The 56064-nt window shown below is 61.9% G+C and carries 52 protein-coding genes and 1 riboswitch (1 of these 53 only partly in view); of the genes, 29 read left to right on the top strand and 23 right to left on the bottom strand.

The window, feature by feature from the left end; genetic code table 11:
• Positions 1-812 precede the first annotated feature (812 nt).
• Positions 813-2069 carry a hydantoinase/carbamoylase family amidase gene (locus tag CSE6_RS06760; protein ID WP_059440164.1) on the bottom strand — a complete coding sequence of 419 codons (1257 nt, stop codon included), beginning with the start codon at positions 2067-2069 and terminating at the stop codon, positions 813-815.
• Positions 2066-2737, bottom strand: a complete 672-nt coding sequence (locus CSE6_RS06765; protein WP_034351981.1) for an orotate phosphoribosyltransferase — start codon at positions 2735-2737, stop codon at positions 2066-2068. Before CSE6_RS06765 ends, CSE6_RS06760 begins: the two co-directional genes overlap by 4 nt.
• 177 nt (positions 2738-2914) lie before the next feature.
• Between CSE6_RS06765 and CSE6_RS06770 the strand changes: the two genes are divergently transcribed.
• Positions 2915-3835 carry a LysR family transcriptional regulator gene (locus CSE6_RS06770; RefSeq protein ID WP_003070090.1) on the top strand — a complete coding sequence of 307 codons (921 nt, stop codon included), beginning with the start codon at positions 2915-2917 and terminating at the stop codon, positions 3833-3835.
• 183 nt (positions 3836-4018) lie between these two features.
• Here CSE6_RS06770 and CSE6_RS06775 read toward each other — a convergent pair whose 3' ends face one another.
• Genes CSE6_RS06775 through CSE6_RS06785 form a run of 3 tightly spaced genes read right to left on the bottom strand, consistent with a single transcriptional unit; the run spans position 4019 to position 5241 of the window.
• Positions 4019-4438 (bottom strand): YeeE/YedE family protein, encoded by a 420-nt coding sequence (locus CSE6_RS06775; RefSeq protein WP_059440165.1) that lies wholly within the window; start codon positions 4436-4438, stop codon positions 4019-4021.
• An 18-nt stretch (positions 4439-4456) separates the two neighbouring features.
• Entirely contained in the window at positions 4457-4900 is a 444-nt protein-coding gene (locus CSE6_RS06780) for a YeeE/YedE family protein (protein ID WP_059440166.1), read from the bottom strand.
• A complete protein-coding gene (locus tag CSE6_RS06785) occupies positions 4897-5241 on the bottom strand; it encodes a helix-turn-helix transcriptional regulator (RefSeq protein WP_034351989.1) in 345 nt (114 codons plus the stop codon). Before CSE6_RS06785 ends, CSE6_RS06780 begins: the two co-directional genes overlap by 4 nt.
• Positions 5242-5335: 94 nt before the next feature.
• Between CSE6_RS06785 and CSE6_RS06790 the strand changes: the two genes are divergently transcribed.
• Complete coding sequence (locus tag CSE6_RS06790; RefSeq protein WP_059440167.1) at positions 5336-6241, top strand: MBL fold metallo-hydrolase; 906 nt, start codon at positions 5336-5338, stop codon at positions 6239-6241.
• On the opposite strand, the gene CSE6_RS06795 is transcribed toward CSE6_RS06790, so the two are convergent.
• The 4 genes from CSE6_RS06795 to CSE6_RS06810 all read right to left on the bottom strand — a co-directional run bounded on the left by CSE6_RS06795 (position 6242) and on the right by CSE6_RS06810 (position 11491).
• Entirely contained in the window at positions 6242-7729 is a 1488-nt protein-coding gene (locus tag CSE6_RS06795) for an MBL fold metallo-hydrolase (protein WP_059440168.1), read from the bottom strand. It lies immediately after the preceding gene.
• A gap of 17 nt (positions 7730-7746) precedes the next feature.
• Entirely contained in the window at positions 7747-9150 is a 1404-nt protein-coding gene (locus CSE6_RS06800) for a DUF1254 domain-containing protein (protein WP_059440169.1), read from the bottom strand.
• A 124-nt stretch (positions 9151-9274) separates the two neighbouring features.
• Entirely contained in the window at positions 9275-10660 is a 1386-nt protein-coding gene (locus tag CSE6_RS06805) for a DUF1329 domain-containing protein (protein ID WP_059440170.1), read from the bottom strand.
• Positions 10661-11080: 420 nt separating this feature from the next.
• Entirely contained in the window at positions 11081-11491 is a 411-nt protein-coding gene (locus tag CSE6_RS06810; protein ID WP_034352000.1) for a hypothetical protein, read from the bottom strand.
• Positions 11492-11819: 328 nt separating this feature from the next.
• Here CSE6_RS06810 and CSE6_RS06815 point away from each other — a divergent pair, with 328 nt between their 5' ends.
• From CSE6_RS06815 to CSE6_RS06830, 4 genes are all read left to right on the top strand, one after another.
• The gene (locus CSE6_RS06815; protein ID WP_003070063.1) at positions 11820-12866 is read left to right on the top strand and encodes a methionine ABC transporter ATP-binding protein; all 1047 of its coding nucleotides are present in this window, start codon (positions 11820-11822) and stop codon (positions 12864-12866) included.
• A 5-nt stretch (positions 12867-12871) separates the two neighbouring features.
• Positions 12872-13537, top strand: a complete 666-nt coding sequence (locus CSE6_RS06820) for a methionine ABC transporter permease (RefSeq protein WP_003070061.1) — start codon at positions 12872-12874, stop codon at positions 13535-13537.
• Between the two features lie 141 nt (positions 13538-13678).
• Positions 13679-13987 (top strand): single-stranded DNA-binding protein, encoded by a 309-nt coding sequence (locus tag CSE6_RS06825; protein WP_012838140.1) that lies wholly within the window; start codon positions 13679-13681, stop codon positions 13985-13987.
• A gap of 203 nt (positions 13988-14190) precedes the next feature.
• Positions 14191-14991: a MetQ/NlpA family ABC transporter substrate-binding protein gene (locus CSE6_RS06830; RefSeq protein ID WP_039048614.1), complete on the top strand. Its 801-nt coding sequence runs from the start codon at positions 14191-14193 to the stop codon at positions 14989-14991.
• A gap of 233 nt (positions 14992-15224) precedes the next feature.
• On the opposite strand, the gene CSE6_RS06835 is transcribed toward CSE6_RS06830, so the two are convergent.
• The 7 genes from CSE6_RS06835 to CSE6_RS06865 form a co-directional block, all read right to left on the bottom strand.
• Entirely contained in the window at positions 15225-15938 is a 714-nt protein-coding gene (locus tag CSE6_RS06835; protein ID WP_059440171.1) for a nitroreductase, read from the bottom strand.
• Between the two features lie 25 nt (positions 15939-15963).
• Entirely contained in the window at positions 15964-17187 is a 1224-nt protein-coding gene (locus CSE6_RS06840; protein ID WP_059440172.1) for a thiolase family protein, read from the bottom strand.
• A 5-nt stretch (positions 17188-17192) separates the two neighbouring features.
• Positions 17193-18704 (bottom strand): AMP-binding protein, encoded by a 1512-nt coding sequence (locus CSE6_RS06845; protein WP_059440173.1) that lies wholly within the window; start codon positions 18702-18704, stop codon positions 17193-17195.
• Positions 18701-19294: a biotin transporter BioY gene (locus CSE6_RS06850; protein WP_034379560.1), complete on the bottom strand. Its 594-nt coding sequence runs from the start codon at positions 19292-19294 to the stop codon at positions 18701-18703. The genes CSE6_RS06845 and CSE6_RS06850 overlap by 4 nt, the downstream gene beginning before the upstream one ends.
• 10 nt (positions 19295-19304) lie before the next feature.
• The gene (locus CSE6_RS06855) at positions 19305-19898 is read right to left on the bottom strand and encodes an energy-coupling factor transporter transmembrane protein EcfT (RefSeq protein WP_034352018.1); all 594 of its coding nucleotides are present in this window, start codon (positions 19896-19898) and stop codon (positions 19305-19307) included.
• Positions 19891-20640, bottom strand: a complete 750-nt coding sequence (locus CSE6_RS06860; RefSeq protein ID WP_059440174.1) for an energy-coupling factor ABC transporter ATP-binding protein — start codon at positions 20638-20640, stop codon at positions 19891-19893. The genes CSE6_RS06855 and CSE6_RS06860 overlap by 8 nt, the downstream gene beginning before the upstream one ends.
• A 618-nt stretch (positions 20641-21258) precedes the next feature.
• Complete coding sequence (locus CSE6_RS06865; protein ID WP_059440175.1) at positions 21259-23397, bottom strand: TonB-dependent receptor; 2139 nt, start codon at positions 23395-23397, stop codon at positions 21259-21261.
• Between the two features lie 310 nt (positions 23398-23707).
• Positions 23708-23799: riboswitch (TPP riboswitch) on the top strand.
• A gap of 70 nt (positions 23800-23869) precedes the next feature.
• Between CSE6_RS06865 and CSE6_RS06870 the strand changes: the two genes are divergently transcribed.
• The 6 genes from CSE6_RS06870 to CSE6_RS06895 all read left to right on the top strand — a co-directional run bounded on the left by CSE6_RS06870 (position 23870) and on the right by CSE6_RS06895 (position 29935).
• Entirely contained in the window at positions 23870-24964 is a 1095-nt protein-coding gene (locus CSE6_RS06870) for a long-chain fatty acid--CoA ligase (RefSeq protein ID WP_059440176.1), read from the top strand.
• Positions 24961-26427, top strand: coding sequence for an acyl-CoA reductase (locus tag CSE6_RS06875; RefSeq protein WP_059440177.1), 1467 nt, complete (start codon positions 24961-24963; stop codon positions 26425-26427). Before CSE6_RS06870 ends, CSE6_RS06875 begins: the two co-directional genes overlap by 4 nt.
• 25 nt (positions 26428-26452) lie before the next feature.
• Positions 26453-27190, top strand: a complete 738-nt coding sequence (locus CSE6_RS06880; protein ID WP_238585647.1) for an ABC transporter ATP-binding protein — start codon at positions 26453-26455, stop codon at positions 27188-27190.
• Positions 27187-27975 carry an ABC transporter permease gene (locus CSE6_RS06885; RefSeq protein ID WP_059440179.1) on the top strand — a complete coding sequence of 263 codons (789 nt, stop codon included), beginning with the start codon at positions 27187-27189 and terminating at the stop codon, positions 27973-27975. Before CSE6_RS06880 ends, CSE6_RS06885 begins: the two co-directional genes overlap by 4 nt.
• Before the next feature lie 22 nt (positions 27976-27997).
• A complete protein-coding gene (locus CSE6_RS06890) occupies positions 27998-28996 on the top strand; it encodes an ABC transporter substrate-binding protein (RefSeq protein WP_003070876.1) in 999 nt (332 codons plus the stop codon).
• Positions 28997-29137: 141 nt separating this feature from the next.
• Positions 29138-29935 (top strand): SDR family oxidoreductase, encoded by a 798-nt coding sequence (locus tag CSE6_RS06895; protein WP_059440180.1) that lies wholly within the window; start codon positions 29138-29140, stop codon positions 29933-29935.
• Positions 29936-29976: 41 nt separating this feature from the next.
• Here the strand turns inward: CSE6_RS06895 and CSE6_RS06900 are convergent, their stop codons facing one another.
• On the bottom strand, positions 29977-30378 hold the full coding sequence (locus CSE6_RS06900; protein WP_059440181.1) for a hypothetical protein: 402 nt from the start codon (positions 30376-30378) through the stop codon (positions 29977-29979).
• A gap of 230 nt (positions 30379-30608) precedes the next feature.
• Complete coding sequence (locus CSE6_RS06905) at positions 30609-31226, bottom strand: FMN-dependent NADH-azoreductase (protein ID WP_003067966.1); 618 nt, start codon at positions 31224-31226, stop codon at positions 30609-30611.
• A gap of 194 nt (positions 31227-31420) precedes the next feature.
• Here CSE6_RS06905 and CSE6_RS06910 point away from each other — a divergent pair, with 194 nt between their 5' ends.
• From CSE6_RS06910 to CSE6_RS06940, 7 genes are all read left to right on the top strand, one after another.
• A complete protein-coding gene (locus CSE6_RS06910; protein WP_003067965.1) occupies positions 31421-32362 on the top strand; it encodes a LysR family transcriptional regulator in 942 nt (313 codons plus the stop codon).
• A gap of 141 nt (positions 32363-32503) precedes the next feature.
• The gene (locus tag CSE6_RS06915) at positions 32504-33091 is read left to right on the top strand and encodes an alpha/beta hydrolase (RefSeq protein WP_034352047.1); all 588 of its coding nucleotides are present in this window, start codon (positions 32504-32506) and stop codon (positions 33089-33091) included.
• A 218-nt stretch (positions 33092-33309) separates the two neighbouring features.
• Positions 33310-34311, top strand: a complete 1002-nt coding sequence (locus CSE6_RS06920; protein ID WP_003079689.1) for a sulfate ABC transporter substrate-binding protein — start codon at positions 33310-33312, stop codon at positions 34309-34311.
• 167 nt (positions 34312-34478) lie between these two features.
• On the top strand, positions 34479-35336 hold the full coding sequence (gene cysT, locus CSE6_RS06925) for a sulfate ABC transporter permease subunit CysT (RefSeq protein WP_034352054.1): 858 nt from the start codon (positions 34479-34481) through the stop codon (positions 35334-35336).
• On the top strand, positions 35336-36376 hold the full coding sequence (cysW, locus tag CSE6_RS06930) for a sulfate ABC transporter permease subunit CysW (protein ID WP_034379617.1): 1041 nt from the start codon (positions 35336-35338) through the stop codon (positions 36374-36376). The genes cysT and cysW overlap by 1 nt, the downstream gene beginning before the upstream one ends.
• A gap of 29 nt (positions 36377-36405) precedes the next feature.
• On the top strand, positions 36406-37533 hold the full coding sequence (locus tag CSE6_RS06935; protein ID WP_003055644.1) for a sulfate/molybdate ABC transporter ATP-binding protein: 1128 nt from the start codon (positions 36406-36408) through the stop codon (positions 37531-37533).
• Between the two features lie 166 nt (positions 37534-37699).
• A complete protein-coding gene (locus CSE6_RS06940; RefSeq protein ID WP_034379578.1) occupies positions 37700-38200 on the top strand; it encodes a disulfide bond formation protein B in 501 nt (166 codons plus the stop codon).
• A 117-nt stretch (positions 38201-38317) separates the two neighbouring features.
• Here the strand turns inward: CSE6_RS06940 and CSE6_RS06945 are convergent, their stop codons facing one another.
• Positions 38318-39034, bottom strand: a complete 717-nt coding sequence (locus CSE6_RS06945; RefSeq protein WP_059440182.1) for a glutathione S-transferase — start codon at positions 39032-39034, stop codon at positions 38318-38320.
• A 139-nt stretch (positions 39035-39173) separates the two neighbouring features.
• Positions 39174-40037 (bottom strand): LysR family transcriptional regulator, encoded by an 864-nt coding sequence (locus CSE6_RS06950; RefSeq protein WP_003067957.1) that lies wholly within the window; start codon positions 40035-40037, stop codon positions 39174-39176.
• 113 nt (positions 40038-40150) lie between these two features.
• Here CSE6_RS06950 and bla point away from each other — a divergent pair, with 113 nt between their 5' ends.
• The 9 genes from bla to CSE6_RS06995 all read left to right on the top strand — a co-directional run bounded on the left by bla (position 40151) and on the right by CSE6_RS06995 (position 50337).
• Entirely contained in the window at positions 40151-41056 is a 906-nt protein-coding gene (bla, locus tag CSE6_RS06955; RefSeq protein ID WP_034392591.1) for a class A beta-lactamase, read from the top strand.
• Between the two features lie 480 nt (positions 41057-41536).
• Complete coding sequence (locus CSE6_RS06960) at positions 41537-42004, top strand: sigma-70 family RNA polymerase sigma factor (RefSeq protein ID WP_059440184.1); 468 nt, start codon at positions 41537-41539, stop codon at positions 42002-42004.
• Positions 42005-42012: 8 nt separating this feature from the next.
• Positions 42013-42984 (top strand): FecR family protein, encoded by a 972-nt coding sequence (locus CSE6_RS06965; RefSeq protein WP_238585648.1) that lies wholly within the window; start codon positions 42013-42015, stop codon positions 42982-42984.
• Positions 42985-43128: 144 nt separating this feature from the next.
• A complete protein-coding gene (locus CSE6_RS06970) occupies positions 43129-45666 on the top strand; it encodes a TonB-dependent siderophore receptor (RefSeq protein WP_059440186.1) in 2538 nt (845 codons plus the stop codon).
• Between the two features lie 10 nt (positions 45667-45676).
• A complete protein-coding gene (locus CSE6_RS06975) occupies positions 45677-47317 on the top strand; it encodes a PepSY domain-containing protein (protein WP_059440187.1) in 1641 nt (546 codons plus the stop codon).
• Entirely contained in the window at positions 47314-47631 is a 318-nt protein-coding gene (locus CSE6_RS06980) for a hypothetical protein (protein ID WP_238585649.1), read from the top strand. Before CSE6_RS06975 ends, CSE6_RS06980 begins: the two co-directional genes overlap by 4 nt.
• A complete protein-coding gene (locus tag CSE6_RS06985; RefSeq protein WP_059440188.1) occupies positions 47628-47984 on the top strand; it encodes a DUF3325 domain-containing protein in 357 nt (118 codons plus the stop codon). The genes CSE6_RS06980 and CSE6_RS06985 overlap by 4 nt, the downstream gene beginning before the upstream one ends.
• Before the next feature lie 197 nt (positions 47985-48181).
• A complete protein-coding gene (locus tag CSE6_RS06990) occupies positions 48182-49612 on the top strand; it encodes a chloride channel protein (protein WP_034352091.1) in 1431 nt (476 codons plus the stop codon).
• Between the two features lie 359 nt (positions 49613-49971).
• Positions 49972-50337: a hypothetical protein gene (locus tag CSE6_RS06995; RefSeq protein WP_059440189.1), complete on the top strand. Its 366-nt coding sequence runs from the start codon at positions 49972-49974 to the stop codon at positions 50335-50337.
• A gap of 137 nt (positions 50338-50474) precedes the next feature.
• On the opposite strand, the gene CSE6_RS07000 is transcribed toward CSE6_RS06995, so the two are convergent.
• From CSE6_RS07000 to CSE6_RS07010, 3 genes are all read right to left on the bottom strand, one after another.
• Positions 50475-51122, bottom strand: a complete 648-nt coding sequence (locus CSE6_RS07000) for a dihydrofolate reductase family protein (protein WP_059440190.1) — start codon at positions 51120-51122, stop codon at positions 50475-50477.
• A 230-nt stretch (positions 51123-51352) separates the two neighbouring features.
• Positions 51353-53746 (bottom strand): adenosylcobalamin-dependent ribonucleoside-diphosphate reductase, encoded by a 2394-nt coding sequence (locus tag CSE6_RS07005; RefSeq protein WP_059440191.1) that lies wholly within the window; start codon positions 53744-53746, stop codon positions 51353-51355.
• A gap of 255 nt (positions 53747-54001) precedes the next feature.
• Positions 54002-55681, bottom strand: coding sequence for a 2-isopropylmalate synthase (locus CSE6_RS07010; protein WP_059440192.1), 1680 nt, complete (start codon positions 55679-55681; stop codon positions 54002-54004).
• A 274-nt stretch (positions 55682-55955) separates the two neighbouring features.
• On the opposite strand from CSE6_RS07010, the gene CSE6_RS07015 reads away from it, so the two are divergent.
• Positions 55956-56064, top strand: the start of a protein-coding gene (locus tag CSE6_RS07015) for a helix-turn-helix transcriptional regulator (RefSeq protein WP_034352107.1). Its footprint extends 707 nt past the window's final position; only the first 109 of its 816 coding nucleotides appear in the window; it begins with the start codon at positions 55956-55958; its stop codon lies off the right edge, out of view.

The following is a 56064-nucleotide window of genomic DNA, read 5'->3' on the forward strand; positions in this document are numbered from 1 at the left end:
GGCGCCTTAATAAGTACGCTCATGTGTTATGAGGGCCTTCAGGATCCGTGCATTTTTGTAGGTTAAGGCCACGGACGGCATTTTTTCCAGTTGCTGTGCTGTCTCAAGGCAGTCATCTATTGAGATACGGTGCCCAGGTTGGATTTGCCTCCGCTGGATTGTTGCCGATGGGTTAACCCAAGCTGCTTGATGGCGGAAGCTTGCTGCGCCTGTGCATCTTCTTCACAGTGAGTAGTAATACCCTGATCACACTAGGAGCTTGCTGTGCAAAAGAGATGGTTGGTGAGCGGCCTGCATTGTGCATCTACGTGAAGTTCATTCCTTGCGAGATTCACGCCGACACGAACGATGGTCTGCATGGCACGATTCCTGATGAATGACGACGCAACTAGCTGGCGAGTCATTGTGGCACTGCGTATTGAACAGACTAAGGTCCCGGGAGTCTTTCGTATTCAACTCAGCTCTGGGCCAAGTCTTGATGACAAGCCTCGCGGCCTTCAGCCACGAGTCACGGTGAAACCACACTTGCTTGCCATGCATAGCTAGGTGCAATGGGCGAAGGCCGTTGAAACTCTTCGGCGGCATTGCTGAGTTGGTTGAGATGAGGCGGATGGTCTGTATATGCTTTGCTCTCTCAGGCGTTGATGCTCAGGAGAGGCTAAAACATTGAGTCTGAGAGCTGGACTGGACCCGCATTCCCGGCAGGATGCCATAACACGGGTCATTCGCTTTTCACACCAGAGGCTTGGGCTCGGAGTTGTTCACCTCTTGCTTGTGGCGTGATCGCTGTGCCCACCCGGACCGGGCGAGGTTTAGGTAATCAGCGCGCGAGTCAACAAATCCACTCCTGCCAGGAAGTCGCCGATGTCCATGGCTTCATGCGGATTGTGCGAGCCATTTTCGTTGCGAATGAAGACCATGGCCGACGGTACTCCCGCATTGGCAAATACTGCCGCATCGTGACCGGCACCGCTTGCCATGCGCTCCAGTTTCATGCCTTGTTCAGCGGCTGCTTCCAGACGGTTCAGCCAGCTTGCATCCATGGTGGCAGGCTCCGTGAACAGGCGTTCGTCGAACTCGAAACGCACGCCGCGGGCGCGCTCTATGGCCTGGCACTCTTCGCGCATCAGGGTATAGAAGCGCTCCAGTGTCTGGGTGTCCTGGCTGCGTACCTCGAAGCTGAAGGCCACTTCGCCGGGAATGACGGAAACGGCATGCGATTGCGCCGAGGTGGAGCAGATGCCCGTGGTCATCACCATGTCCATGCCCATCTGCAGCAGCACGCGCCAGTGTTCGTCCATGCGTGACAGCAGCTCGGCAACCGCCAGCAATGCATCCTTGCGCAGCCAGCGCGGCACGGCGCCCGAGTGGCCGGTTTCGCCGATGCAGCGGATCAGGTTGTGACGGACGTTGCCGCGGATGCCTGTGACCAGGGCCACCGGCCAGCCGCGATTGACCATGACCGGCCCCTGCTCGATGTGCAACTCCAGATAGGCAGATATATTCGCGAGATCCAGCAGCGGCTCGGCGCGTTGAATGGCGTCGATATCGGCGCCGCAGCGCGACATGGCTTCGCTCAACACGCCTGCGCCATCGCGGTGAGGGCGTTTCAATGTGGCGGCGGGCAGCTTGCCCAGCAGAGACAGAGAGCCGAGGTAGGCCTTTCCGTACCAGGCGCTTTCCTCGCCGCGAAGGGCCAGAACGCGCAGTGGCGGAGCCTGTTCGTGGCGGCCGCGCAGCTGAAGCAGCATCAGCATGCCGGCGACAATGCCTGCCAGTCCGTCGAAGTTGCCGCCCTGCGGCACGGAATCGGCATGCGAGCCAACCACGACGCAGGGTTCCGTCCGGTTTTCCTCTGGCAGACTCAGCCACAGGTTGCCGGCTCGATCCCATTCATGGTTCAGGCCCAGATCTTCGGCCCGCTCCTCTAGTATGTGCAGCGCAGCAGTCTCGCCTTCGCCGTAGCTTTCGCGGGTGACGCCAAGGCCGTCGCGGGTGGCATCGCGAATTTCAGAGAGCAGGGCTTGCGCCAGTGCGCTGGTATCCGTCATGGTGTTGCAGGCCATCATGCTCCGCTACCTCCATGTCGGATGGACCAGTCCACAGGCGAGGCCGAGAAGTCCGCCAGCGTGGCTTTTTGCTCGGCACTGAGCTGTCCGCTCGCAAGCAGCGCTTCATGCAGCTGATTCCAGGTCGCCAGAGCATGCAGGGACAAGGCGTGATCGGCCAGGGTGCCTGCTTGGGGGGCATAGAGCGCATAGTCGAGCAGAACCAGCACGTCCTCGACCACGGGACCGGCGCGGCGCAGGGCGGCAACCGTCCCGGCCTTGGAGCGACCGTCGGTGGTGACGTCATCCACCAGCAGGACCTTGGCATCGGCAGGCAGGCGGCCTTCGAGCTGGGCTGTGATGTCCCAGCCGACAGGACGCTTGCGCAGATAGAGCATGGGCAGCTCAAGTCGCTCGGCCAGCCATGCCGCAAAGGCAATGCCCGAGCTTTCGGTTCCCACGATGGCATTGATGCCGCGAGCTGCAATCAGTGGCCGCATGCAGCGGGCTGCGATGTCCATGATTTCGCTGCGCAGAGCGACATCGGACATCAGGACCTGGGCATCCACATAGACCGGGCTGGCCCAGCCCGAGGTGTAGATGAACGGTTGATGCGAAGCAATGCGTACAGCGCCGAGGCCGACCAGGGCCCGGGCAACGCGTGGCGCGTCGGAAGTGGAAAGAAGCATGAGCGTGTATGTTGGCAAAGTGGGCATGTTAAGTAGGCAGGCTTGCGGCAAGAAGTGGCTAAAATTCCTCGAGCCGTTCCAAAACGTGATGGCTTGAGCTGCGCATCTGGGTGTTGACCGCTGCGTCCTGTTTGAAATCCCTGGCTGCGCTTCCGTGCGCCTGCTTGTCATCGCCCCATGTCCGACTTCACTTCGCCGCGCAGCTTTCTGCGCCAGATAGACCTTTCATCGCTGGATCTGTTCGTGCTGATCTGCGAGCATGGCAGTATTGCGCGGGCGGCCGAGCAGGGCGGCATGGTCGCCTCGGCGGTCAGCAAGCGTGTTGCCGAACTGGAATCCCTGGCCCGCACTCCCTTGCTGCTGCGCCATGCCCGCGGGGTGCGCCCGACCCCTGCCGGAGAGTTGCTGCTCGCGCATGCGCGCACGATTCTTCTGGGTGTCGAACACCTGCGCGACGATCTTGGCGAATATGCGCGGGGCGTACGTGGGCTGGTGCGCCTCAGTGCCAATGCCTCCGCCGTGGAGCAGTTCTTGCCCGAGGATATTGCTGTCTTCGTGAAGCATCATCCCGATATCCGCATCGATCTGCGTCAGGCAACCAGTCGCTCGGTAGCGCGTGCCGTGCGCGATCACATGGCTGATCTGGGGGTCTGCAGTCCAAGCGACGAAGTCGAGGGCCTGGAGTCCATGCCGTACCGGCATGAACGCATGGTACTGATCATGCCCAATGACCACGCTCTGGCCCATCATCAGGAACTGGCCTATGAAGAAGCACTGGACTATGCCCAGATCGGTTTGCGCGACAGCAGCATCGTTCAGGAGGTGCTCAATCAGGAAGCCCGCGCCGGCAGACGAATGCTGCGCCAGCGCATCGAGGTCGACAGCCTGAGTGCCATGTGCCGAATGATCGAATGCGGACTGGGTGTAGGCGTCATGCCTGAAGGCGCGTACCAGAGACTGGGCGAGGCTCGTGCTCTGCATGCGGTGCCGCTGACCGATGCCTGGGCAGAGCGCAGCCTCAAGCTGTATGCCAATAGCTTTGCCGACCTGCCTGCGCCGGCCAGACATTTTGCGCAGGCACTGATGCCGAAGGAGTGAGGCAGAGCGGATGGCATGACGCGATATGGGCGCTGCTTGCCTGCCTTTGCTGGAGTTACTTCAGTCGGTCGGCCGCTGTCTGCAATTGCGTGCCTGCAAAGCAATGGGCAAGTGACGCAGACAGCCTGCACGGCCCAAGCACGTCGGTTTGTGGATGACTCCTGAGCGAATCGCCGCCAGGTCTCAGCCTTTCTTTGCAGCCCACAGATGCTGCGCCCACATGCCGGCCAGCATGGCGGCTACAAACAGCCAGACTTGCGGTGCAAGGGTCGCCAGATTCATCAGCGCCGGGCCGGGGCAAAAGCCTGCCAGTCCCCAGCCTATGCCAAACAGGGCTGAGCCTGTCAGCAGCTTGCGATCAATGACGGTGCTGGTGGGCAGTTGCATGGGCTCGCCCAGCAAAGCGGTCTTGCGGCGCTTGGCCCAGGTGAAGGCAATCAAGCCTACGGCGATGGCTCCGCCCATGACGAAGCCCAGCGAAGGATCCCATCGACCGAAAAAATCCAGAAAGTTCTGCACCTTGGCGGGGTTGCCCATACCCGAAAGAATCAGACCCAGGCCAAACACCAGTCCGCAGAGCAAGGCTGCAATATTGATGATCATGATGTTCTCCTTGCTGGCTCAAGCAACGATATGGCGCATCACGAACACGGTGATGGCGCCCGTGGCGATAAAGGTTGCCGTAGCGGCCAGAGAGCGCGGCGACAGGCGTGACAGACCGCAAACGCCGTGGCCGCTGGTGCAGCCCGAGCTCATGCGTGTGCCGAAGCCTACCAGCAGGCCGGCGGCGATGATGATTGCCGGGCTGGAAGGCAGCTGCATGGCTGGCAGCGGGGCAAACAGCGACCAGACCAACGGCGCGGCAACCATGCCCAGGATGAATGCCAGGCGCCAGCCCCACTGCTTGACGGAAGACCAGGTCGGCAACTGCAGCAATGCACCGGTAATGCCGCTGATGCCGGCCACGCGACCCAGCAAGGCAATGAGCAGGGCAGCGGACAGACCGATCAGCAGGCCGCCGACCAGAGATGTCCAGGGTGTGAATTCACTCCATAAGATATTCATGCTGTCTCTCCTGATTGGCAGAACAATTGATACAAGGTTTGCATCAGCTGCAGGGCGCGGGCATCGGCCAACTGATACCAGATGAATTTGCCTTCGCGGCGGGTGGTGACCAGACCCTCACGCCGCAAAATGCCCAATTGCTGGGACAAGGTAGGCTGGGACACGCCTGTCAGTTGCTCCAACTCGCCCACGGTGCGCTCCTGCAGGGAGAGCTGGCACAGCAGCAGCAGTCGGTCTTCATTGCCCAGTAGCTTGAGCATGGCCACAGCTTCGCCTGCATGGGTTCGCATGGCATGCAAATCCAGCGTGGCCTGTGCTTCGTCAAAGGTTGATGAGCTCACTGTTTCACTTTTCAAAATATTTTCATATATTATATAAAAAAGTAAATTAACTGGTGTGCTTCGATGTTTCGGGTACATCGTTTTAGGAGTCACCATGTCCGCCAATGTGATGCATATCGAGCCGTTTTTTGATGCGGCTACCGGTACCGTGAGCTATGTTCTGGCCGATACGATCAGTGGTCAGGCGGCAGTGATTGACCCGGTGCTGGATTTCGAGCCCAAATCCGGCACCCTGAGCAGCCGCTCCGCGGACAAGCTGATTGACTATGTGCGAGCCAATGGCTGGCAGCTGCAGTGGATTCTGGAAACTCACGCTCATGCGGATCATCTTTCCGCGGCCCAGCATATCCGTCACCATCTGGGCGGCAAGGTGGCGATCGGTGCCCATATCCGCGATGTGCAGGCCGTGTTTCGCAAGATCTATCACTTCGAGCGCAGCTTCTTGCCTGACGGCAGCCAGTTCGACCATCTGGTGCAGGATGGCGAACGTCTGCCGTTGGGGCAGCTGGAGTTGCTGGCCATGCATGTGCCCGGCCATACTCCGGCCGATATGGCCTACCGTGTGGAGGATGCCGTGTTTGTGGGCGATACCTTGTTCATGCCCGATGTGGGCACGGCACGTGCCGACTTTCCCGGCGGCGATGCGGCGACGCTCTATCGTTCGATTCGGCGCATCCTGGAACTACCTGGGCAGACCCGCATTTGGGTCGGCCACGACTACCCGCCGGCTGGGCGCAAGCCGCAATGGCAGACCACGGTACAGGCCCAGCGCGACAGCAACATCCATGTGCATGATGGCGTCAGCGAGGCGGAGTTTGTGCAGATGCGCACTGCACGCGACGCCACGCTGGATATGCCCACGCTGATTTTGCCTTCGGTGCAGGTCAATGTGCGTGCCGGCAAGCTGCCGCCTGCACAGGACGATGGCCGTACCTATATTCAGCTGCCCATCAATGCTTTTGCCAAGAATGGGCAGCTTCCGCAGGGTCTGCAGCAGTGATTAACGCGCTGTGCTGCTCTGACTGGCGCTGGCCGCGCGCGTGCTGTTCAGCTCATTGAGCTTGAGCTGCAGGCGCACCATGTGCTCGGCATAAACCAGCACTTCCTGCGTGGGCAGAGGCTTGGCAACACGCGCGGAATAGACCTTCAGTGCGCCTTGAGCCACCTCGGGGTCATCGCTGTCCGCATACCAGGCCCAGTCGGCCAGATGGGAGGCCAGCTCCGGATTGCTGTCTGCCAGCGCCACTGCACGCTGAATCACCGGCCTGGCACCGCCGGCTAGCTGCACGATTTCTTTGGCCTCATTGGCCAGGGGCGCCGGGCGCCAGTGCGATGGAATATCGTCCCACCAGCCGCTGTACTCGCTGACCACCATGCGGCCGATGTCCTTGGCAGAGACATAGAGCTCGCGCGCATCGCTGCGCTTGGCAAGCTCCGGCGGTAGCGCCACTTTTTCAATGACCTGATCGCGGCGTACTCCGCTGTTGAGGCCAGCCACCACTTGCTTGGAGATGCTATCCAGCATCTGGGCCTGGGCGGGCAGTCGGTCCTGAATTTCCTCGGGTTTGGTGATGGCCGGGCCATGGGCAGGCAGCAGCAGCTCGGGCTTGAGGGCTGCCATATCGCGCAGAGCCTGGGCCCATTCCTCGGGGTAGCGCTGGCGGCGCTTGCCGTTGCCGGCATTGGGCAAGAAGTCCTGAAAGTAGTCTGCACTGGCCACAATCTTGCGGCCCGGCACGGCAACCCAGATCTGGTCTTCGGTCTCACCGCGCGCATGGGTCAGCACAAAGTCCTCACCACCAATCCTGAGTGTGGTCTTGCTGTGGAAGGTCTGCGTGGGCCTAACTGCATCTGCCCAGGTGCGGGGCACATCGGCCGCGCCTTGCTGATTGTTGCGCGCAATCAGCCCGTTGCTGCGCATGTCCAGCTCCATCTGCGTGATGAAGCGCTGCTCGGTGACCACACGTGGCTTCTGGTCCATCAAGGCCCAGGCGCCAAAGGCATGGTCGGCATGGAAATGCGTGAGGATGACGGTGTGCAGCGGCTTGTTGCTGAGCTTCTTCAGCGTTTCTGCCAGCGCGGGGCCGGCGGGTGCATAGCCGCTATCGACCAGTACCAGACCTTCATCGGTCTCAAACACCACCACATTGACGATGGGAAAGCGCAGCAGCCAGGTGCGCGGGGCCAGCTCTTGTACCTTGAGCTTGGCGCGTGCGTCGGCAATCGCGTTCTGGTTGGTGCGACTGTACATATTGTTGGCCACCGCGATGGACAGCTCGGCGCCAAAGCCTCCGCCTTCCTTGATGGATTGGACCATCTGGGGATTGGCTTTGTAGACCTGGGCCCGTGCTGCCATATAGGCCGGATTCTGGATACCCGAGACAGCGCGATCATCCGGCTCGTGGGCTTGTGCAGTGCCCATGCCCAGCTGGCTCAGTGCCAGCGCCATGCTCAGAACGCTCAAGGAATGTTGTGAGTGTTTTTTCATGAAGAGACCTCTTGCGACTATTCGGGCTTGATGGGTTGAACGGGCTCCAGAATCCAGGAGGGATCGAGCACCTCGGGCCAAGGCTGGTAGGCACGGGCCATCAGGTAAAACAGGTTTTCCTTGGGTGTCGGCAGCCAGTTGGCACGCTTTTCGGGGCCGGGGTCCGTGGGTTGCAGCCAGATGTCCAGACTACCGTCGGCATTGAACTTCATGCCCTTGGTACGGTCGCCAATGGAGTAGCGGTTGATGGGGTTGTCCACCATGTACTGACCACCAGTCACGAATTCATAGAGAGAGATGGACCAGAAGGCATCGGCGGGCAGGCGACCTTGGGGCAGATGCAGGCGGTAAGCCTGTCCCTTGCCGAGAGCCTGATTGTTACCGTCCACACTGGCAGCGAAATAAGTGGCTTCTGCGGCCTCCAGGCCCAGGATGCCGCCCGACATGGCTGCCGACTGGGCACGCATGGCGTAGTTGCTGCCAAACCCGTCAGGCAGGCGATAAGGCGTCCAGCCGTTTCTGCGTCTAGGGTCTGCCGTCTTGCGGTCGGCATTCAGGCGATTCTTGAGCTCGTTTTTCTCGATCTCGGGGGCCAGTGCCAGCCAGCGCTGCTGCACGGGCTCTGGCAGCTTGTCCCAGCTGCAGGCCGCGCCACAGATGCCGACGCGGGCAAAGCGCTCAAGCAGCTTTTGTTCCGTGCCGGGAGGAGGGTTGCGCACCAGAGCCTCGTTGGCCACATCGACAAAGCGGCCCCAGTCCTGCGCTCGGGGCTTGAGACGCGGGCCGTCCTCGGTCGTTGGGAGCACCGGTGCTATGCGAAAGCCGTCCTGAACAGCATGGGCGGCCTTGAGGTCGTCTTCGCCGGTGACAAGCACCCGCAGATTCAGGTAGACATCGCGTGTGGGTGCTCTGACGATCTGATCCACCTGCGGAATCTTGCCGCTCCAGCGCGGGCCGACCAGGGCGACCTTGCGTGACTTTGTGCCCCCAATGCGCCTGCCCACGTAGGAGAAGGTATTGAGGTCTGCGCCAATCATGGCGATCACGTAGTAGCGGCCATGGGTTTCGGGCAGGGACAGCACCAGTGGAGATTTCTCCAGATCCAGCCAGGAGGTGGAGTAGAAGGTGTCTCGAATCGGGCCGTTGGCCCAGCGGTCCTTGGGCGTGGCCAGGTGGCGCGAGTGGCGGAAGTGGTTGAGCGTGGTGGCGGTGGGTGAGTCTTTGACCTCCAGGGCTTCATGCCGCATTTTCATGAATTCCTGATAGGGGTAGGCGTAGAGCATGGCCTCGCGGATCAGGCTGTCCAGAGCCTGGTCTTCGGTGGCTGCGGAAGTCTGGGCATGGGCATGGGCCATGCCCAGGCAAAGGCCCAATGCAGCAGTCGCCATGGCGCGCAGCCCGGCGCGGTTCAAATTTGACATGTGATTGAGATAGTGTTTTTGCAGTGATGTCCGGGGCCTGCGCTTTCTTCATCGAGGCCCGGACTTGTCTCCCGCGAGCAGTTGGTGACGCATGCTCAGGCGATGGTCTTGGTGCCGGGCGTGCTCAGGTGCCGGCGTTGCGCGTGGCTTCAGGGGTGAACATGGATGGGTTCATGTCTCCCTTGTTGAGCACGGGGCCCTTGGGGCGCTCCTGGAACATGTTGTAGGCCACGTAGCCGCCACCAATCAGGTCGTGGTAGAAGGCCGTGCCTGCATGCCAGGCGTTGGAGTCGAACGCGTAGTAGTAATTGATGAGGCCTTGCTGCCACAGATTGCCGCGTGCATCGTAGAAGTCGCTCATCACGGCGTGGCCGGTGTCTTCGTCAAGGAAAAGCACGCGCTTGCCATAGAGATGGCGATAGCCTTCCTTGAGCGTGGCTTCCAGCACCCAGACGCGGCGCAGTTCATAGCGCATGTAGTCGGGGTTGGCATGGCCGGGCTTGAGCAGATCGGCGTACTTCACGGTATTGGTGTGAATCTTGTACGCATTGGCGGGAATGTAGATTTCCTTCTTGCCCAGATTCTTCCAGTTGTAGCGCTCGGGCGAGCCATTGAAGAGACGGTCGGAGTCAATCGTCATCTTGGCGCCCACGCCGCCGCCCATGGGCTGGTCAAAGCCGTACTCGGGAATCTGGCGCACCCGGCGTGTACCCGGGTCATAGCTCCAGCCCAGACGCTTGTCCTTGCCGAAGTTGACCGGCTCACGGCTGACGCTGACCCCGCCTTTTTCGCGCTCGGGCAGCTTGACCGCATTCATGCCCTGGGCCATGGTGCCTTCCAGCGGCTTGCCGGCCTGCTCGGGGGAGTTCAGCAAGCTCATGCTGCGGTTGTCGGCGCGGCCGAAGACGGTGGAGCCATCCTGCATCACGTAGGCGTTGTCACGCAGTGTGTGTTCGGTGAACGAGCGCAGCGGAAACAGGTTGTTGAAGGCCAGCTCCATGCCGGTCTTGGGGAAGGGGAACGGTATGGCCCCCTTGACTGCGTTGTCGGCGCCCATTCCGTCGGCGCTGATCACGGCGTTCTGCGCATTGGCTTTGGCCGAGGCGCAAGCAAAGTCCGGATAGCGGAAGTCACGATGGCCCGGATACACGGGGATGCTGAAGGTCTTGGGATAGCGCGCGAACATGGCCTTCTGGCCTTCGGTCAGATTGGCGGCGTACTTGGCGACATTCTCGGCCGTGATGGAGAACAGGGGCTTTTCACTGGCATAAGGGTCCACAGGGTGCTGACCCGCATGCGGCGTGTACTGAATTCCAGGTGGTGTTCCCAGCCATTTGCCCGTGTATTCGGGCACGCCGCTGGCGGTGCCGGCCTTTTCGGCGCCGATACAGGTCAAGGACTTGCCCAGCTTTTCAATTTCTTCGGGGCTGCCTTTGGCGGCGGCTGCACCAGCCATGACGCTGGTCACGGTCAGCGCGATCAGGGCGCGGTAGCTCAGGTTGCTTTCCATCACGAATCCTCAAAGATGTATGTGTGCAGCATTTGCACTATCGATCTGCCCGCGAATCGGGCCAAGGTCTAGTCCAGGTCAGCTAGTCGCTGACTTGACGCCTGTCGATGAATTCAATGTTCAAGCGAGCTTTGCGGCTCACCATCGCTCGTTTGGACTAGCCCGTAAGGTCTATCGAAGTCACCTCAGAGACAGACTGCTGCTCCAGCCCTGCGCTGACTCGGGCAAGCAAGGGAAAACCTGTGGTGATTGACCTAGGGAAAACCAAGATGAAAATGCGCATGAGGAATATCAGGCGTGATGCTTTTGAAAGCGAAAGGCCACCATGGGCCGGGCGGCGTAGGCCGTAAGGACTACCGGTGTCCCAAGGCTCAAGTGACGAAGTGCCTGCTTTGCTGCCGGGCGTTGCCCTTGCTTGGCTCAGTTGCCGGGCATGCCAAACAGGTCATGAGCATCCAGCAGGGCCCAGGCAATCTCGGGCTTGCGCTCCAGTCCCTTGCGGATCGCGGCGGGAATGCTCTGGCGCGTTTTGCGGCATAGGCCCGGCAGGTCGCCGAGATCGATCTGGATGCCGCGCATGGTGCGAACCTCGTTGTTGCCTGGGGTGATGCGTATCTCCAGGCCCAAGAGCGCGTGAATGCGCTGCTGCATATGCTCGAGATCAACCAGGCTGCTGATGCTCTCCAGGCGCTGCAGCAGCTTTTTCTCCTCTTCGCGCGTGAGCTGCAGAATGCGCAGATCCGCATCTGGCGTGCCAAGCAACTGCTCCCGTCGGCAGTCGCAGGCGCCGGGCGGGCATTCAACACGGATGGGCAGGTGGAGCGGCTGCATAGGGTGGCAGAGAAAACCAGAGGCAGATGCAAGCATGCTAAGGCCTGCAGTGCCGTGCCGCCAGTGGGGGCAGGCCCGGGCAAGGCCGGCGTTTGATGGCTTGCTGGGGGTGCCATAAGTGAATTCACTTGTCCCAGTTGCTCTCAGGTTTGCCTAGACTCAGGCATTATTGAGGGTTACTACTAAAAGTAGGCTGGCTTGATCTGCCGGCATCTACCAGAACGAAGGCCTGCATTGCCCGCTGCCCGGCAGCGCTGCAGCTGGGATGGGATCAATCACTTTTTATAGCGTCAATCGCATTGTTCATGCGTGATTCGCGATATTTTTCATGATAGAAATTCGGGATTTATCCCTGACATACCAAGGCCCCAAGGGCCCGGTGCACGCCTTGCGTGGCATCAATCTGGAAATCGCTTCGGGCGAAGTATTCGGCATCATCGGCCGCTCCGGCGCGGGCAAAAGCTCGCTGGTGCGCTGCCTGAATCTGCTCAACCGCCCCACGGAAGGCAAGGTCATCGTCAACGGACGCGACCTCATGCAGCTGTCCGACGGCGAGCTGCGCGCTGCGCGCCGCGACATCGGCATGGTGTTCCAGCACTTCAATCTGCTGTCCTCGCGCACCGTGTATGACAACGTGGCCCTGCCGCTGGAGCTGGCCGGTATTTCCAAGGACGAGATTTACCAGCGCGTGACGCCGCTGCTGGAGCTGGTGGGCCTGGATCATCTGGCCGATCGCTATCCGGCCCAGATTTCCGGTGGGCAGAAGCAGCGCGTGGGCATTGCCCGGGCGCTGGCCAGCAACCCCAAGGTTCTGCTGAGCGACGAAGCCACGTCGGCACTGGACCCCGAAACCACGCGCTCCATTCTGGACCTGCTGCGCAAGGTCAATCGTGAGCTGGGCGTTACCGTGGTGCTGATCACCCACCAGATGCTGGTGATCAAGCAGATTGCCGACCGCGTGGCCGTGATCGACGGCGGCGAGATCGCCGAGCTGGGGCCTGTGATCGATGTCTTCACCCGGCCTCAGAAGGCGATCACCAAGAGCCTGATCGACGAAATCGTGCCGCAGCAACTGCCCGAGTCGGTGATGACGCGTGTGAACCAGCTGGCAGCACAGTTGCAGCCCGGCCAGCAAGGCCAGCTGTTGCGTCTTTCCTATGCGGGTGAGAGCGCCTATCAGCCCATTTTGTCGCACCTGATTCGCGAACTGGGTCTGGATCTATCGATTCTGCACGGCCAGATCGACGAGATCCAGGAGCAGACCTTTGGTTCGCTGGCGGTGTATGCCAGCGGCGAGGCCGCCAAGATTGACGCGGCCGTGGAGCACCTGCGTGCCAGCGGTGTGCAAGTGCAGATCGTGTCCAGCAAGGATTGAGAGCGATGTTTGAGAATTTTTCGGAAATGATGCTCCAGCTGCTGCTGGATTCCTTCTGGGAGACGCTGATCATGGTTGGCGTCTCGGGCCTGATCGGCGGTTTGATCGGTATTCCGCTGGGCGTTTTCCTGCGCCTGACCGACCATGGGGGCATCTTGCAGAACGGCCCGGCCAACAAGGTTGTCGGCTGGATCGTGAATGCGCTGCGCTCCACCCCCTTCATCATCTTGCTGGTGGCCATCATTCCGCTGACGCGTCTGATCACCGGCTCCTCCATCGGCACCTGGGCGGCCGTGGTGCCGTTGACGATTGCGGCGGCGCCTTTTGTGGCCCGTCTGGTGGAGACTGCCTTGCGTGAAGTCGATGGAGGCCTGATCGAAGCGGCCCAGTCCATGGGTGCGACCACCGGCCAGATCGTCTGGAAGGTGCTGCTGCCCGAGGCGCTGCCTGGCATCGTCGCGGGTCTGACCATCAGTTTCGTCAGCCTGACCGGCTACTCGGCCATGGCGGGTGCCATCGGCGGTGGTGGCCTGGGCGACCTGGGTATTCGCTACGGCTACCAGCGTTTCTTGCCCGACGTGATGCTGGTCGTGGTGATTATCCTGATCTTCTTTGTTCAAGCCATTCAAAGCCTGGGCGACTGGGCCGTGCGCCGTCTGAGCCATCGCTGAGCACTGGCGTACATTACAAAAAATTAAGAAAAGGGCTGCTACCTGGAAACAGGCGCCGCCCTAAAATGCAGGTTCAAGATTTTTTGAAAGGCCGCTCTTGCTCAAGGGCGGCCATGATTTTTTCTGGGTAGATAACAGCAAATGATGGATGGTTTGATTACCGGCCGACTGACCGGCATCCCCGAGAGTCGCGTAGACCGCAACCGCCGCCCCTATATGGTGGCCCGCATGCGAGCCAATGCCGGCGACGGCTCCTCGATTCCCGTGAATATCGTCGCTTTCGACAACGCACCCTGCGCCGTGCTGCGCAGTCTCTCCGAAGGCGATGCGATTGCCTTGCGCGGCAGCTTCACGCCCAAGGTCTGGATCGACAGGCAGGACGAGTCCCATGCTGTGCTCGACGTGGTGGCCCAGCAGGTGCTGGCAGCACCCACGATGTCCGATCTTTGACAGCCTGTGCATGCAGACAAGCCCGCTACCGTGAAGGAGCGGGCTTTTTTGTGGGCGCTTGGGTTGCCGCATTCAAGCCGTTAAGGCTTGCATTGCCAATCTGTAGTTTGCATCTGAGCAATCTGTCTAAGAAACAGCGCTCCGGCACATGAAACTGACGCTACAGTCTTAGCCACTCTCAATCTTTGGCACAAGGAATCTGCATGTTGAACAAGCGCTCGCTTTTGCGCACCACATTGGCCGTGGCTGCTGTGGCCACCCTGGGTTTTGCCGCCCAGGCCCAGGACAAGACCATCAAGATCGGCGTGACCGCCGGCCCCCACGCGCAGATCATGGAAGTGGTCAAAAAGGTTGCTGCCAAGAATGGTCTGAATCTCAAGGTCATCGAGTTCGGCGACTATGTCCAGCCCAATGCGGCGCTGGCCGCCGGCGACCTGGATGCCAACAGCTACCAGCACCGCCCCTATCTGGATGCTCAGCTCAAGGATCGTGGCTACAAGATCAGCTGGGTGGCCGACACGGTGAATTTCCCTATCGGCATCTACTCCAAGAAGATCAAGGCTTTGTCCGAGCTCCCCACCGGCGCCAAGTTCGGTCTCCCCAACGACCCCACCAATGGCGGCCGCGCGCTGCTGCTGCTGCAGACCCAGGGCCTGATCAAGCTCAAGGAGGGTGCAGGCCTGAAGGCGACGCCCCTGGATGTGGTGTCCAACCCCAAGAAGCTCAAGTTCGTCGAGCTGGATGCAGCCCAGTTGCCACGTTCGCTGGACGATCTGGATGCCTCCACCGTCAACACCAACTTCGCGATCTCGGCAGGTCTGAACCCCAAGAAGGATGCGATTGCGCTGGAGTCGGCCAAGAACCCCTATGTGAACATCATGGTGGTGCGTGATGCCGACAAGAATCAGCCCTGGGTCGCCCAGCTGATCAAGTCCTATCACTCCGACGAGGTGCGCCAGTTCATCGACAAGGAATTCAAGGGCTCGGTCTTCCCGGCGTTTTGATGACTACCCCCTGAGGCGCTTCGCGCCTTGCCCTGGCCGGACGCCCCCAAGGGGGACCACAGCCTCGCTGCGGGGTGGCGCCTGTTTGACGGGCATCGAACTAAGCGCTGCACTTGCAGCGCTTTTTTATGCTCTTTATTGAATAGCTGCTAGCGCTTTTTACTATTGGGTTTCAGGTGGAAAATACCTTGAAATATATTGCTGGATTGCGCTAGCAGCTATTGTTATTTTGGCTACTCCATTGACTGAAACCACTCGCCCAGCGGCGCACGCGTGGTCTGGGTCTGGTTGACGGGGGCGGTCTCGTCGGCCCAGCCCAGGGCCAGGCCGCAGACGATGTGCTTGTTCTCGGCCAGGCCCAGCACGCGGCGCACGGTAGCCGGGTACGAGGCCAGGGCGCCGATGGCGCAGCTGCCCAGGCCCATGGCGGCGGCCGCCAGTTGCAGTCCGTAGAGCGTCATGCCCAGGTCCATATAGCCACCGGGGCCGTAATGGGCGTCGATGGTGACGACCAGCGCCACGGGTGCATCGAAGAAGCGGTAGTTGCGCGCAAATTGCGCTTCGCGCCCGGCGCGGTCGTCGCGCGCCACGCCAAGGGCGCCGTAAAGCGCCTGTGCCGAAGCCACCTGGCGCTTGCGCAGCTGCATGGGCATGGGGCGCGGAAAGTAGGCGTAGTCCTCGCATTCGGGTACCTGGCTTTCAACGTCCTGCAGCAGGGCTGCAGTCAGTTGCTCGCGCAGCTTGCCGCGTACCGCGATCAGCTGGCCTGGTTGCAGATTGCCGCCGCTGGGCGCCTGGCGCGCCGTCAACAGCAGCTTCTCCAGCAGCGCGTCAGGCACGGCATCGGGCAGAAAAGCACGTGTGGAGCGGCGCTGCTGCATCAGCGCCATGCCTGCCGGCAAGTCGAAGCCTTCAGATGTTTTTACGACTGAACCGTTGCTGGACATGGGGTAATAGCTATCAAAAATGAATTCAGGGAGCGGCTTGCAGCCATTGCACCAGGGTTGCCGCTCCGATGCCGCCGGCACCGGCGATGGCCGCCAGGCCGAGTCCGGCCTCGGGTGTCGATGACTGGGCCTGATACTCAAGCTGAGCCAGGCAGCGCACCAGCGCAATCGCGCCTGACGCGCCGATAGGGTGCCCGCGCGCCAGGCCGCCGCCCGCGTTGTTGATCTGCTCGGGCGCAAGGCCCATTGCGGCGCAAAAGGCCAGGCCTTGAACGGCAAAGGCGTCATGCAGTTCGATGGCCGAAAGATCCCGGGCCAGCAACGGCGACTGGTGCGGCCTGACCAGCGCATGGCTGCCTCGGGCCAGCGCCATCTGCGCCGCCGCAATGGCCGCCAGCAGCGGTGTTTCGGGCGCGGCGCCCACGCTGGCGCTGGCCAGCCATTGTGCGCGGGGCTGCAGATTCCAGCGTGCGCAGGCCTCGGGCGTGGCCAGCAGGATCAGGGCCGCACCATCGGCTTTGGCCGAGATGGTCAGGGGGCTGAGTGCGTGGGCCGCTATATCGTCGGCACTCGCGCCCTCACAGCTGCCCCGGGCCAGGGTCGGCATGCGCGCGGCACGTGCAGGCTGCAGCGCGCGCGGATAGGCATCGGCCTCAAGTCCTGCCATGGGCACGATTTCCGGGGCGAGCTGCGTCTGGGCGGCCAGGGCCCGGCTGTGGCTCAGCAGCGCGTACTGCTCTTGCTGGCTGCGGCTGAATCCATGCGCGAGCGCATAGTCGGCCGCCGATTGCAACATATCGGGATCGCGCTCGGGATCGGGCGCAAATGGCGGGCGCTCGTAGCTTTGGGGTTGCTCGCCTGGGAGCTGCGGGCGGGTCTGGCGAATGGGGGCGCGGCTCCAGGCCTCGATGCCGCCGGCAATCACTACCTCGGCCTGACCCGAGTGCAGCAGACCCACGGCAATGGCCACCGCATCCAGGCCCGAGCAGCACTGGGTATCGATGGTGTGCGCGGCGCAGCCGTCGGGCAGGCCTGCGGCCAGTGTCAGCATGCGCGCCGGGTTGCCGCCAGCGCCCAGGGCGTTGCCGACGATCACCGCATCCACGGCATGGGCCGGCAATCCGCTTTGCTGCAGCAGTGACAGCAGCAGCGGCCGGCCCAGTTCATGAGGGCTGAGCTGGGCCAGGGCCGAGCCTAGCGGAGCCACCGGGCTGCGTGCCCAGGCAATGATGGGGGTCTTGCTTGGCATGGGCCTCAACTCTGCCACGGCCGCAATGAGGGGAGCAGGGCAGGGGATATGGCAGCTCCCGCAGGCCCGTCCATGCTGGCGCGCAGGGCCTGGGCCAGTTGGCCGTGGTCGGTCTTGCCGCTGGCTGTCTGCGGCCAGTGTTCGCAAACCCACCACTGGCGCGGCACCTTGAAGGCTTCGGTGCGCTCGCGCAGCCACTGGTTCAGCTCCAGGGCCGAAGGCGCCTCGGTCTGCGGCCTCCATTGCAGCACAGCGTGTACCTGCAGGCCTCGCAGCGCATCGGCCTGGCCGTGCAGCGAGACCTGGGCAATCGCCGGGTGGCTGGCCAGCAGGTTCTCCACTTCCTCGGGAAACAGGTTCTTGCCCTGGGTGACGATCATGCGGCTTTGGCGGCCTGCCAGGCACAGCATGCCACGTTCGTCGATATGACCCATGTCGCGCACGGACAGCCAGTCGCCATCGCGCAGCACGGCCGTGCCGTCATGGGCGTCGCCCACATAGTCCATGAACAGCATGGGACTGCGGATATAGATCAGGCCGTCGCTGGCATGGCTGGTGTCATGCTCGGCCAGCGCATTCTCTGCGGCATCGCTGCCGGTGGGGCGAATGGATAGCTCCACATTGCTGAATGGCCTGCCCACTGCCTGCGGGCCGCTGGCTTCGTCGGCATCCATCCAGGCGACAAAACTGGCTTCGGAGGCGCCATAGAACTCGATGATGCGGGCCTTGGGGAACAGAGCGCGCAGCGCCGGCGTGTGGGCGCGCATCCAGCGCGCGCCGCTGATGGTGATCAGCTCGACCTCGGGAATCGGTGCGAGCTGCCGATGCTCGGCCCATTGCAGCATCAGCAGCAACTGGCTGGGCACGGCGACCAGACAGGGGGTATCGCCGCGCGCCAGGGTTGCGAGACAGCGCGAGGCAGAGAACTTCTCCTGCATGACGGCGCCGCAGCCATACCAGATGCCTTGCATGGCGCCGAACAGAAACAGCGAATGCGAGATGCGCCCCGGTGCCAGCGTGCGCTGGGCGACGACGGGGCCGAAATCCTGCAGGCCGACGCGAAAGCTCTCCGTCCACGACAGATGGTGGCGCTTGAAGCCCTTGGGCAGGCCAGTGCTGCCCGAGGTAAAGCCGGTATAAAAGGCTGCCGTCGGTGCTGCCGATTCCAGCTCGCAGGGCTGCGCGGGCAGCCAGCTTTCAATGCGCTGGCGCACGGTAGGTTGCCAGTCGGGGTCGGCAACCGCCGCGCAGCGGCCGCTGTGGATCACGGCCAGAAAGTCCACCAGCCGCTCCAGCGTTGAGCGGCTGGCATCCAGCAGCAGCATTTGCGGTGCGCGTTGCGCCACCAGGCGTGCCGAGCGCTGCTCGACCTCGGCATGCAGATCGCCAAAGGTCCAGGAGCCGGCCTCGCTCTGCAAGGCCACAACATCGGGCCGGTGTTGCGCCCAATAGGCCAGCGGGCCATGAACCAGCTGCCAGAAACCCTGCAGCGGTGCCGCCGCGGACAGCGCGTTCACCGGCGACCGCCAAAACGCCAGTCAGGCATTCCGCGTGCCACGGTGTGGACGATGATGGCGCAGAGAACACATTTGATGAAGTCGCCGGGGACAAAGGCCAGCGTCACGGCAAAGGCCTGACTCAGGCTCATCTTGGCGATCAGCATCAGGCCCAGCACGCCAAAGGCATGCAGGCACAGCAGGCCGCCGATCAAGGAGGCGATGAAGGCGCTCAGCGCCGTGCGACGCGGCGTGCTCTGCGGCAGGGCAGCCATGATGGCGCCAGTGATGCCTGCGGCCAGCATGTAGCCGACCAGATAGCCGGCAGACGGTGCCATGAAGACTCCGATGCCGCCGCGGCCGCCAGACAGCAGGGGCAGGCCTACGGCCACGGCCGCGAGAAACAGCGCCATGGACTGCAGACCGCGCCAGGGCCCGAGCATGACGCCGGCCAGCATCACGCCCAGCGACTGGATGGTGATGGGCACGCCGAACGGCAGGTCGATCTTGGGAATCAGGCCCATCACGGCCATCAGGGCGGCGAACAGCGATACCTGAGCCATGGAGCGTGCGCCGCCGCGCGATACGGTGTGAGAGGGTGTGGTAGTCATCAATGCTCTCCTAGAAACCCAGTCTTGCCCAGAGGGCATCGGCCACACGGCGCGTGGCCTGCAGCATATGAATCGTCAACGGTGCAATCAGGCGCAGGCCGCCGCTTTTGCCGGTGCGCAGGCGGTATGCCTCGTCCAGCTTTGTCCATTGCACAAAGAAATGTTCGGTAAAGCGCAGCATGAGTGCAAGCTGCATGGCCACGCGCTCGGTGGGGATGCCCAGGCGGGCCAGCGGGGCGAGCAGCCATTCCAGTACCTCGACCAGATCGCTGGGGCGGGTGGTGATGGTCAGCGCAATGCCCAGGGTCGAGGCGCAGATCAGCCGCAGACTGCTGACGGCTGCCAGCAAAGGGTTGCCCATGAAGGCATGAAAGCCCGCCACCAGCAGCGCCGCGACGATAACCGAGCGCATCAGCCGGCGCGCCACCTGTGTGGCCTCGCCCAGCGATATCCAGAGAACCAGGCAAGCCACGCCGCAGCACGCCAACGCCCAGGGGTTGGCTATCAGAAACAACAGCGTACCGAAAACCGCCAGCAGCAAGAGCTTGAGGCCGGCCGACCAGCGATGCAGCCAGGTCGCAACTTCGCTGTAGAGGCTACCCATGCAGGTCTCCGTGCGGGCTTTTCTTCAGCAACTGCTCCTGTACGGAGGTCTCGTAGGCGCTGCAGATGTCGCGGCCAGGGCCGTCGCCACGCAGCCGGCCTTGCTCCAGCCAGATCACGCGCTCAAAGTCGCGCACATGGTCAAGCACATGGGTGGAGACCAGCACCTGTTGCGGTGCGGTGGCAATATCCTGGGCCAAGCGGGCCTGACCGGGCAGGTCCAGGCTGGCAAAGGGCTCGTCCAGCAGCAGCAGTTGCGGCGCCGCAATCAGCAGCGAGAGCCAGCACACCTGCTGGCGCTGGCCCTGGCTCAGACTGCTGACGGCCCGCTCGGCCCAGTGGGCCAGGCCGCGTGCGGCCAGCAACTCGCGTGCCCTGGCTCTGGCTTGCTGCTTGCTCAGGCCCTGAGGGCGAAGACCCAGGGCCAGTTCTTCCTCCACGGTGGGGAAGATGATCTGATCGTCCGGATTCTGGAACATCAGGCCGATCAGGCCGGGCTTGTGCTGGCGGGCCTGCAGCAAGGGCATGCCATCCACCAGTACTTGTCCGGCCTGGGGCAGCTCGAGCCCGCAAAGCAGGCGAAACAGGCTGGACTTGCCCGCGCCGTTGTTGCCGATCACGCCGATGCGCTGTTCCGTCAGGGCCAGGTTCAAACCGTCAAACACCTGGGTCTGGCCGCGCTGCAGCCGTATGTCGACCAACTGCACGCCCTGTTGGGCGGGGCTTTGCAAACCGTCACTCATACATCAGCTCCGGCTGCTGAAATGGCAGGGCTGCAAGGTGCCGGGCTGGAATGTGGATGGCAAGAAGCGAAAAGGGCTGACATACGGAGGAGTCTGAAACCGTGCCCCGGCTTAAAACATACGAGGCAGCGCTGGTGGCGGATTCTAGCGCTGTGAATTTGCTTTCAAAAGCCCGCCATCTGAGCTCTTTTTATGTGAATTTCCTATAAGAAATGATTTCTTTACTTTGGGGAGTCACCTGTTGCCATTTGCCCTGCATTTCGTAGAAGTTGCACGCCTGATGGCAGCGTGTTGCAGAGTGAAGAATTTCTGTGTGCCGTTCATGCCTGCTTCAGGGGCTAACTTCGCTCAAACTGCACGAGCGCCGGCGTGAAGATTCGTGAGATTGGACGTGGATAGCCATGTTTTGACGTGGCTTGCACTGCTGAAGGGCGCAAGCTTGCTGGAGGCATCTACCGTCAGGCAGTCAAACCGGCGCGGGATTGGCGGCTTTCGGGCTCAAACAGGCAGATTGCAGGCACCAAATATTTTTCTGAAAAATCGTCTTTGATCTGTCCGGACATGAAAAAAGCGGGCACCAGGCCCGCTTGCTGCTGTCCGATTATGCGGATGACATGCCTAGAACTGGTAGCTGAGGCTGGTTCCGGCCATCCATTGGCGCCCCGGGGCCGGTTCGTAGTAGCGGCCCTCGGGCTTGGTCGCTTCGTTGACGATGACCGAGCCCACATAGTTCTTGTCGGTCAGATTGTCGACGCGGGCAAAAGCACTGAGCTTCCAGGCGCCCAGGCGTTTGGTGTAGCCAACGCTCAGGCTGGCAACGTTGTAGCTGGGGGCATAGACCTGGTTCTTGTCGTCAGCGGCAATACGGCCCACATGACGCCAGTCCAGGCCCACACGCCAGTCGGTGGCGGGAAGCCATTCCAGTCCCAGGTAGCCCAAATGCCTGGCCGTGCCGGCAATACGGTTGCCGGCGGGAGTGCAGTCCTGGCCCTTGCTGTCGCAATAGCCGCTGCGCAGGCTGGCATCAAGCAAGGTCAGCGCGCCGCTCAGGCGCAACTGGGGCATCAGCCAGGTGCTGGTGCTCAGCTCCATGCCGCGGCGGCGGGTCTTGCCGGCATTCTGATAAGAGGTGCGGCCGTTGTCGTTGCTGGCCACCACAATTTCATCGTCGGTCTGGGTCTGGAACAGTGCGGCAGACCAGTCGCCGCGCAGTCCGGCCACATTGAAGCGTTGCTTGATGCCCAGCTCGGCACTGGTCGATACCGCAGGTTTGAGGCCGAAGTTCAGACCGCCCGCCAGATCGGGGCGGTACGAGATCTCGTTGAAGGTCGGTGTTTCCATGCCGCGACCCAGCGAGGCATAGATATTGGTGTCCTGATTGAGCTCGTGCTGGAGCGAAACAACCGGCAGCAGCTTATGGAATCCGGCATTGCCGCTGTCGTTCTTGTCTGCCAGGAAATGGTCGCGCGATTGGAACTGCACATTGCTCCAGCGCAGGCCGGCATCGAGCTTCCAGCGCGGTGCAAAGGCCCAGGAGGCTTGCAGATAGGGGTCTATGCTGGTGAGGGTGTTGCGCTCGTCGCGCACCAGCTCGCCGACCACGCCCAGCTGGTTGCCCGCAAAGTTCTTGTAGCCCTGACGGTCTTCCCTGACAGTGTTGGCGGCCAGGCCGGCAATCAGGCTCAGGCTGCCGCTGCCCAGCTCGTATTTGCCGCTCCAGCGCGCATCGATGCCGCCATAGTCGCGCTTGAGACCGATCACTCCGCCTCTGTAGCCGGTCTGCGATGCCTTGGGTGTGGACTGGAACTGCATCATTTCGCGCTGACCGGCATAGGCCATGAGGCGCAGCGCCTGGCCGCCGTCCAGCTGGCGCTCATAGGTCAGGCCGGCCTGGGTTTGCTTCACGCTTTTGCGCGAATCGTAGAGCAAGGGGTTGGACGCCACAGCCTTCGGATCTGCCGCCCAGTCCTTGGGCGTGATGCCGCCGGGGTCCTTGGCATCGATGTCCACATGGTTGGCGACCAGGGTTAGCTGGCTGTATTCGTCGGGCTTGACATCGATGCGGGCGTTGAACAGGTTTTTGTCCGCCGCGCTCTGGGCCCGGTAGCCGTCGGTGAGAAAACGGCTGGCGCTGAGCACATAGCCAATCCCGTTGGTTTCGCCCTTGGCCTTGAGGCCCAGGCGCTTCTGGCCGTCGCTGCCCAGTGCAAAGCTGCTTTGCACCGAGGGCGCGCCTTCACCACGTTCGGTATAGGCATTGATCACTCCGCCAGAGGCGTTGCCGTAGAGGGCGGAGTAAGGACCGCGCAGCACTTCCACGCGCTCCAGCGAGGCGATATCGATATTGTTGGTCTGACCCTGGCCATCGGGCATGGTGGAGGGGATGCCGTCCACATAGATCTGTATGCCGCGCACGCCGAAGGTGGATCGTGCGCCAAAGCCGCGAATCGACAGCTGCAGGTCTTGCGCGTAGTTCTGACGGTTCTGCAGCTGCAGACCCGGAGCTGCACTCAGGGACTCCGAGAGATTGACCTGCAGATTGCGCTCGCGCATGCGCTCGCCGTCGAGCACGGTCACGGAGGCCGGGGTTTGCTCAAGTGCAGACTCCTGCAAGGTGCTGCGCACGGTGACTTCGGACAACTGGGGCAGTTCCGGCTGGGCGGCGGCTTGCTGGGCTGTTGCGGACTGTGCCGTCAGCAGCAGTCCGGCGGCGGCCACAGGCCAGCCTGCCAGATGACAAAGGCGCGAAAAATGCATGTGAATATCTCTGGGGCTTGGGGCGGGCATTCAGTGCCCTGGATGGCTTGCAAGCTCTGCTGACGCAGTCCATCGACGCGACATGCCGCGCTTTCAGGCATGGCGTACCTGCGTGATTGTCGGCGCCGTGGCAGGTTACGTCTCAGGCAGCTTGCGGTGCTGGGTCGATTGTATTTGGGCAGCAGTATTTTGATGTTTTTGCCCTGTATGTCCTTCTTGCCCGTGCTGGAGCATTACCCCAGGTTACAAGTGACGCGACTTTCATGCGGCGGTGCAGCCCCCTTGCAGTGATGCCGTTGGGGTAAGATGGCGCCGCGCTCCGGGGTGCACGCCAGTGCTGAGATCTACACCCGCGAACTTGACCCGGTTCATACCGGCGGAAGAAGAGCTTGCAAGCTGACCTCAGGGCAGTGCGTTCTCGCATGGTCAGCAAGCCTTCGGAGCATGATGTCCCCGCTCTCGAAGGAATTTCATGGACAAGGCCGCTTCGCTGGTCGCAGATCTGCTTGCTTTCATCGCAATGGATGACTGCACCGACGACCAGTTCAATCAACTCGCCCTGCGCCTTTTCGCCTACCAGTACGAATGCAATGCGCCGTTTCGCAGCTTTTGCCAGCGACGCGGTGCTACGCTGCGCACGGTCAGGAGCTGGCGCGATGTTCCGGCTGTGCCCATCGATGCCTTCAAGGCCATGGAGCTGCGCAGCGAGCCGCCGTCGTCCGCCGAGCGCGTATTCATGACCAGCGGCACCACGGGACGCGCTGCGCGCGGACGTCATTTCCATCCGCAGCTCGATGTCTACGACCTGTCCATGAAGCGCTATTTCGCCAGACGTTTCATGCAGGGGCTGGAGCGCATGCCCATGGGCATTCTGTTTCCCGATGAGCAGGCCATGCCCAATTCCTCGCTGGCCCACTATCTGGCCCTGGCCTGTTCCGAATTCGGCTCGGCAGGCAGCCGCTACTATCTGAACTCGGAAGGGCTGGACATGCCGGCCCTGTGTGCCGCGCTGGAAGAGTCCGAGCGCAGTGGCCAGCCGTTTGCGTTGCTGGGCGCGAGCTTCAGCCTGGTCCATGTGATGGATGCCCTGCGTGCGCAGGGCCGCAGCTTTCGCCTGCCTGCAGGCAGCCGCGTACTGGATACGGGCGGCTACAAGGGGCAGTCGCGCGAGCTGCCGCTCGAGCAGTTCTATGCCGAGCTTTCGCAGCTGCTGGGCGTGCCGCGCAGTCTGTGCATCAATATGTATGGCATGACGGAGCTGAGTACCCAGTTCTATGACGATGGCAATGCGATTCTGCCCTCGGTCAAGTCCGGTCCGCACTGGATTCGCTCGCGTCTGGTGGAGCCGATCACCGGCAGGGACGTGGCAGCTGGTGAGCGCGGCATTCTGGTGCATTGCGATCTGGCCAACTACAACGCGGTGACCACCATCCTGACCGAGGATGTGGGCCTGTGGGCCGGTCCGCAGGAAAAAGACGGCTTTTTGCTGCTGGGGCGCGCCGAGGGCGCCGCCGCCAAGGGTTGCTCGCTGGCGGTTGAAGAGTTTGTGAAAGCTGCCGGCGCATGAGCGAGCAGCGCAAGCTACAGCGTATCAAGGCAGGCTATCTGCCGGGCCTCGGCGACGACGAAGTGCAGTGGCAGACGCTGGACTTCGAGTCCCGCGACGGCCAGAGGCTGGAAGTCAGCGTGCCCGTGCTGACGGCGCCGCAGATGCAGGCACTGGCCTGCCGTGTGCGCAAGGCCGCGGCCGCCCATCTGCGCCCCATGCCGGTGGCCGAGATCATCGATGCCGTCGATCGTGCGATGGCCCGCCTGCTTGACCGTAACGACATCTACCGCCAGCAAGCCGAAGCCTGGCTGCCCGTGGTCAGCGGCTATGACGCCGATATGGTGCGGCTGGGGCTGACAGGATTTTTCAAGACCTTTCGTGCAGCGCAGCTCAAGCGCTTTGTGGCCGAGGATTTTGCCAATCCGGCAGTACTTGATGGTTTTCAACCGGCAGCCAAGGGCGGGGCCGTACGTGCTTTCGGCCCGGATCTGCTGGTGCATAGCTGGGCCGGCAACGTACCTGCGCTGTCGCTGTGGAGCCTGGTCTGCGGCCTGCTGGTCAAGGCCCCTGCGATTGGCAAGCTGGCCAGTGCCGAGCCCTTGTTTGCGGGATGGTTTGCACGCTTGCTAGCAGAGGTCCACCCGCCGCTGGCCGATTGCCTGGCCGTGGTGTGGTGGCGCGGTGCAGGTGGCGAGGAGGCCGACGCGCTCTATGCCCAGGCCGATACGGTGCTGGCCTATGGCGGCAACCAGACGCTGGATGCGTTGCGTCGTCGCCTGCCCGTGACGACGCGCTTTTTGCCCCATGGCCACAAGCTGGGCTTTGGCCTGATCGACGCGCAGGCGCTGGATACGCTCAAGGCTCCGGCCATGGCAAGGCTGGCGGCCTGGGACGTGATGCGCTATGACCAGCAGGGCTGCTACTCGCCCCATGTGTTCTATGTGCAGCGTGGGGCGCCGGTCTCTGCGCGTGCTTTTGCCGACTATCTGGCAGCCGAGCTTGCCAATCTGCAGCGACGATTTGCACGCCGCGAACTGGATCTGGAAGAAGGGGCGGCGCTGGCACGCTGGCAGCAGAACATGGAGTGGGGCGGTGAAGCACACCAGCTGCTGGGACCTGTGGATGCGCCCTGGAGCGTTGCCTACAGCGAGAGTCTTCAGCCCTTGGCACCGACCGCGCTGTACCGCACGATTGCCGTGGTGGCTGTGGACCGGCTCGATGCCGTGCTGCCCGTGGTGGCCGCTCAGCGCGACTATCTGCAGACCGCCGGCATTGCTGCCGGCCCCGAAGAGCTGTACCGCCTGGCCGGGCTGCTGGGTGCGGCTGGCGTTACGCGTATCAGCGCCATCGGCTCCATGAGCATGCCCGAGGCGGGATGGCACCATGACGGGCGCTTCAACCTGCTGGATCTGGTGCGCATGACGGAGATCGAGCAGTCGGCGGAACTTGCGGCCCAGCCGCTGGCTGATTATGCGGATTGAGGGGGCGGGTACAGCCGTGGCATTCATGGAATTCAAGCAGGCACGATTCAGCTACCCGGGACGAGTGCCCGTGGTGGATGGCGTGGACTGGCAGGTCGAGGCTGGAGAGTTTCACTGCCTGCTGGGGCGCAGCGGCTGCGGCAAGACCACGCTGCTCAAGCTGGCGGCTGGCCTGCTCAGGCCCCAGTCGGGGCATGTCTTGCTGCGCGGCACCGAACTGGCAGCGCCGGGGCCGCAACTGGGCTTTATGTTCCAGGCGCCGACGCTGCTGGACTGGCATACGGTGATCGACAACGTGCTGCTGCCTGTATCGCTGCAGCGCAAACCCACGCAGCAGGACCGACATGCAGCCATGCAGTTGCTGGAGCAACTGGGCCTTGCCGCCCATGCCCGGCTTTACCCTGGGCAGCTCTCGGGTGGACAGCAAAGTCGCGCGGCGCTGGCGCGAGCTCTGATTCTGGAGCCGCCGCTGCTGCTGCTCGACGAGCCTTTTGCGGCGCTGGATGCCATTACGCGTGCCGAACTGCAGGACGATTTGCTGCGCACCTGCCAGCGCCATGGCACGACGGTGCTCTTTGTTACCCACGACATCAACGAGGCTGTCTATCTGGGTGACCGCATTGCACTCATGCATGGCGGCCGCATCGTGGACGACTGGTCCGTCGAGCTGCCGCAGCCGCGCCAGCAGAGCCTGCGCCATGGCGCGGCGTTCAACGACTATTGCGCGCGCATTCGCGCATCCATGGACCGGGGTGGCGCATGAGCGGCCTGCTGAACAGAACACACTGGCTGTCTGCCTCGCTTTTGATAGCTGTCATCGCAATATGGGAACTGGCTGCGAGGCAATTTGGTTTGTCGGCGCTGGTGTTGCCCGCGCCCTCGGCGGTGGCGCTGTCGCTGTGGTCGGGTCTCGCGTCCGGCTATTTCTGGCCGCATCTCTGGGCTACCTTGCAGGCCTTGCTGCTGGGGCTACTCGTCGGCAGTGCCGTGGGCTTGCTGGCTGGCATGGCTCTGGCCGAGTCCGAGTTGCTGGAGCGCGTGCTCAAGCCCTATGTGGTGGTCAGCCAGGTCGTGCCCAAGCTGGCTCTGGCGCCGCTGTTCGTGCTGTGGTTCGGCTTCGGCATGCTGCCGACGGTGCTGATCACGGCGCTGATCTGCTTTTTCCCATTGATGGAAAACACATTGACGGGCCTGCGGCAGGTGGATGGCCAGCGCCTGCAGCTGTTTCGCATGCTGGGCGCAACCAGGCTGCAGACCTTGCTGCGCCTGAAACTGCCGACCGGACTGCCCGCGATTCTGGCCGGGCTGCGCGTGGCCGTCGTGCTGGCGCTGGTCGGTGCCGTGGTGGCCGAGTTCATGGGCGCAAGCCAGGGCCTGGGCGCCGTGGTCATTGCCGCCCAGGGAATGATGGACACCACGCTGATGTTTGCGGCGCTGGTGCTGATCGCCGCCATGGGCCTGCTGCTGTATCAGGCCTGCCTTGTTCTGGAGCGCTATTTGCTGCGCTCTCATCACTTTTCAACCTCGCAGTCGGGCGACCGGGCCTGACTGCATCTTCAAACCATTTGTCATGCACTCCAGCAACCAGACTTCGTTCATCTCTCGCCGCAGCCTGCTCGGCGCCTGTGCAGGCCTGAGCGGCCTTGCCATGACCGGCACCAGCATGGCGGTTCCTCTGCAGGGCAAGATTCGCCTGGCGGGCTGGAGCAAGCCCATCAGCGAGATCACCAATATTCTGGTTGAGCCCGAAAAAGGCTTCTTCAAGGCGAACGGCGTGGAACTGGCCTATCTGCCCGGAGCAGGCGGCGGCGATGCGATTCGCAACATCCTCAGCGGCCAGGCCGACGTGGCGTTTACCGATCCCGGCTCCTTCTTCATGGCTCTGGACAAGGGCGAGAAGCTGGTGGCGATCTACGACATCTATCCGCAGAACGTGTTCAATGTGGTTTCGCTCAAGTCCTCGGGCATTCGCAAGCCCGCAGACCTCAAGGGCAAGAAGATCGGTGTCTACAGCCTTGCCAGCGGCACGCGCCAGAACCTGTTGGTGATGCTGCATCAGGCCGGCCTCAAGGAGTCGGATGTGAGCATTGTCGTGACCGGCCTGTTGAACTTTGCGCCCCTGATGCAAGGGCAGGTTGACGCCACGGCCGCCACGGATACCGGCCTGGCTGTGGGACTGCGCAAGGGCATAGGCGAAGTCAATGTGATGCAGGTCAGCGACCACCTCAATATGTCCAGCGACATGTTTGTGGTGCGCGAGGAGGTGTTCCAGCAGAAGAAGGACTTGCTCAAGGCATTCGTCAAGGGCTACCGCGAAAGCGCTGCCTGGATGATGGCGAATCCCGAGGAGGCCTCGGTGCTGGCCAGCAAATATGCCATCGACGGCACGCGTCGCGATATCAATCTGGATGTGATCCGCCTGCGTAACGCCTCTTCCATGCCGGCAGTCCAGGGCCAGCCGCTGGGCAGTTTCGATATGGCTGCGCTGCAAAAAGGCGCCGATGCCTATCGTGCGCTGGGCATGGTGCAGCGTCAGATCAAGGTGGCGGATGTGGTTGTGCCGCTGTAAATCTCCCCTTGGAGGCGCGTTGCCTGGGCGGCCTCGCGCCTTGGGGGAGGACAGCATCGCAGCGGGGCGGCGAGGCCGCCAAGGTCCTTGCCTGCTGTCTCTTCCCTGGGATCTGCCAGTGTTTGAACGGAAATCGTGAATATGAGTCAGTCTTCTTCAATGGGCTTGCGCGGCAAGGTGGTGCTGGTGACGGGCGCCAGCCGCGGCATCGGTGCGGCGATTGCCCTGGCGTTTGCGCGCGAGGGTGCGACCGTGGCCGTCAACTACCTGTCCAATGACGAGGCTGCAGCCAGCACCGTGGATGCCTGCCTGGCCGCGGGCAAGGACTCGGGCGGCGATGCCTGGGCGGTCAAGGCCGATGTGGGCTCGCCAGAGGCGGTGCAGGGCATGGTGGACGGCATCGTGCGCGAAGCGGGGGGCATCGACATCGTGGTCAACAATGCCTTCAGGCCCTATGCATTCGATCCGGAACGCCGCAGCCGTTTTGACGATCTGCAATGGGCGGACTATCAGGCCCAGTTCGACGGGGCCGTCGGTGCAAGCTTCAATGTCTGCCGTGCGGTGCTGCCGTTGATGCGCCAGCGCGCGCGCGGCAGCATTGTCAACATTGTCAGCAATCTGGTGGAGCAGCCAGTCGTTGCCTATCACGACTACACGACATCCAAGGGGGCTTTGCTGGCCTTCAGCCGCAATCTGGCCAGCGAGCTTGGGCCAGTAGGCATCCGCGTCAACTGTGTAGCACCCGGGTTGGTCTATCCCACGCAGGGTACGCAGGACAGCAAGGAGTCTTTTCGTGAATCGCTGATGGCGGCCACGCCGCTGCGGCGGCTGGCACGGCCCGAAGATGTGGCGGGGCCGGTGCTGTTCCTGGGGTCGGAACTCAGCGGTTTCATGACCGGGCAGCTGCTGCTTGTCGACGGCGGTCTGGTGATGCGCTGAGCTGCCGTGCAGCAAGGCAAAGCCTGCCTGCCTTCTTGACCTTACTGCTTGGCGGTTGCCTGGGCGTGATCTATCGCATCGATGATGGCCACGCCGGTCTGCTGCACGCCGGGAGCGTTGAAGCCGGGGCCTGGCGTGACGGCAGGGTGGCTGAGCAGCTTCTCGGCCATGCTGGGTGGCGCGGCAGGCGCGGCGCTGGCCTGTGCGGGGGCGGGCTGCTTGGCGGCCGGCTCGGGAGCGGCTTGCTCGGTGGACTTTAGATAGTCGTTGTAGCGCTTGTAGGCCTGACGGTCGGTACGGGTCTGCTCTTGCTGCTGCGAATGCTTGAGATATTGATAGGCGACCGTGCCCAGAATCAGTGCTGCCACCAGAAACGCGGCAATAGCGGTGACGACGAGGTTTTCGTCGGAGCGCTGAGGCGATTGACGGACGGCGGTGGGCATGGGGCGGGAAGCTGGCATCTGGGAAAGCATGTCCGAGCAACCGAGACTCGGACCTGATCGGTATCTAACTGTTTTCAGCGTATCAAAAATAGCGGGTTCAGGCCTTCAGATCGGCAGTTTTTTCCAGAACTTCAGTCGGAAATGTCCGAAACCTTGGTCGTGAGCAAGTTTGTCGCGCAAAAAAGCCGGTACGCCCTGGGCGGTACCGGCTTTTGCAGCTTTGCCTGCTATCAGGCAGCGACGGCTTGTGCTTGCTCGATCTGAGCCTTGGCTGCTTCCATGGCGGCAGCCTTGGCGTCGGGGCCCATGGCCACGCCTTCGGCACGAACGATGGTCACGTCGGTCACGCCCATGAAGCCGAAGATCACCTTCAGGTAGCTTTCCTGGTGCTCCATGGCCTGGCCCGCTTCGCTGGTGGAGTATGCGCCGCCGCGAGCGGAAGCGACGATGACCTTCTTGTCGCCGGCCAGACCCACGGGGCCGGTGGCGGTGTACTTGAACGTACGGCCAGCCTGGGCGATGCGGTCCAGCCAGGCCTTCAGCTGCGAGGGGATGGTGAAGTTGTAGAAGGGGGCACCCACCACGATCACGTCAGCAGCCAGGAATTGGCTGACCAGCGCTTCGGAGACGGCGTTTTCCTGGCGTTCGACTTCGGTGGCAGCGGCCTGGCCGGTGCGAAAGCCCAGAGATTGCGCGCTCAGGTGGCTGGGGGCGCTCACGGCCAGGTCCAGGTAGTCCACCTTGGCTTCGGGGTTGGCCTGCTTGAGGTTGGCAACGATATCGGCTGTCAGGGAGCGGGTAACGGAACTGGAGCCAGTGATGGAAGAGTCGATGTGCAGGATTTGCATATTGGTACCTATACCTCTAAAAATGAGTAAAAGAGCACTTCTTGCCCAGCTCAGATGCTGCGTTGCGGCAAAACAGTGATTCGTTTTGAATTGCAATGGGATAGATTGTAGATTTGTTTAGATTTGGCAATAAGTCTGCAAAAATGCGATAGATCGTTCCAAATATCAATTCAATCGAGTCCAAGGATATATGCATGGTGGATCTCAACGACATGCTGTACTTCGTCGAAGTGGTCGAGCGCGGCGGCTTTGCCGCTGCGGGGCGGGCACTGGGTATTCCCAAGTCGCGCCTCTCGCGCCGTGTTGCTGAACTTGAGGCCCACCTTGGGGTGCGCTTGCTGCAACGCACCACCCGCAAGCTGTCTCTGACGCAAGTGGGGGAGACCTTTCTGCGCCACGGCCAGGCCATGCGCGATGCCGCCCTGGCAGCGTCGGATGCCGTGGCCGAAGTCCAGACCGAGCCGCGCGGCACCATTCGTGTGACCTGCCCGGTGACGCTGGCGCAGACCGTCCTGGGCGAGCTGATGCCCGAATTCCTCAAGCGCTGCCCGCTGGTGCAGGTGGAGATGCAGGTCACCAACCGCCCAGTCAATCTGGTCGAGGAGGGGGTTGATGTCGCATTGCGCGTGCGTGCCACGCTGGAGGACAGCGGCTCCATGGTCGTCAAGCGACTCGACAGCTCGCGCCAGATTCTGGTGGCCAGCCCCGATCTGCTGCAGCGCCAGGGCACGCCCAGGTCCCTGGAGGACTTGCAGTTGCTGGACAGCATGGCGATGACGGCAGTCGACGGTCATTCCAGCTTGCTGCTCGTCGGGCCCGAAGGCAAGGAGCACCGGCTGCAGCTACAGCCGCGCTATGTGGTCGATGACTTGCTGACGCTGAAATTTGCGGCCCTGGCCGGCAGCGGCATGTGCTGGCTGCCTGACTATATGTGTCAGGACGAATTGACCCGGGGCACTCTGGTGCAGTTGCTGCCGCAATGGGCACCTCCGCGCGGCATCGTGCATGCGGTGTTCCCCTCGCGGCGTGGGTTGGCACCGGCGGTGCGGCATTTCCTGGACTTCCTTGGGGAGCGCATGCCGGGCAGCAGCATCTCTGCCGTGCAAAAGGCAGCATCGGCCTCGGCGCAGCATTAGCTTCTGCCCATAAGATAACAACAAAACATTCGTTGGGATTTGGGCAGGCCTTGCCCACAATGACTGCCTTGTTATCAGATCAGGAGCACGCCGGGCTTTTTCCTCTGGCCCGGCTGGCGCTCCGAGATTACAGGAGGCAGCATGACATCCCCATTTCGCATCGTGATCGTGCCTGGCTGGCGCAACTCCGGTCCCGGCCATTGGCAAAGCCTGTGGGCTGAGCAGCTGGAAGGCGCCGTGCGTGTGCAGCAGCAGGACTGGCTGGTGCCGCACCGCGATGCCTGGGTGGCGGAGCTGGAAAGAGTCTTGCTCTCCGATGAACGTCCTGCCGTCATCGTGGCTCACAGCCTGGGCTGCATCACGACCGCGCATCTGGGCGAGGCTGCCGCGGCGCGCGTTCATGGCGCCTTGCTGGTGGCTCCTGCCGACCCCGAGCGCCGCGCCCAGCTTGCCGACTTCGCCCCCGTGCCCTATGCGCCGCTGCCCTATCGCAGCGTGCTGGTGGCCAGCAGCAATGATCCGTTCTGCCCCATTCGCCGTGCGGGCGCTTATGCCAGGGCCTGGGGCAGCGAGCTGGTGCGTTTGCAGAACGCCGGACATATCAATATCGAGTCGGGCTTCGGAGCCTGGCCACTGGGGCTGGCACTGCTGCAGTCGCTGACCGAGCAGGGCGGCTGGAATGCTCAGGCCTCGGCCCGGCCCTTGCAGGCAGCTGCACTTGCGGCCTGAAATTCCGGGGTTGCTTCTCTTTGGTGCTTCTTTTTTGATAGCTGCATGCACTTGCTGGTAGAGCGCTTACGGCTATTTTTTACCTTGAATTCGCGTGCTGTTTTATTCTTTATATTGAATTTCAGAAAAACAAAGAAAAATATATTCTTTTGAGTTTTAAGGAGTCGTTCGCACAATGTGTACATCTATACACATTGCTCAAGAAAAGGCAGCGAACCATGCATTCCGTGAAGCTCAAGACATTGTTGGCATCCATCGCACTGGCAGCAGCAGGCGCTGCCTCGGCACAGACTCAACTGCTCAATGTCTCCTATGACGTGGCCCGCGAGTTCTACAAGGATTACAACGCTGCATTCATCGCCCATTACAAGAAGACCAAGGGCGTGGACATCAAGGTGGATCAGTCCCATGGCGGCTCCAGTGCCCAGGCCCGCGCCGTCAATGACGGCCTGGCTGCCGATGTGGTGACTTTCAACACGACCACCGATGTGGATTTCCTGGCCCAGAACGGCGTGGTCGCCAAGGACTGGAACAAGAAGTTCCCGCATGACGCATCGCCCACTACATCGACCATGCTGTTCCTGGTGCGCAACGGCAATCCCAAGAACATCAAGGACTGGTCCGATCTGGTGCGCCCAGATGTGAAGGTCGTGGTGGTCAACCCCAAGACCGGTGGCAATGGTCGCTACGCCTATCTGGCAGCCTGGGGTTCGGTGCGTGAAAAGGGCGGCACCGATGCACAAGCGGCCGAATTCGTGCAGAAGCTCTACAAGAACGTGCCTGTGCTGGGCAAGGGCGGCCGCGATGCGACCAGCATCTTCTTGCAGCGCAATATCGGCGATGTGCTGATCACCTTCGAATCCGAAGTCGTGTCCGTGGACCGTGAATTCGGCCAGGGCAAGGTCGACGCGGTCTACCCATCGGTGAGCATCGTGGCCGAGAACCCTGTGGCTGTGGTCGAGCGCACCGTCGCCAAGAAGGGCACGACCCAGCTGGCCACCGACTATCTGCAATGGCTGTACTCCGACGAAGCCCAGGAAATCGCAGCCAAGCATGCGATCCGTCCTCGCTCCGAAGCGGTGCTCAAGAAGCACGCCGACCAATTCAAGCCCATCAAGCAGTTCACCGTGGCCAAGTACTTCGGTTCGCTGACCGAAGCGCAGAAGGTGCACTTCAACGATGGCGGTCAGTTCGACAAGCTCTACACCCCCGGTAAATAAAGACTCCCCCTGAGCGGCCATGCCGCTTTCCCCTCTCTCGCTGCGCGGGAGGGGGCGACGCCCCAAGCGTAAGGGGCGGCCCTTGCTCGGCGTCCCTGTGGGGCGCCTGCCTGTTCATAGGCCCGGCATGTTGGCTGCAATCACTTTTTCTACATTGCCTTTTGAATATGTCCTCTGCTGCTCTAGCCCCACGCAAGGCGCGTAGTGCCAAGCGAGTGTTGCCCGGTTTCGGGTTGACGCTGGGCTACACCATTTTCTATCTGAGCATCATCGTGCTTATCCCGCTGGTAGCCCTGCTGTTCAAGAGCTTCTCATTGACCTGGGAGCAGTTCTGGACTGCGGTATCGGCGCCGGCCGTGGTCGCTTCCTACGAGCTGTCCTTCACCATGTCCTTTATTGCGGCCTGCGTGAACGTGGTGTTCGGCATGCTGATCGCCTGGGTGCTGGTGCGCTACCAGTTCCCCGGCAAGAAGGTGGTGGATGCGCTGGTCGATCTGCCGTTTGCGCTGCCTACGGCCGTGGCCGGTATCTCGCTGTCGGCGCTGTATGCGGGCAATGGCTGGATCGGACAGTACTTCGAGTCGTTGGGCATTCAGATGGCCTACAACCCCAAGGGCATCGCCATTGCACTGATTTTCATCGGTCTGCCTTTTGTGGTGCGTACCGTTCAGCCGGTGCTTGAAGACTTCGAGAAGGAGCTGGAAGAGGCGGCAACCAGCCTGGGCGCATCGCGCTGGCAGATTTTCTACAAGGTCATACTGCCGCATATCGGTCCGGCGCTGCTGACCGGTTTTGCCATGGCTTTTGCGCGCGCCGTGGGTGAATATGGCTCGGTGATCTTCATTGCCGGCAACATTCCCATGGTCTCGGAAATCACTCCGCTGATCATCATGGCCAAGCTGGATCAACACGATGTAGCCGGTGCCACGGCCGTGGCCGTGGTGATGCTGCTGATCTCTTTTGTATTGCTGCTGCTGATCAACGCACTGCAGGCATGGCAGCGCAAGGCGCAGGGAGGCCGCTGATGTCTTCGATTCACGCAGCGATTCAGGCGCTGTTTCCCAATCTGCTGCCCATCTGGGCGCATCTTTTCACCATCGTCGCCATTGCTCTGCTGGTCCTGGTCGCGCTCTACAAGATCACGGCCCCGCCCAAGAGCGCCAAGCTGGAGAAGATGACCACGACCGAGCCGCGCTGGGTGCGCTGGGTTCTGACCACAGTGGCCCTGCTGTTCATGCTGATCTTCCTGATCCTGCCGCTGCTGTCCGTCTTTGGCGAGGCGCTGCGCAAGGGCTGGGATGTCTATGTCACGTCGCTGGGCGAGCCTGATGCGATCTCGTCCATCAAGCTCACGTTGATCACGGCGCTGATTGCCGTGCCCCTGAATCTGGTCTTCGGTGTGGCCGCCGCCTGGTGCATCGCCAAGTACGAGTTCAAGGGCAAGGCCTTTTTGACCACCTTGATCGATCTGCCATTCTCCATCTCGCCCGTGGTTGCCGGTCTGATGTACGTGCTGGTGTTTGGCGCCAACGGCTGGCTGGGCCCCTGGCTGGCCAAGCATGAGATCCAGATCATCTTTGCCGTGCCCGGCATCGTGCTGGCCACCGTGTTCGTGACCTTTCCCTTCATCGCCCGTGAACTGATCCCGCTGATGCAGGCCCAGGGCAGCGACGAAGAGCAGGCCGCCATTGTGCTTGGTGCCTCGGGCTGGCAGACTTTCTGGAATGTCACCCTGCCCAATATCAAATGGGGTCTGGTCTATGGCGTGATTCTGTGCAACGCCCGTGCCATGGGCGAGTTCGGTGCCGTGTCCGTGGTCTCCGGCCATATCCGGGGCCAGACCAACACCATGCCGCTGCATGTGGAAGTGCTGTATGCCGACTATCAGGCAGCAGCCGCCTTTGCCGTGGCATCGCTGCTGGCGCTGCTGGCGCTGGTGACACTGGTGATCAAGTCCCTCGCCGAATGGCGTGCCGAGCAGCAGGCCAGGGCCGCTGCCGAAGCACCGCCCGAGCGCCCAGGCCAGATCAGCCTCGCAACGAACAAAACCGCCAAGGCAGCCTGAGCTGCCCGGATCAGAACAAGAGATTCATCATGAGTATCGAAATTCGTAATGTCAGCAAGCAGTTCGGCGATTTTCAGGCCCTGCGCGATGTGAGTCTGGATATCAAATCGGGCGAGCTGATCGCCTTGCTCGGCCCATCGGGCTGCGGCAAGACCACGCTGCTGCGCATCATCGCGGGTCTGGAGACCGCCGATGTGGGCAGCATCCACTTCAGCGGTGAAGACACCACCGATGTGCATGTGCGAGACCGCAACGTGGGCTTTGTGTTCCAGCACTACGCGCTGTTCCGTCATATGACGGTGTTCGAGAACGTGGCTTTTGGCCTGCGTGTCAAGCCGCGCAAGGAACGCCCCAGCGAGGCAGTGATCAAGGAAAAGGTCATGAAGCTGCTCAAGCTGGTGCAGCTGGACTGGATTGCCGAGCGCTATCCATCGCAACTCTCGGGCGGCCAGCGTCAGCGTATCGCACTGGCCCGTGCCCTGGCTGTCGAGCCCAAGGTGCTGCTGCTTGACGAGCCCTTTGGTGCGCTGGATGCCAAGGTACGCAAGGAGCTGCGACGCTGGTTGCGCCAGTTGCACGACGAGCTGCATGTGACCTCCATCTTCGTGACCCACGACCAGGAGGAGGCCCTGGAAGTGGCGGATCGCGTGGTGGTCATCAACCAGGGCAAGATCGAACAGGAAGGCACGCCCCAGCAAGTCTGGGACAACCCCGCCACACCGTTTGTCTATGGCTTCCTGGGCGATGTGAATCTGTTCAAGGGTCGTGCCAGCGATGGCCGGGTCTATCTGGATGAGGGCATGCAACTGGACAGCAGCGATGCGCGCGGTGCCCAGGACAGCCAGGCTTTTGCCTATGTGCGACCCCATGATCTGGAAGTGGAGCGCTATTCCCCGGGCCAGAACCTCGACGCCCAGGGGCGCCCCACAGGCATCGTGGCTCAGCTTTCGCGCGCCATTGTGGTCGGCCCCATTGCAAGGCTGGAACTTATTCCCTCCGAGACCACACCAAATGCCAGCCATGCCGGGGAAGACGGGTTGATTGAAGCCCAGATTCCCGCACAGCAGTTCAAGGACATGGGTCTGCGCGAAGGTGAAACCCTGGTGGTGACGCCGCGCCGGGCCAAGGTGTTCCTGGATGAGGCGGCTGGGATTTGACACCCCCTGAGGCGCTACGCGCCTTACCCCTGCCTCTCAGGCGGGAGTCTCAGAGTCGCCGAGAGGCGGCTCTGGCTTGCTGTCTCCTGCGAAGGAGTCGTGCAGGCATCAGAGGGCGTTATCCTTGGTGCTGGCATGATTCAGAAATTTCGCAGAAAGAATATTGATGCTTCAATGGTTTGAAACCGCGCCGCGGCGCATCCTGGCGCTGATCAGCGTCGCCTGTGTGGCCATGCTGGCGTTTGGCCTTTACCTGCAGCATGTGGTGGGCCTGGAGCCTTGCCCCATGTGCATCGTGCAGCGTTATGCACTGATTTTGGTAGCTATCTTCACAGGGCTGGCAAGCTTAAGAGGCCAAAAAGGCTGGTGGATGAGCTTTGGCATTCTGGCCCTGTTGGCCAGCGGTTTCGGTGCGTTTGTGGCGGCACGTCAAAGCTGGCTGCAGTGGTATCCACCCGAGTTTGCGACCTGCGGCCGTGACTTCTACGGAATGATCGAGCACTACTCCTTCAGCCGCTCCATTCCGATGATCTTCCAGGGCTCTGGCGACTGTGCAGCCATTGACTGGACTTTGCTGGGCGGCTCCATTGCCAACTGGTCGTTTGTCTGCTTTGTGGCGTTTTTCGTGATTCTGGCCATGCTGTTGCTCAAGGGCGTAAAGCGCTGAATCCCGGCGACATCCAAACTATGAAGCCCTGGCAAGCGTAAGCTGCCGGGGCTTTTTCATGGCTCTGAAACACTGGCCGTAGCTGTCACTCCAGCAGCTACAGCCATGGTTTCACCATTAGAGGCTTTCCATGCTCTCGCCAACAAATGTCGGCCCCTTGCTGCCGGGCAACCAGCCCGGATAGGTTTCCATGACTTCGGCAAACAGGGCCGAGTCAATCCAGCGCTGCAGCCAATGCTGCAGATGAGGCCAGGGCTGCTCGTTCCACTGCGCTTCGTCGATGCGCGCGTACTGGCGCACAAAGGGGCGCAGCGCCATATCGGCCAGACTGGGGTTGAGGCCGAACAGATAGCCGGTTTCCTCGAGCTGATCGTTCAGTGCGGACAACCAGGTAAGGGCATCGGCCTGGGCCTGGTTCACGGCCTCGGCATCGTGGCGCTCGGGGTATTTGCAGCGATCAAGAGCCTGTTTGAAGAAGCTGTCGTTGCGCTCGATCAGAGTCAGCATGTCCTCCAGGCTGCCCTGCGTGGGTTGCAGCCAGCCATCGGGGTCGTTGCCGCGCAGCGCATGCTGCATCACTTCCAGGCTTTGATCAATGACTTTTCCGTCCTGCAGCACCAGCACGGGCACCGTGCCCTTGGGCGATGCGTCGAGCAGTGCCTGTGGCTTGTTGCGCAGATTGATTTCACGCAGTTCGCACGCCAGGCCCGCATGGGCCAGCGCCAGACGGGCGCGAATGGCGTAGGGGCAGCGACGAAAGGAGTACAGGACGGGCAGGGTGGCGGCGGCAGTCAAGGCAGGTATCTGATGAGATGAATGAAACCAAAGCGCCATGGCGCTTGCTGGGCGTGTACTGTACCCGTTGCCCTGAAGCCATGCAGACCTGTGCGGCTTAGATGTTTTGGAGTACTCACGGATTGATGTCTTGAAACAATTGGAGTGAAACGGTTTTAGCCATTAAAGAGCGCTGGTTTCAGTCGGTTTGCAACTGGGTCATCAGCCATTGTCTGAAGGTTTGCAGGGCGGCACTGGCCTGACGCGATTTGAGATAGGTCAGCCAGTAGGCGCCGGTGTCGACCTCATGGGCAAAAGGGCGCACCAGCCGGCCCTGTTGCAGCATGTGCTCGAACATGCGTGCGGGCAGCAGGGCAATGCCTGCGCCCTGAGCGGCGGCCTCGGCCAGCGTTAGCGAAGAGTCGAACATGGCTCCGCGCGCCAGCGGGGCTGCCTGGTCAAGGCCGGCAAACCAGCCTTCCCATTCCTGGGTGCGATAGGAGCGCAGCAAGGTTTGCCGGGCCAGGTCGGCAGGCTCGCGCAGCTGTTGTGCCAGCATGGGGGTGCACATGGGCGAGAGCGGCGCGCGCAGCAGCATCTGCGCGTGCGTGCCATGCCAGGCACCGTCGCCAAAGCGCACGGCGGCGTCCAGTCCTTCGCCGGCCAGATCCACGCGATTGTTATTGGTCAGCAGCCGAAGATCTATGTAGGGGTGCAACTGCTGGAACTGGCTCAGCCTGGGGATCAGCCAGCCTATGGCAAAAGTGCCGACCACGCCCACGGTCAGAATCTCGCGTGGTCGTGGCTCTGCCACCTGCTGCAGCGATTGCTCTATGCGCTCAAAGCTTTGTGCCACCACGGGCCACAAGGCTTGGCCTTCGTCGGTCAGGGCCAGGCCGCGCGGCAGGCGGCGAAACAAAGGCTTGCCCAGGCGCTCTTCGAGATTGCGGATGTGCTGGCTGACGGCGGCCTGCGTCACATGCAGTTCCTGCGCGGCGCGAGTCAGGCTCTGGTGACGGGCGGCTGCATCAAACATGCGTAAGGCGTTCAGTGGTAGCTGCATATCTCAAACAAGATAAAAGTTTTTCTAATGGATGGTGTCAATTATTACTGCTGGTTCATACGAATCTACCGATTTATGCTTCAAACCATGACAGTTAACCAAAAGAGGATCTTATGCAGCGACGCAGCATGCTGACAACAGGGCTGGCCTTGGGGCTGGGGGCCTGGGGACTGAGCGGCTGTGCTTTTATCTCCAAGCAGCAAGCCGCAGCAGCGAGAACATTGAGTGACGAGTTGGCGGCGCTGGAGATTCAGGCCCAGGGCCGATTCGGCCTGTATGTGCTGGATACTGTCAGCGGCGCCGAGGCGGGTTGGCGCGGCGATGAGCGCTTTCCCATGTGCAGCACCTTCAAGACCTTGTTGGCCGCACGCATGCTGTATCTGGCACAGCGAGATGAAATTCGACTGTGGCGCAAGCTCTATTACTCTCCTTCCGAAGTCGTGGCCTGGTCGCCGATATCCGAAAAACGCGCGGGTGCCAATGGCGGCATGACGGTGCAGGAACTGTGTGAAGCGATGGTGCTTGTCAGCGACAACACGGCGGCCAATGTGCTGCTGGAAGCCAGCGGCGGGCCGGCGGCACTGACGCAATGGCTGCGCGAACTGGGGGACGGTACCACCCGGCTGGACCGCAACGAGCCTTCGCTGAACACTGCGCTGCCCGGCGATGAACGCGACACAACGACGCCGCAAGCCATGGTGCAAAGTCTGCAGAAGCTGCTGCTGGGCGATGTGCTGGAGGGCTATGCCCGCGCCCTGTTGCAGCAATGGCTGGTGGACAGCCGTACCGGTGACAAGCGCGTGCGTGCAGGCATGCCCGGCGACTGGACAGTGGGCGGCAAGACAGGCAGCGGCGAGAGGGGCACGGCTTGCGACACTCTCATCGTCTGGCCTACCGCACAATCTGCGCCGCTGCTGGTGACGGCGTATCTGACCGGCAGCTCGCTCGATGGGACGGGGCGCGAAGCCGTGTTGGCCAGGGCTGGCGAAGCGATCAAACGCTGGTATTACACGATCTGAACCAGCGGCGGTCATTTCGATCGTGGGCAAGGATCTTGCATGCCTGCAGGCTTGGGGGAAGCGCTGTTACAGAAGCCTGACCGTCCACTCGATTGCAGTCCGCAGGACGTTCTGTGGGCTTGCCTTTCAGGCTTGAGGTTTGCTGCCAGGCAGGGCAGGGGGCTGGCCAATCACAAGTCCTGTCCGAGCCTTGCGCTTGAACTTGGGTGGGCCCGGCAGCAGTTGTTGCGCCTGAATGGCTGACCGCAGGAGATGACCCGGGGCGGAACTCACCCAGTCGCGCCAGCGATGCAGACGCAAGTTCAAAGCTTGTGGCGACGCCGGCTCTGCATTGATGCGAAGAGGTGTCGAGATCTGCTATTTAATGAGATTGATTCTCATTTTCTGATAGAGTCTGCGCTTTCCCGCTCCGTAGCTGCATGTTTTGCGGCCGATTCCAGAGCCTGGGCGGCATGCCTCGCAAGAGGTCGAGGTGTACCCGTGGTTGCGCACTATTACGCAGAACTCGTCAGTTTCTTTGCTCGCTCGCTCAATAGCCGGGATGCGGCTGCGGAGGTCGTGCAGGAAAGCTATGCCCGCGTCTTTGCCATGCAGTCGCGAGAGCTTGCGGTACGGGATTTGCGAGCACTGCTGTTTCGTACCGGCAAGAACATTGTCATCGACGATGCGCGCCGCCGCGCTGCAGAAGCACGCATGCTGGAAACCCTGGCGGTGGTGGGGGCCGACGAGGTGCCCTCGGCCGAGCGTCAGGTGCAAGGGCGACAGCAACTGGTCTTGCTGTCACGGCGCCTGCAAGCCATGCCGCGCAAGCGCCGCGAGGTGTTTGTGCTGGTGCGCATCTATGGCTTCAGCCATGCCGAGGCAGCAGCGCATATGAATATCAGCGAAGCCGCCATCGAAAAACACGTGGTGCGTGCCGTCTGCGATTGCATGGGGCTCAAGTCATGAAGGCCGAGATGACCGAGCGCAAACGGCTGGAATACGCCTTGTTGCTGATTGCTCGCCAGCATGGCGCAAGTACCGAAGCTGCGCAGGTAGCGGCAGAGGCGCTGGAACGCTGGCGTGCCAGTGAGCCCGCGAATGAACTGGCGGCCCAGGCTGCCATGGCGGGCTGGGCGCAGACCGATGGCAGTGCTTTGCAAGGCGATATGCCCATGCCCGCCACCCAGTCGGCGCGTGCGCAGCAGACGCGCCGTCGCGCGCTGTCCGTGCTGGGGGTGGCTGGTGTGGCAGGCCTTGCCGGCATGCTCGGCCGCTGGCATTGGCTGCAGCCACTGGAGCAAATCGCGCTGCATACAGGCCATGGACAGCAATTGAGCCGCCATCTGGCCGATGGCAGCCAGCTCGATCTGGCGCCTGGCACCGATGCCTCGGTGGTGCTCTACCGTCAGCGCCGCGAGATCCATCTGCGCCAGGGCGAAATTCGGCTCGACGTGGCCCATGATGCACAGAGGCCGTTGGAGGTCCACACGGCCCTGGGCCGGGTGCGTGTGCTGGGTACGGTTTTCTCTGTGGCCTTTCGGCCTACCGGCCTGCAGGTCAGCGTCGCCCAGGGCCGTGTGGCCGTGTGGCAGCAAGCCCGCATGGCGGATCAGTACCCCGATGCCATGCTGGGCGCCGGCCAAGGCCTGCGCATCTATGCAGGCGGCGAGCTCGCGCACTACTCGCTCAATGTTTCGGATGTGGGGGCCTGGCGCGAAGGCTGGCTGGTGTTCGACCGCACGCCGCTGACCGAAGTCGTGGCGCGTTGGAATGACTACCTGGCTCAGTCAATGATGTTGGACGATGGGGCTTCTTTGCAATCCCTGCGATTGACCGGCAGCTTCAAGCTGCGCGAGCCTGCCATCTTCATTGCCAGCCTGTCGCGCTCCCTGCCGGTGCGCGTGGAGCAACTGGCCGATGGCCGCACCGTCATCCGTCGGCGCTGACGGCCGACAAGGCCGGATGAAAATTTTTGTCCGGTACAAGCTATTTCATGCGTCTTCACTGTGAAAGCACTTAGACAAGCACTTCACAGGATGTATTTGATGAAAAGAAATCACTCTCATTTTTCTTCTGTTCAAGAGGAGGGGATGGCTGCGGGTTCGCATTGCGGAGGTCTGCGCGCAGTGGCTTTGGCCAGTGCCATGGCCTGTTTGGCTTGGTCAGCTCTGGCGGTATTACCGACGGCTCATGCCCAGGTCGCCAGCAGCCAGACGGCCATGTCCACCTCGCGCAGCCTGAGCCTGCCTGCGCAGCCGCTGGGACAAGCATTGAATGCACTGGCCCGCATCTGGGGGGTGTCGGTCTCGGTTGACGCTGCATTGGTGGAAGGCCGCACGGCGCCAGCGTTGCAGGGCGTGCAGACCTTGAACGAGGCGCTGGCCAAGGCGCTTGCGGGGAGCGGACTGGAGGCTTTTCCTGTCGGGGCGGCCATCACCGTGCGTCGCCACAGCAGCCAGACCGGCATGCTGGGCGAGGTGACAGTGACGGCCCTGGCCCAGCGTGAAGCCACGGAAGGCAGCGGCTCGTATGCCGCCTCGCATGTGTCCCTGGGCAAAGGGCAGGACATCCGCGAGACACCGCAGTCGATCTCGGTGGTGACGCGCCAGCGCATTGAAGATCAGGCCATGAGCAATGTGGGGGAGGTGATGCAGCAGACCACCGGCGTGACGGTGGACTATGGCGGTGCGGGAGGGTTGGGCGGTGCTGCCACCAAGTTTCTGTCGCGGGGCTTCGAGATCAGCAATGTGCAGATCGACGGAGCCAGCGTGGACGCTTTCAGCCAGCAACTGTTCGACCCCAATCTGGCCATGTATGACAGCGTGCAGGTGGTGCGCGGCGCCAACGGCCTGTTCAGCGGCAATGGGGAGCCTGGCGGTGCCATCAATCTGGTGCGCAAGCGTCCCACGGCGCAAAAGCAGATTCTGGGCTCGGTGGGCGTCGGCAGCTGGAGTCGCAAACAGGCCGAGCTGGATGTTGCGGGTCCATTGAATGAAGCAGGGAGCCTGCGTGGTCGTGCTGTGCTCGCGCATTCTGACAAGGACTTCTTCTATCGCGGAGCGGAGTCGCGCAACAGCTTGCTCTACGGTATTCTGGAGGCCGATGTGACAAGCTCCACCCGTGTGAGTCTGGGAGCCAGCTACGACAAGCTCAGGGCCACTCCCTGGCGCGAAGGCCTGCCGCGTGCCGCCAATGGCGACGATCTGAAGCTGTCTCGCAAAACTGCGCTGATGGCGGGCTGGAGCCACTATGACAAGAGCGCCAAGGAGGTCTTTGCGCAGCTCGACCAGCAGCTGGCGGGAGACTGGAAGCTAAAGGCCCAGCTCAATTATCAGAAGGTGGACAGCGATGCGCGGCTGGCCAGCCTCAGCGGAGCCGTTGACCCTGCAACAGGTCTTGGCGCCAACTGGACCGGCTTTTCCAACGACTTTCGTTCGGAGAAAAAAAGCCTGGATGTGCATGCCAGCGGCCCGTTCTCGCTGTTCGGTCGCAAACACCGCTTGCTGCTCGGCGCGGACTGGAGCAAGGTCCGTGACGATCAGGACACCTATTACTCCGAGATGGATACGCCGCTGTCTCTGACCAATGTCTATGAGTTCGATCCCGGCAGAATTCCCCCTGCGGTACGCGAACGCATGACGCGCAGCTATCCCGGCTACGGCGCTACTCAAAAAGGCTTTTATGGTCGTGCCAACCTGAGCCTGACGGATCAGCTCACTGCCATTGTCGGAGGACGTTATGCCAGCTACTCCTACGACACGCCATACATCAACTACAACGCCGATGGCAGTGTTCGGGCCAGCGGTCGCGAGTACTACAGCGAAAGCGGCATCTTCACCCCCTATGCGGGCCTGGTGTATGACCTGGGCAACCAGTGGACGGCCTATGGCAGCGTGACCGAGATCCACAAGTCGCAGGCCAATATGCTGGCCGGGCCGGCACCGGGGGCCGCGCTGGACCCGATCAAAGGCCGCAGCTTCGAGCTGGGCATGAAGGGAGAACTCGCCGATGGCAAGCTCAATACAGCGCTGGCTCTTTACCGTATCGAGCGCAAGGGGCAGGCGGTGCGTGATCCGCGTTATCCGGAAACGGATGTGGGGAATCTGGGCCTGAGCTGCTGCTATGTCGCGCAGGGCAAGATCATCAGCCAGGGTGTGGACATGGAAGTGACCGGTCAGCTGGCACAGGGCTGGCAGTTGTTTGCCGGCTATACCTACAACCACAATCGCAACAAGACCGACCCGTCGCAACTGGTCTATAGCTCCATCACACCCAAGCACCTGTTCAAGCTGTGGAGCACGTATCAGTTGCAGGGTCAGCTCTCGCCATGGACGGTGGGCGGTGGCGTGACGCTGCAAAGCGCCACCTATGTCAGCGGCACGGCCAACAGCTACAACCCGGCATCGGGCCAATACGATGGCAATGCCGTTCCCTTCCGCTTCACCCAGGCCGGCTACGCCGTCTGGGGCGCCAGCGTGCAATACCGCATCAATCGCAACTGGTCGGCTGCGCTCAATGTGCACAATCTGTTCGACAAGACTTACTACAAGACGGTTGGGACCTCGGGCAGCGGCAACTGGTATGGCGAGCCGCGTAGCGTGCTGTTGACCTTGCGTGGCGCGTTCTGAGCGGGCTGACATGAGCGGCAAGCCAGCATCCCGGCCCGGACTTCGCCAGACCATGTCATGGCTGCACACCTGGTGCGGCCTGGTGTGCGGCTGGCTGCTCTGCGCCATTTTTCTCACGGGCTCGATCAGCGTGTTCCGTGAGTCCATCACGCTATGGATGCAGGGGCTGCCACTGGAAGGCAGCGGCCAGCAGGCGCTTTCTCCGCAAGAGCGTCTGCTGGCCTTGCGGCTGGCCGAGCAGCATCTGAGCAAGACGGCGCCGGATGCCAGTATCTGGCGCATCGGTCTGCCGCTGCACACAGGCTATGGGGTAAAGGTATTCGCGCGTGCCCAGGACGGCGATCTGCAGGCCAGCCTAGATGTCCAGACGGGCGAAGTCCTGCCAGAGCCTGCCATGCGTCAGACCGAAGGCGGTCGGCATTTCATGTCCTTTCACTATTCCTTGCAGGGCGGTATCGCTGGCTTCTGGGTGGTGGGACTGGTGTCCATGTGCATGCTGGTGGCGCTGGTTTCGGGCGTGATTGTGCACCGGCGCATCTTTCAGGACTTCTTTACCTTCCGGCCCGGCAAGGGCCAGCGTTCCTGGCTGGATGCACACAATGCGTCGGCCGTGCTCACGCTGCCGTTTCTGTTCATGATCGTCTACACGGGACTCGCGCATTTCTACACCAGCTATATGCCCTGGCCGCTGCAATCGCTGTATGGGCAGGACCGTTCGGCCTACAGCCGCTACGAGTCCGAGTTGAACGCCAGATCCGAGGCGAATACACCCTCGAATGCACCAGCCATTGCAGTTGTGGACCTTGTCAGCCTTGCGCAGCAGGCCCAGTCCCTGCTGACGGAGCCTGTCGTGGGCGTGGTGGTGCAACGACCTGAGGGTGCGCCGGCCACGATACGCTTCACGGAAGGCAAGCCGGATACGGCAGTGACGCGCCGAATGGTCAACAGCGCCAATTCAGTGACCTTCGATGCCGTCGACGGCCAGCTGCTGCAGCTATCCGCCAATTCGCCGTCCAGTAGTTTTGCAAGCGATACCTATCCCGTCATCAGCGCGCTGCATCTGGTCACCTTTGGTGGCTGGGCGATGAAGTGGCTGTACTTTGTCCTGGGCCTGGTCGGCACGGCAATGATTGCCAGCGGATCGATCTTGTTTGCGGTCAAGCGCCGTGCAAGAAGCGGTTATGAATGGGGCGCGGCGACGCCCTCCATGTACCGCTGCATCGATGCGCTCAATGTGGCGGCACTGGCAGGCTCGGCGCTGGCGTCCATTGCCTATCTGTATGGCAATCGTCTGCTGCCTCTGGTGCTGGAGGCGCGTTCCAGCTGGGAAATCCGTGTGTTCTTTGCGGTCTGGGTCCTGAGCCTGCTGCATGCGCTGCTGCGCACGGCGCGCCAAGCCTGGTGCGAACAGCTATGGATGCTGGCCTTGCTGTGTCTGGGCTTGCCGCTGCTCAATGTCATGACTACAGGCCAGCACCTGCTGCTGTACCTGGCGCAGGGCGATGGTCAGCGGGCAGGGCTGGAGCTGACCTGCATGGCGCTGGGCCTGCTGGTCGCCTGGGGTGCATGGCGGCATGAAAAGTCGCAGCGTAGCAAGAACATGGCGCAGTTGCGTGCGGGCCGTGGCGTTGTCTCAGGAGGTCTCACATGAAAGCGGCGGCAATGACCAAGGCTCAGACCAGGCACCATCGCTGGGCCGTGTTGCTGCGCGTGCTGATGATCACGCTGGGCGGCTATGCGCTCACGGCGCTGGCCTGCGCCGTGATGGCCCATGCGCTTGTGGCCGTGGGCGCTATGCAGCGTGCACCTGCCGTGCTGCTTTCCACCTTGCTCAGCTTTGTGCTCTACACCGCAGTGACGCTCTGGGCCTTTCATGTGCGCAGCCTGCTGCGCGTGATGGCATGGATGGCGGGCTCGGCAGCCCTGCTGACAGCTGCGCTGCAGGCGCTGAAAGGTGTGGCATGAGTCTGTGGCAGGTGATGGCCTGCGCCCTGGCGCTGTGCTTGGCAGGCATGCTGGTGCTGAGCCAGGCCATGAACAGGCATTGCGATCAGCTTGTATCGAGTGGCGAGCCCGGGCCGGCGCTGCGGGGCGTGCTGCGCCTGGCGGGGGCGGCGCTGATGCTGCTCGCACTGTGGCTGTGCATGGGCTTGTGGGGTGCTGCGGTGGGAACCATCGTCTGGCTGGGCTGCCTCAGTGTGGCCGCGCTGGCACTCACATGGCTGCTCGCCTATGTGCCTGGGCCCGGTGCAGTGCTGGTGGCCATGGGTGGTCTGGTCGCCTTGGCCGGGACGCTTTGGGGGGCATTCACGGGATGAGTTATACGGCATGACCGCATGGACATTCCCTCGGGCTTTAGCCGGGCGATTCGCAATAGATGTGCGACTCGGGCGGTCGTTGTAAAAACCTGTGTGGGCAATCGTTGTGGCTATTGCCGATCTGGCAAGCCCTTGGGCGAGCGCAGAATGTGGGTCTTCGCCCATTTTTGCAGCCGCCCCGAAACGATTGCCCGTCCATGCAGCAAGAGCCAGATTTCTTCCACAACCTCAATGAAGAGATGCGCGATGGAAAGCGCTGGCTGGAGCGGACGGTGGTGCTGGCCTATGCCGCGGCAGCGGGCCTGAGCGTGGTGGCTTTCACGCTGCTGGCCGAAGCGGCTTTCGGCTTTTTCGAGAGCATCTACCACGGCGTCCATGGCTGGCTGGTGCTGATCTGGATGCCGGCCATCACGGCGGCAGCGGTCTGGGCCACGCGCAAATGGGCTCCGGGTGCCAGCGGCTCGGGCATCCCGCAGGTGATTGCCACGCTGGAGCCATCGGTCGATGCCAGTCTGCGCAAGCGCTTTGTGTCGCTGTGGCTGTCGTTTGCCAAGATCGTGCTGTCCAGCGCGGGCTTTCTTGCGGGGCTGTCGATAGGGCGCGAAGGACCGTCGGTGCAGGTGGCTGCCGGTGTAATGCATTCGGCGCGGCGCTGGCTGGGCCCCAAGTCCGTCATCAATACCCATGCCTTGCTGGTGGCTGGCGGCGCGGCAGGTATTGCAGCAGCTTTCAACGCCCCGCTGGCGGGCGTGGTGTTTGCCATCGAGGAGCTCTCGCGCAAGCTGGAGTCGCGCTCCAGCGGTCTCATCATCGCAGCCATTGTGCTGGCCGGTCTGATGGGGGTCTCGGTCTTCGGCAACCTGAGCTACTTTGGTCGCATCCGCGTGGCCGAACTCGGCTGGCGTGACCTGCTGCCTTGTCTTGCCGTGGCGCTGACCTGCGGCGTGCTGGGCGGCCTGTTCGCCAAGCTCATGACCCACTCGCTGACCTCGTCCACCGAGCGCCTTAACAAGCTCAGGTCACGCTTTCCGATTCGCTTTGCCGCAGTGCTGGCCCTGCTGATTGCCGTCATCGGCGTGGTCACCGGCGGCGCCACCTTTGGTGCGGGCTCCGAAGCCGTCAAGCATATGTTGCAGGGCGAGGCCGATGTGCCCGAGTTCTATGTCACGCTCAAATTCATCGCCACCTGGCTATCGGCCTGGGTGGGCGTACCCGGCGGTATCTTTGCGCCCTCGCTGTCGATTGGTGCAGGCGTGGGGAATAACGTTGCATCGATTGTTGGAACTACGGATATAGCTCCTGCATTGATAGCGATGGGCATGGCTGCCTTTCTGGCGGCGGTCACCCAGGCGCCACTGACGGCTTTCATCATCGTCATGGAGATGGTGGACGGCCATGCACTGGTGCTGAGCCTCATGGCATCGGCCATGATCGCCAGCATGATCTCGCGCATGATTGCGCGGCCTCTGTATGAATCGCTGGCCTTGCATATGCTCCAGGTGGCAAGGGCCTCTTTGCCCAAGGAGCCGGAGCCAGAAGCCGCTGCGGCTCCGGCGGAGTCCACGCAGCCAGTGGCGCTGGATGAGTCATCCGAGCCTGACTCACTGCAAAAATCGCGTCAAGTCTAGGCTGTCAGTTGAATCCATGGGCAGCGTCCACGCGGAATTGAACTAGCTTGGGCCAGCGGTGGTGATGCTTGGGTGAAGTCAGGAGTTCAGTTGATCCTGAGCGCGCGGCGCAACCGGTGAGCCGTGCCTGCAGGCTCCTTGAGAGAGTCGCAGCGCATGGCGTTTCAAGCCCTAGCCTGAGCGAAGAGTCGCACGCAGTCTATTGACGCTGGATGCCGGACGGCAGTAGGAGTATTTCCGCCAACCCCTATATAAAGGCGTGAGGCAACCCATAGTGCTTCTCAGAGTGGCAAGTGTGATCGGGCAAGGTCTGGGGTTGATGCCATCCACTTTACCTACGTGGGGGTCGAAGCACAAACATGCGCCAAGTCGCTCTTTTTATCGCCATGGCCTGGACTGGCTGTGCTCACGCAATACAGCCTGTCGAGGCGGGACTCCAGCCTTTGCTCGATCGCCAGAAGGGCATGCTGCATGAGCAACAACAACTCAATAAGTTGCTTCAAAGCACGATCACCGAGCCGAAAGTCCGAGCAGATGCTTACCGTGAGTACCTGATGGTCGAGCTTGAGAGGCAAGAGCAGGAATGTGATATTCAAAGAGCGAGAAGTTGGGTGAGCTCGCCATTGGTGATGTATGCGAGGCCTACGACTGAGACCACGTGCGGCGCCGGCCTGGCCTATCGTTCCGGCAAATCATCTCTTTCGACCTCCGAAGCTAAGCGTTAAGCAAGCGTCCTGGATACGACTGTCGCTCGCCGTCCCGGTTGGAACATGAGCGTCACAAGTGTCAGGTCCATGGGCTTGGACAGTCCGGACAGCCAGGAGTACGCCTGCTGTATCAAGTGCGACCCGGTTTTCAGGTGTTACGCTTGTTTGCGCACCATCACATGCATGGCTCGTTCGCCCTGTCTCACTTCGGCGACCTCATAGCCAAGAGCCCGCATGTCCAAGCCTTGCCAGAGGTTTTCGCCGGCCCCCATCAACAGAGGACGTACAGCGAGGTGAATCTCATCGACCAGTCGCGCCTGCAGGAACTGTCGCACGGTGGCTACGCCGCCGCCTATGCGAATATCGCGATCACCTGCGGCTGCCTTGGCTTGCGCCAGCGCCGATGCAATGCCATCCGTGACGAAGTGAAAATCGGTGCCTCCCTGCATGCGCAGCGAGGGCCGCGAGTGGTGGGTCAAGACAAATGCGGGCACGTGATAGGGCGGCTCATCGCCCCACCAGCCCTTCCAGCTTTCGTCGGGCCAAGGGCCGCGTATCGGGCCGAACATATTGCGCCCCAGAATCCACGCACCGATGTTCTCGAAGGAGCGTTCGGCCATCTGATTGTCGACACCTGTTTCGCCGATCTGAGACCTTCCATGCATACGCTGAAAGACTTGGGTGGGGAAGAACCACTCAAGGATCTCAGGCCCACCGACGCCGAGCGGGTTCTGCAAATCCTGGTTGGGTCCGGCGGAGTAACCGTCCAGCGAGATGCCGAAGCAGAGGACTTTGACTTTCATGACGGAACACCTTTCAGGTTGGAGAGCGATGATCGATGGCCTCGATATCAACGTCTGTACTTAGCGTTTCCACATGCCTCGGTCACCCGTCGCATTGTTGAGCTCAGGGTGCTGGGTCCGAAGCCGCGCCTGACCGCTGCTTTGGGCTGCCATCTGAATGGACGCTGCTGCAGCGGACTCAGTCATCCATCGCACTGCTCAGCTTGATCGCGACTCAAGCTATCCATTTTTCAACCGCATGACCCCACAAAGCCGCAGGCAGTACAGAACTGACAGCCATCTTTTTTGATCATGGCATGTGCTCCGCAGTCGGGACACTTTTGACCGCTGACTGAGGCATTGTTCTCGGGCGGAGATGCCGGCGTGGCCGCCGTGCTGGGCGCCGGCTGGGGCAGGCCGCGGTTGGCGATGATGCTTTGAATCGCATAGGCCAGCAGCGCCACTTCGCTGTCATGCCAGAGCGGGATGCGGCTGCCGTCGTCACGCGTCCTGCTGCCGTAGCGCACCGGGCCGCGATCCCAGGCCACTTTGCGCAGATCGGCCAGGGCCTTGTCGAGAAAGCCGCCACGCGCGGCCAGGCTCAGGCTGCGCATGGTGGCCGTGATCCATTGCTGGCTTTCCCCGGTCTGGCCCACGGGCATGAAGAATTCGATGGGACGCTCCACACCGTCGACCACCATGAAGCTGACGACCAGATAAAGACGCCGTATGCCGTCATGCGTGAAATACTCGATCTTGTCCACCACGGCATTGAGCGGACCCTCGGGGCGGCGCTCGATCACGGCCGTCATGCCGCTGCTGCTAACCGAGTTGATAGCAGCCTGCGATTTATCGGTAGGCGCTTGAGAGGGGGCGGGGGCTGAATCGGTAGACAGAACCGCGCCCAGCGTGTCGTTGGGACGGTAGGTGGCACAGCCTTTGAGGCCGACCTCCCAGCACTCCATATAGAGGTGCTTGAAGTCCTCGAAGGGATAGTCGGCCGGGATGTTGACGGTCTTTGAAATCGATGTGTCGATAAAGGGCTGCACGCAGCGCATCATGGCTACATGCTCGCTGGCGCTCAGCTCCAGCGCACTGACAAAGCAGTCGGGCAGCGGTGCCTCGTCGCCGTGCATGGCTTTGTACAGGCGGTAGGCATGGTCCTGTACGGTGTAGAACTGCTCGCCGCCATCGGTCGTGCGCTTTTTGCGCGTATAGGTCCAGGAAAAAGCGGGCTCGATGCCGTTGGACGCATTGTCGGCAAAGGCCAGTGATACCGTGCCCGTGGGGGCGATGGACAGCAGATGGCTGTTACGCAGCCCATGTTTTTTGATGGCAGCGCGCAACTCCTTTGGCAAGCGTTTGGCAAAGCCGCTTTTCAGATACTGCTTGGCGTTGAACAGCGGGAAGACACCTTTTTCCCGTGCCAGCTCCACCGACGCGGCATAAGCCGCATCGCGCATGGCGCGAGCTATTGATGCGGCCTGCTGCAGGCCTGCATCGCTGGCGTAATGCAGGCCCAGCAGAATCAAGGCGTCGCCCAGCCCAGTGAAGCCCACGCCGATGCGGCGCTTTTGCTGTGCCTCGCGCTGCTGCTCGGGCAGGGGCCAGACGGTGGCGTCCAGCACATTGTCCAGCATGCGCACCTGAACCGCGACGGCGGCGCGAAAGGCCTCCATGTCGAAGAAAGCCTGAGGTGTGAACGCCTCGCGCACAAAGCGCGTGAGTATGACCGGGCCCAGATCGCAGCAGCCATAGGGCGGCAGGGGCTGCTCGCCGCAGGGATTGGTGGCGGCAATCTGCTCGGCATACCAGAGGTTGTTGTCGGCGTTGATGTTGTCGAGAAAAAGAATGCCGGGCTCGGCGAAGTCGTAGGCCGAGCGCATGATGGCATCCCACAGCGCGCGCGCGGGCTGGCTTTTATAGACCCAGAGGCCATCGTCGCGGCGATGGGCGCCGGCCTGTATCTGTGCCTCGCTGGGACTGGCGACATGCACCAGCTCCCATTGGGCATCGTCCCTGACCGCCTGCATGAATGCGCTGCTCACTCCCACAGACACATTGAAATTGTTCCAGCGGCCTTTTTGTCGCTTGGCGGTGATGAATTCCAGTACATCGGGGTGGTCAATGCGCAGCACACCCATCTGGGCTCCGCGGCGCGCACCGGCCGACTCCACCGTGGTACAGGATGCATCGAAGACATCGATGAAGGAGCAGGGGCCCGACGCAAAGGAGTTGGTGCCGCGCACCAGCGCACCGCGTGGTCGCAGATTGGAGAAGTCATAACCCACGCCGCCACCGCGGCGCATGGTCTCGGCTGCCTGAGAAAGCGCTGTGTAGATGCCGGGGTTTCCCTGGGTGTCGAAACCATTGGTGGCGTCGGCGACGGGCTGCACAAAGCAGTTGATCAACGTGGCCTTGGTGTCCAGCCCCGCCGCTGCCATGATGCGGCCAGCACCGATGGCACCGCGCTGCAGATTGACCAGAAATTGCTGCTCCCAATGCGTCTGAAGCTCAGGCTGTTCAACAGCTGCCAGGGCTCGTGCCACGCGGGCAAACAGCTCTTGCTCGGATTGCTCGCCGTCGGCCAGATATTTCTCGGCCAGCACATCCTGGCTGATGGCCTGAGGAGGGAGTGTATTCATGGCATGCCTCATGCTAATCGGATGTCGACTTTGTAGCGCAGACTGCTTGGTGGTGCTGTGACGCAGCGCAACATCGGCGGTGCACCAAGTGCCCAGAAGCCTCCATCGGCGCAACGGGCCTGCCCCCCAAAATTGTGACAGACCCGCTGAAAATAGACGGAAAAGACCGAGTCGGCGTATGAGGGAGGGCACCGCGCAGGCCGAGCTTCAAACGGTATCGGCCGACAAGAGGGAGACGCGACGATCTATCGAAGGCTACGCGGGGGTCTGAATCATGTCCCCCTCAAAGCGCGCAGCGGCATTCACGACCGCCATCACCGATGCGGTGACGATGTTCGCGTGCATGCCTACGCCAAACCGTGAGCCGGGCACGCCAGGCCATGCGGCTTCGATGATGGCAACGGCACAGGCGTCGGCGCCGTTGCCCAGGCTGCGCTCTTCGTAGCTGTCGATGCGCAGCGGCAACTCCAGTGCAGCGACGGTGGCTGCAATAGGGCCGTTGCCGATGCCTTTGCGCAGCCTGGGTTGCCCGTCGGCATCGTGCCAGTGCAGTTCGATACCCTGGCCTTGCGGGCTGTCGAACAGGCGGTGGCTTTCATAACGCAGTGACCGGGACCCGGCTTGGGCATGCAGGTAGGTGGCTTCGAACAGCTCCCAGATCTGTGCGCTGCTAAGCTCGGTTTCGCTGCTGTCGGCCCAGGCCTGGACGATGGCGCTGAACTCGATCTGCATGCGCCGCGGCATGGTGATGCCCCTGTCCTTCTGCAGCAGGAAGGCAATACCGCCCTTGCCGGACTGGCTGTTGACGCGCACGATGCTGTCATAGGTACGTCCCAGGTCCTGCGGGTCTATGGGTAAATAGGGTACGCGCCATGGGGCGTCGGGTTGTTGCGCCGCAAAGCCCTTGGCAATCGCATCCTGGTGCGAGCCCGAAAAAGCCGTGAACACCAGATCGCCCACATAGGGGTGGCGCGGATGTATGGGCAGGGCCGTAGAGGCTTCGGCGATGCGTGCCACGGCAGCGATGTCGGAGAAATCCAGGCCCGGGGCAATGCCCTGGGTGTAGAGGTTCAGGGCCAGCGTCACCAGATCCACATTGCCGCTGCGCTCGCCGTTGCCGAACAAACAGCCTTCCACACGCTGGGCACCGGCCAGCAGGGCCTGCTCGGCACAGGCCACGCCGGTGCCTCTGTCGTTGTGGGGGTGTACCGAAAGCGTGATGTGCTCGCGCCGTGCCAGACGCCGGTCCATCCATTCGATCTGGTCGGCAAACACATTGGCGGTGGAAACCTCCACCGTGGTCGGCAGGTTGATGATCATGGGGCGCTTAGGACCGGCATCCCAGGCTGCAATGGCGACATTGCACACGGCCAGGGAAACGTCCAGCTCGGCCATGCAAAAGGTTTCCGGGGAGTACTGCAGCACCCATTCGGTTTCGGGGTGCTGCTCGGTGAGTTGCCTGAGGTGGCGTACATGGTGCTCCACCATGGCAATGATCTGCGGCACTTCCATGCCAAAGACGATTTCGCGGAAGGCCGGTGCCACGGCGTTATACAGATGCACGATCACGCGGCGTGCGCCGGCCACGCTGCGCACCGTGGTGGCAATCAGGTCCTCACGCAGCTGGGTGATGACCATGGGCGTGACGTCGTGCGGAATCAGTTGCGCTTCGATGAGGTGGCGCACGATGTCGAAGTCGGTCTGGGAAGCGGAGGGGAAGCCGATTTCAATTTCCTTGAAACCGATGGCGACCAGTTCCTCGAACAGTCGCAGCTTGCGCTCGCGGTTCATGGGTTCGAACAGCGCCTGGTTGCCGTCGCGCAAATCGGTCGAAAGCCATACGGGCGCTTGCGTCAACGTACGGGCAGGCCATTGGCGGGTGGGAAAGTCCACAACGGGAAATGCGCGGTATTTGGTAGAGGGATCAGCCAGCATAGAGACCTTGGAATGGGTTGCAACAATTACCTGGTCTCCCTGCCCGGATGGAGCTGGCTAAGGCCGGGGTCTGGGAAGACCAGGATGGGACCATGCGCGAACGCGTGCATGCAGACCCCGACCAGATGTCAGAGCCAGTAGGCGTAGCGAAAGCGGGTGGCAATGTTTCACGGCAAAAGTGCGGGTTGATGCAGACAGTGGGGCTACTTTATGTCGTCAACGGTATAGACTTCTATCGATAGATATTCATTTGTTGTAGAGATTTGGACATCTCATGGGTTTTGCCTCCCCCGAACATGGCGCGCATGCGCTGGATTTGCAGCATGCCCAGGCCTCTCCACTGCCTGTCACGGGCGTGGAACAGCGCTATCCGCCCGGTCATG

The organism is Comamonas sp. E6 (assembly GCF_001010305.1).
Classification (GTDB): domain Bacteria; phylum Pseudomonadota; class Gammaproteobacteria; order Burkholderiales; family Burkholderiaceae_C; genus Comamonas; species Comamonas thiooxydans.

Coding starts and splice junctions, on each gene's coding strand:
- CSE6_RS06760 (WP_059440164.1), bottom strand. CDS start 2,069: ATGATGGCCTGCAACACCATGACGGATACCAGCGCACTGGCGCAAGCC.
- CSE6_RS06765 (WP_034351981.1), bottom strand. CDS start 2,737: ATGCTTCTTTCCACTTCCGACGCGCCACGCGTTGCCCGGGCCCTGGTC.
- CSE6_RS06770 (WP_003070090.1), top strand. CDS start 2,915: ATGTCCGACTTCACTTCGCCGCGCAGCTTTCTGCGCCAGATAGACCTT.
- CSE6_RS06775 (WP_059440165.1), bottom strand. CDS start 4,438: ATGATCATCAATATTGCAGCCTTGCTCTGCGGACTGGTGTTTGGCCTG.
- CSE6_RS06780 (WP_059440166.1), bottom strand. CDS start 4,900: ATGAATATCTTATGGAGTGAATTCACACCCTGGACATCTCTGGTCGGC.
- CSE6_RS06790 (WP_059440167.1), top strand. CDS start 5,336: ATGTCCGCCAATGTGATGCATATCGAGCCGTTTTTTGATGCGGCTACC.
- CSE6_RS06795 (WP_059440168.1), bottom strand. CDS start 7,729: ATGAAAAAACACTCACAACATTCCTTGAGCGTTCTGAGCATGGCGCTG.
- CSE6_RS06800 (WP_059440169.1), bottom strand. CDS start 9,150: ATGTCAAATTTGAACCGCGCCGGGCTGCGCGCCATGGCGACTGCTGCA.
- CSE6_RS06805 (WP_059440170.1), bottom strand. CDS start 10,660: ATGGAAAGCAACCTGAGCTACCGCGCCCTGATCGCGCTGACCGTGACC.
- CSE6_RS06810 (WP_034352000.1), bottom strand. CDS start 11,491: ATGCAGCCGCTCCACCTGCCCATCCGTGTTGAATGCCCGCCCGGCGCC.
- CSE6_RS06815 (WP_003070063.1), top strand. CDS start 11,820: ATGATAGAAATTCGGGATTTATCCCTGACATACCAAGGCCCCAAGGGC.
- CSE6_RS06820 (WP_003070061.1), top strand. CDS start 12,872: ATGTTTGAGAATTTTTCGGAAATGATGCTCCAGCTGCTGCTGGATTCC.
- CSE6_RS06825 (WP_012838140.1), top strand. CDS start 13,679: ATGATGGATGGTTTGATTACCGGCCGACTGACCGGCATCCCCGAGAGT.
- CSE6_RS06830 (WP_039048614.1), top strand. CDS start 14,191: ATGTTGAACAAGCGCTCGCTTTTGCGCACCACATTGGCCGTGGCTGCT.
- CSE6_RS06835 (WP_059440171.1), bottom strand. CDS start 15,938: ATGTCCAGCAACGGTTCAGTCGTAAAAACATCTGAAGGCTTCGACTTG.
- CSE6_RS06840 (WP_059440172.1), bottom strand. CDS start 17,187: ATGCCAAGCAAGACCCCCATCATTGCCTGGGCACGCAGCCCGGTGGCT.
- CSE6_RS06850 (WP_034379560.1), bottom strand. CDS start 19,294: ATGACTACCACACCCTCTCACACCGTATCGCGCGGCGGCGCACGCTCC.
- CSE6_RS06855 (WP_034352018.1), bottom strand. CDS start 19,898: ATGGGTAGCCTCTACAGCGAAGTTGCGACCTGGCTGCATCGCTGGTCG.
- CSE6_RS06860 (WP_059440174.1), bottom strand. CDS start 20,640: ATGAGTGACGGTTTGCAAAGCCCCGCCCAACAGGGCGTGCAGTTGGTC.
- CSE6_RS06865 (WP_059440175.1), bottom strand. CDS start 23,397: ATGCATTTTTCGCGCCTTTGTCATCTGGCAGGCTGGCCTGTGGCCGCC.
- CSE6_RS06870 (WP_059440176.1), top strand. CDS start 23,870: ATGGACAAGGCCGCTTCGCTGGTCGCAGATCTGCTTGCTTTCATCGCA.
- CSE6_RS06875 (WP_059440177.1), top strand. CDS start 24,961: ATGAGCGAGCAGCGCAAGCTACAGCGTATCAAGGCAGGCTATCTGCCG.
- CSE6_RS06880 (WP_238585647.1), top strand. CDS start 26,453: ATGGAATTCAAGCAGGCACGATTCAGCTACCCGGGACGAGTGCCCGTG.
- CSE6_RS06885 (WP_059440179.1), top strand. CDS start 27,187: ATGAGCGGCCTGCTGAACAGAACACACTGGCTGTCTGCCTCGCTTTTG.
- CSE6_RS06890 (WP_003070876.1), top strand. CDS start 27,998: ATGCACTCCAGCAACCAGACTTCGTTCATCTCTCGCCGCAGCCTGCTC.
- CSE6_RS06895 (WP_059440180.1), top strand. CDS start 29,138: ATGAGTCAGTCTTCTTCAATGGGCTTGCGCGGCAAGGTGGTGCTGGTG.
- CSE6_RS06900 (WP_059440181.1), bottom strand. CDS start 30,378: ATGCCCACCGCCGTCCGTCAATCGCCTCAGCGCTCCGACGAAAACCTC.
- CSE6_RS06905 (WP_003067966.1), bottom strand. CDS start 31,226: ATGCAAATCCTGCACATCGACTCTTCCATCACTGGCTCCAGTTCCGTT.
- CSE6_RS06910 (WP_003067965.1), top strand. CDS start 31,421: ATGGTGGATCTCAACGACATGCTGTACTTCGTCGAAGTGGTCGAGCGC.
- CSE6_RS06915 (WP_034352047.1), top strand. CDS start 32,504: ATGACATCCCCATTTCGCATCGTGATCGTGCCTGGCTGGCGCAACTCC.
- CSE6_RS06920 (WP_003079689.1), top strand. CDS start 33,310: ATGCATTCCGTGAAGCTCAAGACATTGTTGGCATCCATCGCACTGGCA.
- cysT (WP_034352054.1), top strand. CDS start 34,479: ATGTCCTCTGCTGCTCTAGCCCCACGCAAGGCGCGTAGTGCCAAGCGA.
- cysW (WP_034379617.1), top strand. CDS start 35,336: ATGTCTTCGATTCACGCAGCGATTCAGGCGCTGTTTCCCAATCTGCTG.
- CSE6_RS06935 (WP_003055644.1), top strand. CDS start 36,406: ATGAGTATCGAAATTCGTAATGTCAGCAAGCAGTTCGGCGATTTTCAG.
- CSE6_RS06940 (WP_034379578.1), top strand. CDS start 37,700: ATGCTTCAATGGTTTGAAACCGCGCCGCGGCGCATCCTGGCGCTGATC.
- CSE6_RS06945 (WP_059440182.1), bottom strand. CDS start 39,034: ATGGCGCTTTGGTTTCATTCATCTCATCAGATACCTGCCTTGACTGCC.
- CSE6_RS06950 (WP_003067957.1), bottom strand. CDS start 40,037: ATGCAGCTACCACTGAACGCCTTACGCATGTTTGATGCAGCCGCCCGT.
- bla (WP_034392591.1), top strand. CDS start 40,151: ATGCAGCGACGCAGCATGCTGACAACAGGGCTGGCCTTGGGGCTGGGG.
- CSE6_RS06965 (WP_238585648.1), top strand. CDS start 42,013: ATGACCGAGCGCAAACGGCTGGAATACGCCTTGTTGCTGATTGCTCGC.
- CSE6_RS06970 (WP_059440186.1), top strand. CDS start 43,129: ATGGCTGCGGGTTCGCATTGCGGAGGTCTGCGCGCAGTGGCTTTGGCC.
- CSE6_RS06975 (WP_059440187.1), top strand. CDS start 45,677: ATGAGCGGCAAGCCAGCATCCCGGCCCGGACTTCGCCAGACCATGTCA.
- CSE6_RS06980 (WP_238585649.1), top strand. CDS start 47,314: ATGAAAGCGGCGGCAATGACCAAGGCTCAGACCAGGCACCATCGCTGG.
- CSE6_RS06985 (WP_059440188.1), top strand. CDS start 47,628: ATGAGTCTGTGGCAGGTGATGGCCTGCGCCCTGGCGCTGTGCTTGGCA.
- CSE6_RS06990 (WP_034352091.1), top strand. CDS start 48,182: ATGCAGCAAGAGCCAGATTTCTTCCACAACCTCAATGAAGAGATGCGC.
- CSE6_RS06995 (WP_059440189.1), top strand. CDS start 49,972: ATGCGCCAAGTCGCTCTTTTTATCGCCATGGCCTGGACTGGCTGTGCT.
- CSE6_RS07000 (WP_059440190.1), bottom strand. CDS start 51,122: ATGAAAGTCAAAGTCCTCTGCTTCGGCATCTCGCTGGACGGTTACTCC.
- CSE6_RS07005 (WP_059440191.1), bottom strand. CDS start 53,746: ATGAATACACTCCCTCCTCAGGCCATCAGCCAGGATGTGCTGGCCGAG.
- CSE6_RS07010 (WP_059440192.1), bottom strand. CDS start 55,681: ATGCTGGCTGATCCCTCTACCAAATACCGCGCATTTCCCGTTGTGGAC.